The sequence below is a fragment of the Streptomyces antimicrobicus genome, from assembly GCF_020532625.1.
Lineage (GTDB): Bacteria > Actinomycetota > Actinomycetes > Streptomycetales > Streptomycetaceae > Streptomyces > Streptomyces antimicrobicus.
Window position 1 is genome coordinate 1 of the sequence record NZ_JAJAUY010000012.1, and the last position, 56,755, is coordinate 56,755.

Annotated in this window: 48 protein-coding genes (1 of these 48 cut by a window edge); 22 read left to right on the forward strand and 26 right to left on the reverse strand. The window is 75.5% G+C overall.

All coding sequences use genetic code 11. From position 1 onward, the window contains the following. The coding region (locus tag LG632_RS05115) for a glycosyltransferase family 9 protein (RefSeq protein ID WP_226725563.1) at positions 1-700 on the forward strand (700 nt) is incomplete at its 5' end. Between the two features lie 101 nt (positions 701-801). On the opposite strand, the gene LG632_RS05120 is transcribed toward LG632_RS05115, so the two are convergent. Next, positions 802-2,268 (reverse strand): MFS transporter, encoded by a 1,467-nt coding sequence (locus LG632_RS05120; RefSeq protein WP_226725564.1) that lies wholly within the window; start codon positions 2,266-2,268, stop codon positions 802-804. A 563-nt stretch (positions 2,269-2,831) separates the two neighbouring features. Here LG632_RS05120 and LG632_RS05125 point away from each other — a divergent pair. Beyond that, entirely contained in the window at positions 2,832-3,578 is a 747-nt protein-coding gene (locus tag LG632_RS05125; protein WP_226725566.1) for an SDR family oxidoreductase, read from the forward strand. Positions 3,579-3,667: 89 nt separating this feature from the next. Here the strand turns inward: LG632_RS05125 and LG632_RS05130 are convergent, their stop codons facing one another. The 3 genes from LG632_RS05130 to LG632_RS05140 form a co-directional block, all read right to left on the reverse strand. Continuing rightward, positions 3,668-4,456 carry a GAF and ANTAR domain-containing protein gene (locus LG632_RS05130; protein WP_226725568.1) on the reverse strand — a complete coding sequence of 263 codons (789 nt, stop codon included), beginning with the start codon at positions 4,454-4,456 and terminating at the stop codon, positions 3,668-3,670. Beyond that, positions 4,453-5,211, reverse strand: a complete 759-nt coding sequence (locus LG632_RS05135; RefSeq protein WP_226725570.1) for a GAF and ANTAR domain-containing protein — start codon at positions 5,209-5,211, stop codon at positions 4,453-4,455. The genes LG632_RS05130 and LG632_RS05135 overlap by 4 nt, the downstream gene beginning before the upstream one ends. 182 nt (positions 5,212-5,393) lie before the next feature. Further along, positions 5,394-5,822: a helix-turn-helix transcriptional regulator gene (locus LG632_RS05140; RefSeq protein WP_226725572.1), complete on the reverse strand. Its 429-nt coding sequence runs from the start codon at positions 5,820-5,822 to the stop codon at positions 5,394-5,396. Between the two features lie 191 nt (positions 5,823-6,013). Between LG632_RS05140 and LG632_RS30145 the strand changes: the two genes are divergently transcribed. Together LG632_RS30145 and LG632_RS05150 are read left to right on the forward strand one after the other, a co-directional pair. Continuing rightward, entirely contained in the window at positions 6,014-6,982 is a 969-nt protein-coding gene (locus LG632_RS30145; protein WP_264201432.1) for an STAS domain-containing protein, read from the forward strand. Between the two features lie 230 nt (positions 6,983-7,212). After that, the gene (locus LG632_RS05150; RefSeq protein ID WP_226725573.1) at positions 7,213-8,247 is read left to right on the forward strand and encodes a helix-turn-helix domain-containing protein; all 1,035 of its coding nucleotides are present in this window, start codon (positions 7,213-7,215) and stop codon (positions 8,245-8,247) included. Positions 8,248-8,298: 51 nt separating this feature from the next. On the opposite strand, the gene LG632_RS05155 is transcribed toward LG632_RS05150, so the two are convergent. Beyond that, positions 8,299-8,793 (reverse strand): flavin reductase family protein, encoded by a 495-nt coding sequence (locus LG632_RS05155; protein ID WP_226725574.1) that lies wholly within the window; start codon positions 8,791-8,793, stop codon positions 8,299-8,301. Positions 8,794-8,911: 118 nt separating this feature from the next. Between LG632_RS05155 and LG632_RS05160 the strand changes: the two genes are divergently transcribed. Both LG632_RS05160 and LG632_RS05165 read left to right on the forward strand, forming a co-directional pair. Continuing rightward, entirely contained in the window at positions 8,912-9,943 is a 1,032-nt protein-coding gene (locus LG632_RS05160) for a Rieske (2Fe-2S) protein (protein WP_226725576.1), read from the forward strand. Positions 9,944-10,158: 215 nt separating this feature from the next. Further along, entirely contained in the window at positions 10,159-11,097 is a 939-nt protein-coding gene (locus LG632_RS05165; protein WP_226725579.1) for an amidohydrolase family protein, read from the forward strand. 72 nt (positions 11,098-11,169) lie between these two features. On the opposite strand, the gene LG632_RS05170 is transcribed toward LG632_RS05165, so the two are convergent. Further along, a complete protein-coding gene (locus LG632_RS05170) occupies positions 11,170-12,471 on the reverse strand; it encodes a M48 family metallopeptidase (RefSeq protein WP_226725580.1) in 1,302 nt (433 codons plus the stop codon). A 160-nt stretch (positions 12,472-12,631) separates the two neighbouring features. On the opposite strand from LG632_RS05170, the gene LG632_RS05175 reads away from it, so the two are divergent. Together LG632_RS05175 and LG632_RS05180 are read left to right on the forward strand one after the other, a co-directional pair. After that, positions 12,632-14,059 carry an MFS transporter gene (locus tag LG632_RS05175; protein ID WP_226725582.1) on the forward strand — a complete coding sequence of 476 codons (1,428 nt, stop codon included), beginning with the start codon at positions 12,632-12,634 and terminating at the stop codon, positions 14,057-14,059. 170 nt (positions 14,060-14,229) lie between these two features. Beyond that, complete coding sequence (locus tag LG632_RS05180; protein WP_226725584.1) at positions 14,230-15,003, forward strand: DUF8817 family protein; 774 nt, start codon at positions 14,230-14,232, stop codon at positions 15,001-15,003. A 22-nt stretch (positions 15,004-15,025) separates the two neighbouring features. On the opposite strand, the gene LG632_RS05185 is transcribed toward LG632_RS05180, so the two are convergent. The 5 genes from LG632_RS05185 to LG632_RS05205 all read right to left on the reverse strand — a co-directional run bounded on the left by LG632_RS05185 (position 15,026) and on the right by LG632_RS05205 (position 19,501). Continuing rightward, a complete protein-coding gene (locus LG632_RS05185) occupies positions 15,026-15,403 on the reverse strand; it encodes a peptidase inhibitor family I36 protein (RefSeq protein ID WP_226725585.1) in 378 nt (125 codons plus the stop codon). Then, positions 15,400-16,020, reverse strand: a complete 621-nt coding sequence (locus tag LG632_RS05190) for a hypothetical protein (protein ID WP_226725587.1) — start codon at positions 16,018-16,020, stop codon at positions 15,400-15,402. The genes LG632_RS05185 and LG632_RS05190 overlap by 4 nt, the downstream gene beginning before the upstream one ends. A 72-nt stretch (positions 16,021-16,092) precedes the next feature. Beyond that, entirely contained in the window at positions 16,093-17,526 is a 1,434-nt protein-coding gene (locus LG632_RS05195; protein ID WP_226725589.1) for an amidase, read from the reverse strand. Between the two features lie 13 nt (positions 17,527-17,539). Then, positions 17,540-18,310, reverse strand: a complete 771-nt coding sequence (locus LG632_RS05200; protein WP_226725591.1) for an NPP1 family protein — start codon at positions 18,308-18,310, stop codon at positions 17,540-17,542. A gap of 285 nt (positions 18,311-18,595) precedes the next feature. Next, positions 18,596-19,501 (reverse strand): LysR family transcriptional regulator, encoded by a 906-nt coding sequence (locus LG632_RS05205; RefSeq protein ID WP_226725592.1) that lies wholly within the window; start codon positions 19,499-19,501, stop codon positions 18,596-18,598. A 284-nt stretch (positions 19,502-19,785) separates the two neighbouring features. Between LG632_RS05205 and LG632_RS05210 the strand changes: the two genes are divergently transcribed. Together LG632_RS05210 and LG632_RS05215 are read left to right on the forward strand one after the other, a co-directional pair. Then, positions 19,786-20,370, forward strand: a complete 585-nt coding sequence (locus LG632_RS05210; protein WP_226725594.1) for a DUF6817 domain-containing protein — start codon at positions 19,786-19,788, stop codon at positions 20,368-20,370. Between the two features lie 44 nt (positions 20,371-20,414). Beyond that, entirely contained in the window at positions 20,415-20,891 is a 477-nt protein-coding gene (locus LG632_RS05215; RefSeq protein ID WP_226725596.1) for a macro domain-containing protein, read from the forward strand. Positions 20,892-20,923: 32 nt separating this feature from the next. Here LG632_RS05215 and LG632_RS05220 read toward each other — a convergent pair whose 3' ends face one another. From LG632_RS05220 to LG632_RS05230, 3 genes are all read right to left on the reverse strand, one after another. Next, positions 20,924-22,174 carry a cytochrome P450 family protein gene (locus LG632_RS05220; RefSeq protein ID WP_226725597.1) on the reverse strand — a complete coding sequence of 417 codons (1,251 nt, stop codon included), beginning with the start codon at positions 22,172-22,174 and terminating at the stop codon, positions 20,924-20,926. A gap of 100 nt (positions 22,175-22,274) precedes the next feature. Further along, on the reverse strand, positions 22,275-24,473 hold the full coding sequence (locus tag LG632_RS05225) for a PE-PGRS family protein (protein ID WP_226725599.1): 2,199 nt from the start codon (positions 24,471-24,473) through the stop codon (positions 22,275-22,277). Positions 24,474-24,556: 83 nt separating this feature from the next. Next, the gene (locus LG632_RS05230; RefSeq protein ID WP_226725600.1) at positions 24,557-25,150 is read right to left on the reverse strand and encodes a TetR/AcrR family transcriptional regulator; all 594 of its coding nucleotides are present in this window, start codon (positions 25,148-25,150) and stop codon (positions 24,557-24,559) included. Positions 25,151-25,267: 117 nt separating this feature from the next. On the opposite strand from LG632_RS05230, the gene LG632_RS05235 reads away from it, so the two are divergent. After that, the gene (locus tag LG632_RS05235; protein WP_226725603.1) at positions 25,268-26,059 is read left to right on the forward strand and encodes an SDR family NAD(P)-dependent oxidoreductase; all 792 of its coding nucleotides are present in this window, start codon (positions 25,268-25,270) and stop codon (positions 26,057-26,059) included. 371 nt (positions 26,060-26,430) lie between these two features. On the opposite strand, the gene LG632_RS05240 is transcribed toward LG632_RS05235, so the two are convergent. The 5 genes from LG632_RS05240 to LG632_RS05260 all read right to left on the reverse strand — a co-directional run bounded on the left by LG632_RS05240 (position 26,431) and on the right by LG632_RS05260 (position 30,965). Further along, positions 26,431-27,081 carry a DUF4232 domain-containing protein gene (locus LG632_RS05240; protein WP_226725604.1) on the reverse strand — a complete coding sequence of 217 codons (651 nt, stop codon included), beginning with the start codon at positions 27,079-27,081 and terminating at the stop codon, positions 26,431-26,433. 266 nt (positions 27,082-27,347) lie between these two features. After that, positions 27,348-28,547 carry an ABC transporter permease gene (locus LG632_RS05245; RefSeq protein WP_226725605.1) on the reverse strand — a complete coding sequence of 400 codons (1,200 nt, stop codon included), beginning with the start codon at positions 28,545-28,547 and terminating at the stop codon, positions 27,348-27,350. Further along, positions 28,544-29,239, reverse strand: a complete 696-nt coding sequence (locus LG632_RS05250; protein ID WP_226725608.1) for an ABC transporter ATP-binding protein — start codon at positions 29,237-29,239, stop codon at positions 28,544-28,546. Before LG632_RS05250 ends, LG632_RS05245 begins: the two co-directional genes overlap by 4 nt. Positions 29,240-29,343: 104 nt before the next feature. Next, positions 29,344-30,462, reverse strand: a complete 1,119-nt coding sequence (locus tag LG632_RS05255; protein WP_226725609.1) for a peptidoglycan-binding protein — start codon at positions 30,460-30,462, stop codon at positions 29,344-29,346. Further along, positions 30,459-30,965, reverse strand: a complete 507-nt coding sequence (locus tag LG632_RS05260; RefSeq protein ID WP_226725611.1) for a hypothetical protein — start codon at positions 30,963-30,965, stop codon at positions 30,459-30,461. The genes LG632_RS05255 and LG632_RS05260 overlap by 4 nt, the downstream gene beginning before the upstream one ends. Positions 30,966-31,177: 212 nt before the next feature. Between LG632_RS05260 and LG632_RS05265 the strand changes: the two genes are divergently transcribed. The 3 genes from LG632_RS05265 (at position 31,178) to LG632_RS05275 (ending at position 34,506) form a co-directional block, all read left to right on the forward strand. Continuing rightward, entirely contained in the window at positions 31,178-31,843 is a 666-nt protein-coding gene (locus tag LG632_RS05265) for a response regulator transcription factor (RefSeq protein WP_226725612.1), read from the forward strand. Between the two features lie 44 nt (positions 31,844-31,887). Then, complete coding sequence (locus LG632_RS05270) at positions 31,888-33,234, forward strand: sensor histidine kinase (RefSeq protein ID WP_226725614.1); 1,347 nt, start codon at positions 31,888-31,890, stop codon at positions 33,232-33,234. A gap of 369 nt (positions 33,235-33,603) precedes the next feature. Further along, positions 33,604-34,506 (forward strand): polysaccharide deacetylase family protein, encoded by a 903-nt coding sequence (locus LG632_RS05275; RefSeq protein WP_226725655.1) that lies wholly within the window; start codon positions 33,604-33,606, stop codon positions 34,504-34,506. Between the two features lie 42 nt (positions 34,507-34,548). Here LG632_RS05275 and LG632_RS05280 read toward each other — a convergent pair whose 3' ends face one another. The 7 genes from LG632_RS05280 to LG632_RS05310 form a co-directional block, all read right to left on the reverse strand. Next, positions 34,549-35,784, reverse strand: coding sequence for an FAD-dependent oxidoreductase (locus LG632_RS05280; RefSeq protein ID WP_226725616.1), 1,236 nt, complete (start codon positions 35,782-35,784; stop codon positions 34,549-34,551). A 117-nt stretch (positions 35,785-35,901) separates the two neighbouring features. After that, entirely contained in the window at positions 35,902-37,794 is a 1,893-nt protein-coding gene (locus tag LG632_RS05285; protein ID WP_226725618.1) for an ABC transporter ATP-binding protein, read from the reverse strand. Further along, complete coding sequence (locus LG632_RS05290) at positions 37,791-39,629, reverse strand: ABC transporter transmembrane domain-containing protein (protein ID WP_226725620.1); 1,839 nt, start codon at positions 39,627-39,629, stop codon at positions 37,791-37,793. The genes LG632_RS05285 and LG632_RS05290 overlap by 4 nt, the downstream gene beginning before the upstream one ends. After that, complete coding sequence (locus LG632_RS05295; RefSeq protein ID WP_226725622.1) at positions 39,626-41,272, reverse strand: AMP-binding protein; 1,647 nt, start codon at positions 41,270-41,272, stop codon at positions 39,626-39,628. The genes LG632_RS05290 and LG632_RS05295 overlap by 4 nt, the downstream gene beginning before the upstream one ends. Before the next feature lie 30 nt (positions 41,273-41,302). Beyond that, entirely contained in the window at positions 41,303-43,105 is a 1,803-nt protein-coding gene (locus tag LG632_RS05300) for a condensation domain-containing protein (RefSeq protein WP_226725623.1), read from the reverse strand. Beyond that, positions 43,102-44,835 (reverse strand): carbamoyltransferase family protein, encoded by a 1,734-nt coding sequence (locus LG632_RS05305; RefSeq protein ID WP_226725625.1) that lies wholly within the window; start codon positions 44,833-44,835, stop codon positions 43,102-43,104. The genes LG632_RS05300 and LG632_RS05305 overlap by 4 nt, the downstream gene beginning before the upstream one ends. 70 nt (positions 44,836-44,905) lie before the next feature. After that, complete coding sequence (locus LG632_RS05310) at positions 44,906-45,775, reverse strand: hypothetical protein (protein ID WP_226725627.1); 870 nt, start codon at positions 45,773-45,775, stop codon at positions 44,906-44,908. Between the two features lie 510 nt (positions 45,776-46,285). Between LG632_RS05310 and LG632_RS05315 the strand changes: the two genes are divergently transcribed. The 8 genes from LG632_RS05315 to LG632_RS05350 form a co-directional block, all read left to right on the forward strand. Next, positions 46,286-47,677 (forward strand): KamA family radical SAM protein, encoded by a 1,392-nt coding sequence (locus tag LG632_RS05315; protein WP_374203401.1) that lies wholly within the window; start codon positions 46,286-46,288, stop codon positions 47,675-47,677. Positions 47,678-47,698: 21 nt separating this feature from the next. Beyond that, positions 47,699-48,859 carry a capreomycidine synthase gene (gene vioD, locus LG632_RS05320; protein ID WP_226725630.1) on the forward strand — a complete coding sequence of 387 codons (1,161 nt, stop codon included), beginning with the start codon at positions 47,699-47,701 and terminating at the stop codon, positions 48,857-48,859. Further along, entirely contained in the window at positions 48,856-50,835 is a 1,980-nt protein-coding gene (locus LG632_RS05325) for an amino acid adenylation domain-containing protein (RefSeq protein WP_226725631.1), read from the forward strand. Before vioD ends, LG632_RS05325 begins: the two co-directional genes overlap by 4 nt. Before the next feature lie 91 nt (positions 50,836-50,926). Next, complete coding sequence (vioC, locus tag LG632_RS05330) at positions 50,927-51,961, forward strand: arginine beta-hydroxylase, Fe(II)/alpha-ketoglutarate-dependent (RefSeq protein WP_226725632.1); 1,035 nt, start codon at positions 50,927-50,929, stop codon at positions 51,959-51,961. Between the two features lie 7 nt (positions 51,962-51,968). Next, on the forward strand, positions 51,969-52,706 hold the full coding sequence (locus LG632_RS05335; protein WP_226725633.1) for a hypothetical protein: 738 nt from the start codon (positions 51,969-51,971) through the stop codon (positions 52,704-52,706). A 38-nt stretch (positions 52,707-52,744) separates the two neighbouring features. After that, entirely contained in the window at positions 52,745-54,778 is a 2,034-nt protein-coding gene (locus LG632_RS05340; RefSeq protein ID WP_226725634.1) for an NAD-dependent epimerase/dehydratase family protein, read from the forward strand. Continuing rightward, on the forward strand, positions 54,775-55,503 hold the full coding sequence (locus tag LG632_RS05345) for a PIG-L deacetylase family protein (RefSeq protein ID WP_226725635.1): 729 nt from the start codon (positions 54,775-54,777) through the stop codon (positions 55,501-55,503). The genes LG632_RS05340 and LG632_RS05345 overlap by 4 nt, the downstream gene beginning before the upstream one ends. Continuing rightward, positions 55,496-56,755 carry the 5' portion of an ATP-grasp domain-containing protein gene (locus LG632_RS05350; protein ID WP_226725636.1) on the forward strand. Its footprint extends 21 nt past the window's final position, so 1,260 of the gene's 1,281 nt are visible here — the first part of the coding sequence; the start codon lies at positions 55,496-55,498; its stop codon lies beyond the right edge, outside the window. The genes LG632_RS05345 and LG632_RS05350 overlap by 8 nt, the downstream gene beginning before the upstream one ends.

Below are 56,755 nucleotides of genomic sequence, written 5' to 3' on the forward strand. Positions count from 1 at the left end.
GGCGGGGCTGCGCCCGCGCCGGCTGTTCGTGTTCGCCCCGCCCGGCCGGCCCGGGTGGCAGGGCCCGCGCTGGCGGGCCGACGAGCACGAACGGGAGCGGTGGTGCCGGCTGCTGCGCTGGTACGGGCTCCACGCGGACCCCGGGGACCTGCGCCTGCCGCCGCCGGCGGTGCCGTCCCCGCTGCCGGGGGCGGTCGTGCTCCACCCGGGAGCGGACGCGGCGGCCCGCCGCTGGCCCGCCGAACGCTTCGCGGCGGTGGCGCGGGCGCTGGCGCGCGAGGGCCACCGGGTGGCGGTGGTCGCCGGGAAGGGCGAGGCGGCGGTGGCGGGACGGGTGGCCGAGATCGCCGGGCTGGGCCCGGGGGCGGTGCTGGGCGGCTCGCACGACCTGCCCTTCGGCCGGCTGGCGGCGGTCGTGGCGCACGCCCGGTGCGTGGTGGCCGGCGACAGCGGCGTGGCCCATCTCGCCTCGGCCCTGGGGACGCCGTCCGTCCTGCTGTTCGGGCCGGTGGCGCCGCGGCTGTGGGGGCCGCCGCCGGACGGCCCGCACCGCGTGCTGTGGCACCCGGCCCCGTCCGACGATCCCTTGCGCCCCGGAGACGCCCACGGCCGCCTCCCCGACCCCCGACTCCTGCGCATCACGGTGCCGGAAGTACTGACGGCCCTCCACACCCTGCCGCCACCGGACCCGCGGCCCTGACGCGTCCCGGTCGGGCCCGGCCGCCGGCGCCACGGCCCTGGCACTCGGCCCGGGCCCGGACGGGACCAGGACGGGCCCTGCTCACCGGCGCGGCCCTGGGGTCAGGCCAGGGCCGGGACCGCCACGGGGTCGGACGGTGCGGTGGGGGCCGGAGCGACCGGCGCCGGGACGACGGTGCGCGCGAGGACCGGTCCGACCGGCGCCTGCGCGGCGGGCTGCCGGGGTGCGGGGACGGCGGGCCGGGCGCCGAAGTGGCGGCCGAGGGCCGGCCGGCCCGCGGAGTGGCGGCGGTGGGCGAGGCGGCCCGCGCCGATCGCCGCGGCGATCACGAGGCCGCCCAGGACCAGGGCCGCGCGGACGCCCAGGAACTCCATCAGCAGCCCCAGCGTCGGCGGGGCGGCCAGCCCCCAGCCGGTCCGCACGGTGGACCAGGCGCCCAGCACCCGGCCCCGCATCCGGGCCGGCGGATCGGTCTGCAGCAGTGTGGACTGGGCGGTGTCGCCCACGGATTCGGCGACCGCCATCGGCAGGACGAGGACCAGCAGCAGCGCCAGCGACGGGACCAGACCGGCGAGCACCTGGAGCAGCGCGCCCGCGACGGTGAGCAGGGCGACGAGCCGCACGCCGGGACTGCGCAGCCGGGCACCCAGGACGGCGCCCACGATCCCGCCCGCCGCGAGCGTGGTGGAGACCCACGAGAACGAGGCGGCGTCCCCGGCCAGGGGCCCGGTGACCAGCACCACCAGGGTCAGCGAGTAGTTCCGGCCGAAGAGGGCGCTGACGGCGTTCATCGCGGCGAGCGCCACCAGCCGCGGCCGGCCGAGGAAGTACCGCAGGCCCGCCCGTACGCCCGGGGCGTCCTCCTGGAGCGCCCCCGAGGGCGCCGGGACCGGCGCCTCCGCGGCGGCCGGGAGGGCACCCGGGGCGGGCCTGAGGAAGGGGATCACACCGGCCACGAACAGGAACGACAGCCCGTTGACGGCATAGGCGGCCGCCGTGCCGAACGCCGCCACGGTCACACCGGCCAGCGCGGCGCCGACGAGCCGTCCGGCGCTGTGCACGAGCGAGCCGACCCCGATGGCCGAGGGCACGTCCTGGGCGGGCACGAGACCGTTGCCGAGCAGCGAGCAGGCCGGTCCGTCCACGGTGGCGACGACACCGGTGACGACGGCCAGGGCCATGAGCGCGGGCAGGTTCAGCAGGTCCAGGGCGACGAGCAGGCAGGTCGTGAACGCGACGGCCGCCAGCAGGGCCTGGCAGACGGTGGCGGTGATCTTGTGGGACCAGCGGTCGACGACCGCTCCCCCGGCCAGTCCGAGCAGCAGGCCCGGGGCCGCCTGGAGGGACACCGACAGTCCGGTGACCGCTGCCGACCCGGTGATCTGGAGGACCAGCAGGTTCTGCACCGTCAGCTGGGTCCAGGTGCCGATGTTGGAGACGAAGTTGGCGGCGGCCCACCACCGCATGCCGCGGTGGCGCAGGGCCCGCCACGGCGAGCGGTCGGAGGACGGGGCAGCGGCGGGAGCCGGGGCGGGGGTGGTGCTGGAGGCGGAGGCAGGCGCAGGCATGGTGGAGGGCACGGCGGTACCGGGGAAGGGGGCGTGGGGCGGGGAGGGGAGGATGCGGTGCGGCACGGCCGGCACCCGCCGCGGTCGGCAGGGGGCTCACGGACGCGATCGTCCCGTCCGGTCCATGCTGGCAGAACCGCACCGGCCCGTGGCCGTGACCGCGCTCACCCCGGCCTCCGGTCGTACCGAACGTGGGTGGTCCCAGGGGCGGTTGGACTTCTCGTGGGCTTGCTCACACCCGGCCCCCACCGGCGAACGGCGCCCCCGCCCGAGCCCGACCCTCGCCCGGCCCGAGCCCTGTCCCCGCTTCCGCCCGGTCCCCGCCACGCCCCGGCCGCGGACCACCGCGCACGGACCGGCCCCGGCCCGGGCACGCTCGGCCGAGGCCCGCGCCCGGTGCGGCCGAAGCCCGCGCCCGGTCCGCCGGGCGCGCGCGTGTGGCCTACCCCCGCGTGCCCGCCGCGCGCCCGCGCGCCAGAGTGGGAGGGCGGAGACGGCCGACGCGCGCCCGCGCCCGTTCGGCGCCCCTTTCCGTGTACGGCGACGAAAGGCTCGTGATCCTCATGGACGGTTCCACGCGGCTCGACCTGCGCGGCAAGCAGGCCCTGGTGACCGGCGGCGCGCGCGGCCTGGGCGCCTCGATCTGCCGGCGCCTCGCCGGCGCAGGGGCGGAGGTCCTGGTGGCCGACGTACGGCGGGACCTCGCGGAGGAGCTGTGCGAGGCGCTGACGGCCCGGGGCGAGCGGGCCCGCTACGTGAGCGTCGACGTCCAGGAGCCGACGCAGGTGGCGGAGGTGTTCCGCGGCCTGGACGCGTCGGACCAGGGCCTGGACATCCTCGTGAACTGCGCCGCGGTCGACGTGTCGAAGTCGGCCGAGCACCTGACGGCGGACGAGGTGACCCGGGTGGTCTCCACCAACCTGCTGGGCCCGATGTACCTGTGCCTGGAGGCGTACCGCCGCATGGTGTCCCGGGGCAGCGGCCACATCGTCAACATCCTGTCCACCGCGGCCAACCGCACCTGGACGGAGGCCGGCCCCTACTCGGCGAGCAAGTCGGGCCTGCGCGCGTTCACGCACACGCTGTTCAAGGAGGCGCAGCGGGACTGCCTGGGCATCGGGATCACGGGGGTGATCGCCGGCGGCATGGAGACCGCGTTCATCATGGAGCGCTTCCCGGACACCGACGTCTCCCTGCTGCAACGGCCCGACATCGTGGCCGACACGGTGATGTACGCCCTGTCCGTGCCGGGCGGCAGCGCGGTGCCGGAAGTGGTGATCGTCCCGCGCCGGGAGACCTCCTGGCCCTGATCGCGGCTTCGTGACCCGGGCGGTGCCGCCCGGCGGTCCACCCGGCCCCGGCACCGGCCACCGGCCCGGGGCCCGCTACCGGCTACCGGCTACGTCTCGGGTGTCTCCGCCCGGGCCACGACGTCGGAGGGCGCCAGGGTGCGGTCCACCAGCGCCCGGACGATCGCGACCAGGGACGCGCCGCGCGCGGCCGCGTAGCGGCGCAGGAGGTCGGTGGCCGCGGCGACGGGCACGTGGGCGTGGTGGGCGATCATGCCCTTGGCGATCTCCAGGGCGTTCCTGTAGGCGATGGCCGCCTGGGTCTTGATCAGGACCTCTCCGTCACCCGCCGGGTCCGCGCTCCAGTGCAGCAGGGAGAGCGCGGCGGAGTCGGCGAGGGCCTGGGCGAGTCCGGCGTCGGCCGGGGGGATCGGCCCGGCCTCGCGGCGGAAGAGGTTGAGCGCGCCGATGGTCGACGAGTGCAGGCGCAGCGGGACGGTGCAGGTGGACCGGTAGCCGAGGGCCGGCGCCGCCCCGGCGAGGTCGGGCCAGCGGTCCCGCTCGGCGTCGAGATCCGCCACCGTGAGCGGGGCACCTACGCGGTAGCAGTCGACGCAGGGTCCCTCCCCGGTCAGCAACTGCAGCAGTTCCAGTCCGGCGGCGTCCTCCGGCGAGGCGGCCATGATCCGCATCCCGCCCCGCGCGTCGGCCACCAGCACGCCCCCCGCGTCCGCGTCGAGCAGGGCGATGCACTGGGAGACGAGCTCGTCGAAGAGGCGCAAGGGGTCGAACCCGGGCGCCAGGGTGTCAGCCAGACGGACGAACGCCCTGGCCAGTCTTTGCTCGCGGGTCATCTCGATCGCCTGCTTCCCGTCGCGTGCGCGCGCGTGCCCGGTCATTTCTCCAGGAAATCCGTGGTGCGATGGATCACTTCACGGGCGACCTCGGTCGCCGTGCGGCCTTCCCGGAAGGCCCGCGCCCGCAGCAGGGCCTGCGCCTCGTCGGCGCCCAGGCCCAGTTGGGACATGATCATTCCGGTCGCTTGGTACACCTCGGTGTGGTAGTTCTCCGCGTCGTGGAGCCAGGCCGCGACGCCCTCCCCGGCCGTGGGGCTGTGGTCGAAGGAGGCGAGCAGCACGGTCACGGCGTCGGCGGCGCGCAGGGCCGTCCGCAAGTCGGACGCGCCGAGCGTGCCGGGGGTCTCCCGGTAGAGGTCCATCGTGCCGAGGACCACCGTGGAACGGCCCAGCGGCAGCGAGTACACCGCCCGTGCGCCCGCTTCGACGGCCTGCGGGGCGAACAGCGGCCAGCGGCGGGCGTCCGAGCCCTGGGCCAGGTCCGGGGCCAGTACGGGGGCGAAGACCTCCGCCGCCCGGACCCCGGGGCCCTCGCCCAAGGTGAACTGGATCTCGGCGAGTCGGCTCGCGGTCTGGTCACTCGCGCAGAGCACCGTCGCGTAGTTTCCGTCGCCCGTCAGACTGATCGCCAGCCCTTTCACGGGCAGGATGCCGAGCACGGCGCTGCACAGCCGGGACGGCAGCAGCGGGGAGGGGACGCCGTCCAGGGCCCTGATCAGCCTCCGCACGATGTCACCCGGCGCCCCGTGGACCGCGCCGCCTTCCGGGTCTCCCGGAACCGGCGCATTCTGCGGCATCGAGGGTCACCTCCCACCGCCGACGCCCGGCCTCGTCCTTGATCTCCACCGTACCTGCAACGCCGTCAGCTCCCGTGTCGGCCGGGGGAGGCCGCGGAGGCCGCGGCGTTCGCCTTCCTGTACGGCCCCTGCCTCGTCCCACCGCCCCTGCCCCCGCAGCCGGGCCGCATGCCGGCGTACGGTCACGCGTCGGGGTCGAACGCGGCCTCGGTCCCGGTCCCGGGCTCGGGCTCGGGCTCGGGCTCGGGCTCGGGGCGAGGGTCCGCGTCGGTGCCCGCCTCCGGGGCGTGGCCCGCGGGGGCCGCCGGTGGGCGGCCGGAGAGGAGGTCGAGGAGTCCGGCGACCTCGTGGCCGGCTTCGGCCGGGTGGCGGAAGTGGGCTCCCGGGACGATGGCGTAGCGGTTGCGGCGGCCGTCGGCGGCCCGGTCGCGCAGCAGGTATCCGTCCTTCTCCAGGTCGGCGACGATCGCCAGCACGGTCCGCTCGGTCAGCCCGCAGGCCGCCGCCACGTCCCGGACCCGGACTCCCGGGTCCCGGGAGATGGCCACCAGCACGCGGGCATGACTGGTGAGGAACGTCCAGCGGGGCCGACCCTCGTCCCTCGGAGGCATGTCAACCACTATGTCCCGTTTCTACGCAAAAAGATCACCTGTTCTGATTTTCACGTAAATCTTGACGTATAGTCCACTCCTGCTGAAAATCAACCTCGGAGCCCAGTGTTCAGGTTTGCCTTGGAGACGCCATGGCTACCTCCGGAGAAGCCCGAGTCCCCCGTGAGCCGGAGCGCTTTCCCGACGGGCCGATGGACATCAGCGTCCGCCGCGAGGGGCCCGATCGGGCCGCCGTGCAGGTGTCGGGCGAGGTCGACGTCAGCCGTGCCCCCGAGCTGCGCCGGACCCTCCTGGCCGCCGTCGACGCCTGCCCCGGCGGCATCAGCCTGGACGTCATGATGGCCACCTTCCGGGACTGCTCCGGCCTGAACGCGCTGCTCGACGTGGACCGCGCGGCCGCGGAACGGCACCGGCCGCTGAAGATCACCGCCGCACCGGCGGTCCAGCGCCTGCTGACGGTGGCCGGAGCGGGAGCCGGCCCCGAGGCGCCAGCGGGCACGGGCACGGCGTCGGGCTCGGGCCCGGGGACACCAGCGGGCACGGGCACGGGCATGGGCACGGGCACGGGCACGGGAACGGCAGCGGGCTCGGGGCCGAGCGCGGGAGGAGACGCGGGCGCGTTCGCCGGAGCCGGTTCGACAGACCGCCGCCCGGCGGACCGCCACCCCGCAGGCCGCGACCCCGTCGAGCGGGCCGAGCGGGGGCCGGCAGCCGCCGCCGGTCCGGCCCTGCCCGAGCACCGCGCCGGGCGGCATTTCGCCGTGCGCAAGGTCCGTCTGGAGCTTCCGGGCGCCGAGGACGGCCGGTGCGTGGTGTTCCTGGAGGGCCTGGTGGAACCGTCAGACGCGTCCGCCTTCAGGAACGCCCTGGCCGGCGCCGACCCGGGCGAACCGGCCTACGTCGTGGAACTCAGCGGGCTGGACCTGATGACGCCGACCGCGCTCACCGTGCTGACGGACCTGGGCCGCACCCTGGCCGGCCGGGGCCGACGGCTGGTGCTGACCGGCCACCGCCGGCTCACCGACCCCGTCGTCCAGCACAGCCGTTCGGCGGGCGTGGTGGAGGTCCACGCGACCCTGGACCGGGCCCTGGTCTCGGCCGCCCCGCGGCCGCCCGGCCCCCGCCCCAGGGGCGAACCGGCCGGCGAGGCCGGGCAGTGAGGGCCGGCGGCCGCTGCGGCGGAGTCCCGGCGGAGTCCCCGAGGGCTGAACCCCGCCGGGCCGGGTAGGCGCCGACCAGACGCGAGGAATCGCGCAGCGAGTGCGGCGGCAGCCGCGCGTCCTGCGCCGCCGGGCGGGGTCGTCTCTCACCACCGACGGGGCGGCCGTGCGCGCACCCCCGCCGGCCCCTCCCATCAGCCGCCCTCGACGGTCACAGGAACAGGGGACCGATGACGACCGCCCGTACCTCGCCCGCCCACCCGTCCTCTCCCCTCCAGGTCACCCGGCAGAGCTTCGCCACCCGCGACACCGCGACGGCCTGCGCCTTCCTCAGCGTCGCCTACGCCTGCCGGGTCGCGCCCCTCCCCGAGGCCGCGGCGGGGGCCGGCGCCCTCGCCGGGGCCGTGGCCCTGCGCCACGGCCGGCTCGACGGCGGCGCGTACCAGCTGGACGAGGTCGCGCTCGACGGCGCGCTCGCCGTCGAACCCGACCTGGACCACCAGGTGCTGATCGTCCAGGCCCGCCGGGGCGAGGCCGCCACGACCCCCGGCTGCCCGCTCGACTCCGGCCGTCCCTTCGTCACCGCGCCGGCCACCGCGCCCCACCGGCTGGCGGCCCGTTCGGCGGTGCTGGAGGTGACGGCGCTGACCGTGCCGCTGCTGCGGCGGACCGCGCCGTACCCCCTCGATCGGCAGCCGGTGCACGTCCGCTTCACCTCCGCCGAGGCGGGCGACGCGGAGGGCGAGCGGTTGTGGCGCAGCACGTGCGCCTACGCCCGCAGCGTCCTGCTGACCACCACGACCGCCGTCCCGCCGCTACTGGTGGCCGAGACTGGTCGGATGCTGGCCGCGGTAGCCCTCGCCGTCTTCCCCAACAACCTCACCGGCCTGCCGTACCCCGCCGACGGGCTCGACGCCGACGGGCTCGACGCCGACGCCACGCCGGACGCGCTGCGCCGCGCGATGGTCTTCATCGAGGAGAACGCGCACGCCGACATCGGCCTGGGCCACGTAGCGGCGGCCGCGCACGTCACACCGCGCGCCCTCCAGTACGCCTTCCGGCGCCATGCCGGCACCACTCCCCTGGCCCACCTGCGCGCGGTCCGCCTGGAGCGCGCCCACCAGGAGCTGCTCGCCGCCGAACCCTCCCTCGGGGCGACCGTGACGGCCGTCGCCGCGCGGTGGGGCTTCGCGCACATGGGCCGGTTCGCCGCCGCGTACCGCGGGGCGTACGGCGTCCACCCGAGCGTCACCCTGCACGCGTAACGTGACGCCGGACGACCGGCCGACCGGAGGTCCCGCGGGCGGGCGGCGCCCTCACGCCGGGTGACCGGCCCGCAGGTCCCGTACGTCGCCGTACCGCAGCGGCGGCACCGCCGGCTCGGCGGCGGCCGGGGACTGCTCGACCGGCACGAGCAGGAAGCCCTCGTGGTCGCCGCCCACGACGACCGCCTCGATCCGGCCGGTGAACCAGTGCGCCACCGCCGCCAGCACCGGGCTGCCGTCCCGGCCCGGCCGCCAGCCGATCCCCGCGAACTTGTCCTCGTCGTCCCCCGTACGGCCGCCGAAGAGCCGCGCCAGGGCCTCCTGGTCCCGGCGCAGCAGGTGCACGGTGAGGTACCGGGCCCGGCGTGCCACCTCGTAGGTGTGGTTCGCGACCGACAGCCACACGACGAACCGCGGCGGTTCGATCGAGCACTGCGAGGCGAATCCGACCAGGCATCCGGCCCGGCGGCCGGCCGAGGCGGCGGTGACGACGTACAGCGGTCCGTCCTGGGCGACGGCGAAGGTGCCGAGGTCTGGTTCCGGCATCGTCCCTCCTGGTGTTCCGTACGGCCGGCCCCTGCCCGGGTGCGGGGCCGCCATGCGCGGTCGGCCGTACGCCGTCGCGCCGCACATACGGCCGACGGCCCGGGGTAGACGCGCGCCCATGGACATCCACCGCGAGACGACGCACCGTACGACGTCACACCGCATGGCCAAGGCCCTCGGGACCCTGCACCACCGCACGAGCCCGGACGGCGCGACCTCCCCCGGCCCGGGGCCGGTCCTCACTGCGGTGGAACGGCTCGAACAGGCCTCGCAGGCCGACCCCTTGATCGAGCTGCTCCGCCGCGCCGTGCGGGCCGTACCGCTGGGACCGGCGCGGGACCTGCTCCACGGCCGTCCGCTCGGGCATCCGGCGCATCCCCTGCTCGTCCAGGTGCCCATCGGGACCTGGCTCTCGGCGGCCGTGCTGGACCTGCTCCCCGGGCAGCGCGCCGCCGCGCACGTCCTGATCGGGACGGGGCTGGCCGCGGCGGCGCCCGCGGCCGCGGCGGGCTGGGCCGACTGGGCGGAGCTGCCGCCCGAGCAGGCCCGTACCGGCCTGGTCCACGCCCTCGGCAACACCACGGCGATCGCGCTCTACACGGCCTCCTTCGTCGCCCGGGCGCGGGGCCGGACCCTGCGCGGCAAGGCGCTGGCGCTGGCCGGGCTCGCCACGGTGGGCGCGGCGGGCGCGCTCGGCGGCCATCTGGCCTACCGCCAGGCGGCCGGGGCCAATCACGCCGAACAGGTCGAGCACCTGGTCCGGGACGGCTGGCACCACCTCGGCTCGCTGGCCGGTTTCCCCCTGGGCCGGGCGACCCGGGCCCGCGTCGACGGGGTGGACGTCCTGGTGGTCCGCGAGGACGACGGCACGGTCCGCGCGCTGGCCGACCGCTGCGCCCACATGGGCGGTCCGCTGTCCGAGGGCGAGATCGCGGACGGCTGCGTCCGCTGCCCCTGGCACGGCAGCGTGTTCCGGCTGTCGGACGGCTGGAACGTCCGGGGCCCGGCGACGGCCCCGCAGCCGGCGTTCGAGACGCGCGTCGTCGACGGCCGGGTCGAGGCACGGCTGCGCCACGACCACGACCCGCGCCGGCGCCGCCGTACGACCGGACCGGTGACGGCACGGGCCGCGGGGGCCGGCGAGACCTGACCTCCGCGGGCCGCCGCGACCCGCCGGGTACGGGGGCCGGTCCATCGCGGCATGCCCGTACGCAGGGACGCACGTCCGCCACGCCGACCCGGTCGGCGCAACCGACGCGGGCGACGGAGAGCCGAGCGCCCCGGGGCGGCCCCGACCGCATACCGTCGGCCGTCACGGGCCGAGGGCCGCAGGCCGACCCCATCAGGCGGGAGACGCGCACGACCATGAGCGGATGCGTACGGATCGACGTCCACCAGCACGTCGTCCCGCCCGGGCGCGCCCGGGCGATCGCCGATCGCGCGGCCGCCCTCGGCTGGCCCGTGCCCGCCTGGGACCGGCGCAGCGCCCTGGCGATGATGGACCGCCGCTCGATCGCCACGGGGATCCTCTCGTACGCGGCCCCGCTCGCCGCGCCCGGCGACGTCGCGGGCGCGCGTGCGGCGGCCCGGGAGGTGAACGACTTCACCGCGGAGGAGGTCAAGGACCGGCCCGACCGCTTCGGGCACTTCGCCGTCCTGCCGCTGCCGGACGTCGAGGGGGCCCTCGCGGAGGCCGTCCGCGCCCTGGACGAACTGGCCGCCGACGGGGTGATGGTGCTGTCCAACGCCGAGGGCCGCTATCTCGGTGACCGGGAGTTCGAGCCGCTGTGGGCCGAGCTGGAGGGGCGTGGGGCGGTGGTCCTCGTCCACCCGACCGCGCCGCCGGGCCCGATGGTCCCGGGCCTGCCCAGTCCCCTGGTGGACTTCCCGTCCGACACGGCCCGTACGGCGTTGCACCTGGCGCTGGCGGGAGTCCCGGGCCGCTTTCCCCGGCTGAAGATCATCCTGCCGCACGCCGGCGGCTTCCTGCCGTACGCCGCCCACCGCTTCGCGGCCGCGGCCCGGCTCCGCCCGGACGCGGAGCCCGGCGACCTCCTCGCCGACCTGCGCCGCTTCTACTTCGACACGGCCTTCTGCGCCGGCCCGGCCTCCCTGCCCTCGCTGCTCGCCTTCGCCGCACCCGGCCACGTCCTGTACGGCAGCGACTTCCCGATGGTCCCCGAGGACTGGTGCAGCGGCTTCGACGACGACCTGGACGCTTATCCGCACTGGCAGGACGGCCAACTCCACGCCGTCCACCGCGCCAACGCCGAACGCCTGCTCCCCCGCCTCGCCACGCCCTGACGACCACGCACCCGGCACCAGCGACGGCCCTCTCGCCGAGCCGGGCCACGCAGCGGCCGCCGGTCTCCCGGCTCAGCCCGCCCGCTCCCGGATGATCCGGCGGGCCACGGCCGCCCGGGCGGCCGCCAGTTCCGCCGTGACCGCTGCCGCGCGGTGCTCGTCGTAGGTGACCTGGGCCGGCAGGGGGTCGCCCAGGGACAGGCACTGCCGCCGCAGGTGCGTCGGCGGGTGGGTGTCGTCCACGCTGTGGCCGCGGCGCGCGGCGACCCGGGACAACCGCTCGCGCTCGTGGCCCGGTACGGACGCGGCGTGCGCGGCGATCCGCTCCCACAGGCCCTGCTCCGCGGCCTCCCGGGCGGCACGTCCGCCCTTGCCGCCGGTCATCTGCGCCGCCACCGATTCGCGGCGCAGCTCCGCCTCGATCGATTCCGCGACGAGGAGGCGGTCCATGAGCGCCACGGCACCCTCGGTGGAGCCGGCGCGCGCCGCGCTCCGGTCGGCCTGGTACTCGGCGCGCTGGGCGGCGCGCAGCGTCAGCCGGTCGAGCAGGACCAGCAGGGCGTACGTCGCACAGCGGGGCAGGAACGCCACGGCGTTGAACAACGAGTCCCACACGGTGTGTCCGGGGCTGGGGGCCAAGGTGCGCAGCCACAGGAGCAGCGAGCGCAGCGCCCCGTGCACGACCAGCCCGTGCCGGACGTCCCCATGGGCGAAGTGGCCGAGCTCGTGGCCGAGCAGGGCGACCCGTTCGCGGGGGCCGAGGACCTCCCACAGGCCGAGGCCGAGCGTCAGCACCCGGCGCCGGCGCGGACCGTACGCCGTCACGGCGGCGTTGACCGTGCCGTCCACGACCACCGCGTGCACCCCGGCGGTGCCGGTGACGGCGGCGACCTCGTCGATCAGCTCGAACAGCCGCGGCGCGTCGGCCCGGTGGAGCACCGGGCCGTGCTGCGGCAGCCGGCCCAGCCGGGGCCGTAGGACGACGGCCACGACGAGCAGCACGAGGCCCTCGACCGGCTGGACCGCGGTGCCCCACCCGAGCACGATCAGGAGGAGCCCGGCCACCGCCAGCGCCAGGGTGACGCCGTGCACCGCCAGGGCGAGCGCGAGGGCCAGGAGCGCCGACGCGTCCCGGCGCGGCCGTCCCGGGTCCCCGCCGGCCGTCTCGGCGGCAAGTTGCTCACCGTGTCGCCGGGCCAGCCGGCGGCGGAACGCGGCGAGCCGGCCCGGCTCGGGTTCGGCGGCGCCCGGGTCGACGTTCCAGTCGCAGGCCGCGCACCAGACGACGAACCGCTCGTCGGTGGCGGTGAGCGCCTCCCCGCACTCGGGACACAGCTGCCCCTGAACGGGTCCGGCTGCCAGGTCGTGCTCCATGATCCCCTCCCTCGCGGCCCTCCCCAGGCCGCGGCCGGAGCAGCGTAGCGGACCGGTACGACACAGCTAAGTATCTTGACGTCGAGATTGATGTCCGGCAGGCTTCCGCAGGTATCTCGATGTCGAGATACCTCGTACGGGGAGACGGAGGCGGCCCGAGATGGGGCAGGACGTGGGACGGCGGGGCGGTACCGGACGCACGGACGACGGCGGGGGCGAGAGCGGCGGGCGGGGCCGGGCCGGCGACCCCTCCCCCGGGGACGGCGCCGGCGGCGGCGCGCCGCGCGGGCTGATCGCGCAGCTGCGCAGGCCACCCGGCGGTCGCGACGCGCGCATCATGCTGCTCGGGCAGTTGCTCGACCGCACCGGCACCGGGGTCTGGGCCGCCGCCTCGGTCCTGTACTTCACGTTCGTCGTCGGCCTCGACGCGGGCCGCCTGGGCCTGATGCTGGGTGTCGCGGCGGTGGCGGGCATCGTGGGCTCGCCCGTCGCCGGGCATCTGGCCGACCGGTTCGCCGTACGGCACCTGCTGATGGCCTGTCACGCGCTGCGCATGGTCGCGCTCTGCGCGATGCTCGCGGTGACGCGCTTCGAGCTGCTCCTGCTCCTCGTCGCGGTCACGCACCTCGGCGACCGGGCCGCCAAGACCCTGGAGATGCTCTTCGCGACCCGGGTGGCGGGCGAGCGGCGGGCGACGTACCAGGCCCTGTCCCGCAGCGTCGCCAACGGCGGCTACGCCGTCGGCGCCGGCCTCGCCGCCGTGGGCCTGGCGGTGGGGACCCCGACCGCGTACCGGGTGCTGATCCTCGCGAACGCCCTGTCCTTCCTCGCCGCGGCCGCGCTGGTGTGGCGCACCCGGGAGCCGCGCGGCCGCGGCCGGCTGGTCGCGCCGCCGGCCCCGCCGGGCGGAGCCCCGCCCGGACCGGGGGCGGAGCAGGGCGGCGGGAGGAGCCCGTGGCGGGACCGCGGCTACCTGCGGTTCGTCCTGCTGGACATCCCCTTGAACCTGGACGACGCGATCCTGAACGTCGGGCTGCCGCTGTGGCTCGTCCACCACACCACGGCGCCCCACGCCGTCGTGCCCGCCTTCCTCGCGCTCAACACGGTGCTGGTCGTGGTGCTCCAGCTCCACGTGTCCGCGCGCGTCACGCGGCCGCGGCAGGCCGCCACGGCCGTCGGCTGGTACGGCGCCTTCCTGCTCGGCTCCTGCGCACTGCTCGCCCTGGCCCCCGGCCAGGGTCCGTGGGCGGCGTCGCTGACCCTGCTGGCCGCCGCGGCACTGGTCACGGCGGCGGAGTTGGTCCGGTCGGTGTGCTCCTGGGAACTGGCCGTCTCCCTGGCACCGCCGGCGGCCAGGGCCTCGTACCTGGGCGTGGCCGGCATCTCCCCCTCCGTGCAGAAGGCCGCGGGGCCGCTGCTGCTGACCGGCGCGGTGATGGCGGCCGGTCCGGCGGGCTGGCTGGCCCTCGGCGCGGGCGTGGCCGGTCTGGCCCTGGTCCAACGCCGGGCCGCCCTCGTCCGCCTGGACCAGGTCCGCCCTGACGCGCCCGCCCGGCCGGCCCCCACCGCCGGAGGCGGCCGCTCCTGAGGGGACCCGCTCCTGAGGCCGGCGCCCGGCCCGAATTAAAGGGCGGATAAAAGTCTCATGTGCGCGCCTCGCCGCGAGTCGTCAGAGTGGGCGGCGCGCGTCCGCCGGTTCTTCCGGGACCGGCCGACGCGGCCTGCCGGACGCGCGATGCGAGAGGCGAGAGGTTCGAGATGACGAACACGACCGAAGAGCTGACACCCGACGAGACCACGGTGCCCTTGCTGCCCTGCGTCTCGGTGGAGGAGACCCTGGCCTTCTACCGGGCGCTCGGTTTCACGACGACCTACGAACAGACCCGGCCCTACGTCTATCTGGCCCTGTCCTACAGCGGTTTCCAGCTCCACTTCACCAAGGCGCCCGCCCATGTGGACCCCGACCGGGAGGACGGCGGCGGCTGCCTGGTGATGGTCGACGAAGTCGCCCCGTACCACGCCGCGTTCACCCGGGCCATGCGCGGCGCCCACGGCAAGGTGCTCACCACGGGGCGGCCTCGGATCACCCGGTTCCGGCCGGGTGCCAGCCGCTTCACGCTCGTCGACCCGTCCGGCAACTCGATCATGTTCATCCGGCGCGACGAGCCGGCCGAGTTGGAGTACGGCGGCTCCAAGGAGCTGAAGGGCCTCGCCAGGGCCCTGGACAACGCCCGCATCCTCGTCGAGTTCAAGAACGACGACCACCTCGCGCTGAAGGTGCTCACCGTCGCCCTGCGCCGGCACGGCGAGCGGGCCACGCCGCTCGACCTGGGCCGCGCGCTGGCGTGGCTGATCGAGCTGGGCACGGTCCTCGGCGAGCGGGACGCGGTGGACGCCTGGCGGGCCCGGCTGGCCGCCGTACCGCTGGACGCCGGCCAACGGCGCTCGATCGAGGACGAGTTGCGCGACCCGGACGACCTCGGGCTGTGGCCGTCGCCCCCGGAGCGGGGTGACGCCCCGGGGGTCTCGTAGGCGGAGTGCCGTCAGCGGCTGGTCAGCAGCTCATCGCCCAGGTGTGGGAGTCGCCGTCGTCGTTGGCCGCGGCGTTGTGGTTGACCTCCTGGCCGGGGGCGAGGCAGAGGGTCATGTGCCCGCCCAGGCCCGACGCCGAGTAGACCTTCACGTGGTCCTTGATGCCCGGGCCGGAGATGCCGTGGTTGGCCCAGGAGGAGTCCTCGTCGGCGATCCAGCTCTCCCACCAGCCGTCGTCGCCGGACCAGTTGGCGCGCTGGCCCGTGTAGTCCGCGTGCTCCCAGGCGCAGAACTCGCCGCTGGGGCAGTCGGCGGCGCCGGCCGGTCCGGCCGCGGCGAGCCCCGCGGCCAGCGTGAGGAACACCGCGGCGGTGGAGGTGAGCAGCCTGCTCTTCTTCATGAGGGGAGGTGACCTTTCCTGTGGGGGGTGGGGCGGCCGGCCAGCAGGCCGGCCGCTCGGTGCAGTGCGCGGTCGCGCAACTGGCCGTAGGTGGTGATCTCGTCGCGGTGGGCCGCGCGCACCTCGGCGAGCCGTTCCGGCTCCAGCCGGGTCCGCAGTTCTTCGAGGCCGCTCGCCCGCACGCAGGGCGTGTCGCCGTCGGCGCAGGCGGCGCGGCGGGCGAGCGCCGCGCGGTAGGCGGGATCCCGTCCGAGGCGGGCCTGGGCCTCGGGGAGCAGGTTGTTCACGGTGACCTCGGCCCGGAACCAGCGGGCCTGGTCGCCGTAGAGGAAGCGGTGCGCCCGGGCGAGGCAGCCGTCGGTGTGCGCCCGTACGGTGTATCCGGTGGCGAGGGTCACCGACAGCTCGGTGGGGCCGGTGCCGAAGAGCACCTCCTGGCGCGGAGGCGGCCCCGCCGCACCCTGCTCGGTCAGGCACCGGTCCACCAGCACCTGCTGAGCCGCCTTGATCAGTTCGCTACGGCCCTGCTCGGTCGGGGGAAGCGCCGGCTGGGTCCGCGCCCCCGCACAGCCCCACAGGCACCACAGGCAGCAACCGGCCGCGAGCGCACGGACCATCCTCCAGCCGGTCGCCCGCGACCGGGCAGCACTGAACCCCACACCGAGTGGAACGATCAAGGACCCGCGAGGTCACGGCCGCCGGTGGGCCCAGGGGCGGACGGTCTCCAGCTGCGCGGCGACGCGGAGCAGGGTCGGTTCGTCGTCGCGGCGGCCCACCAGCTGGACGGCGAGCGGAAGGCCGTCGGCGGCGTGGCCCGCCGGGACGGAGGCGGCCGGGTGACCGGTGACGTTCCACAAGGCGGTCCAGGCGACCATCGGGCGCGAGCGGGCCACCGCCGTCAGCAACCCCGCGCCGTCCAGCGCGCCGACCGGGCGCGGGCGGGCGGCCAGGACCGGGGTGAGCAGGAGGTCCATGGTGGCGAACATCCGGTCCGCGCGCTCCGCCAGCCGCTCCCCCGCGCGGACCCCGCGCTCGACGGCGGATTCGGGCAGCAGCCGGGCGAGCGCCAGCGTGCGGCGCGTGCGCCGCTCCAGCAGGTCGGGGCGCTCGACGGTGTCGGCCTCCGCCCGTACGCCCCCGCAGAACTGCGCCACGAACGCGGCCGTCGCGTCGGGAAGGCGGGGCCGGACCTCGCGGACCTCGTGCCCGAGCTCGCGCAGTGCCCGTACGGTCTCCAGCAGGGCGCGGACGTGTTCCGGGTGCGGGCGCACGCCGGGCACGGCGGGCTCGGCGCAGTAGCCGATGCGCAGCCGGCCCGGCGGGGTCTCCAGGGCCCGGAGCCAACTGGTCGCGGTGGGGCGGGCGGGGAACCGGTCCGTGGGCGCGGACCCGGCGAGGACGTCGTAGAGGAGGGCGCAATCGCGGACCGTGCGGGTCAGCGGGCCGACGGTCCCCAGGGCGTACCACAGGTGCGGGTGCGGGGCGGTCGAGACCCTGCCGCGCTGCGGTTTGAGGCCGAACAGCCCGCAGCAGGCCGCCGGGATGCGCAGGGAGCCGCCGCCGTCACCGCCGAGCGCCGCGCCGACGAGTCCGGCGGCGACGGCCGCGGCGCTGCCGCCGCTGGAGCCGCCGGGGGTGCGGGTGGTGTCCCAGGGGTTGCGGGTGTGGCCGTACGCGGCGGACTCGGTGAACGGCCACTGGCCGAACTCGGGCATCGCCGTCTTGCCGACGATGACGGCTCCGGCGGCGCGCAGGCGGCGTACGGCCTCGGAGTCGGCAGCGGCGGGGGTGCGCTGGGCGGCGCTGCCGAAGGTGGTGGTCTGGCCGGCGACGTCGAGCTCGTCCTTCACGGCGACGGGCACGCCGTGCAGGGGGCCCTCGGCGCGTTCCGCGTCCCGGGCGTCGGCCTCGGCGCGGGCCTGCTCGGCCATGACGACGCGGAACGCGCCGAGGGCCGGGTCGAGCCGCGCGATGCGGCGCAGCGCGGCGTCGACGAGGGCCCGCGAGGTGAGCTTGCCGGTCCGCACGAACTCGGCCTGGCGCTCGACGCCGAGGAACATCAGGTCCGCGTCGTCGTCGGCCTGGTGGTCGGGGCTCGGGCGGTCCGGGTTCAGGGCGTCCATGGGGGTGCGGGGCCTACTGGTACGGGTCGAAGGGGATGCCCGCCGGCTTGGCCTCGGCCAGGTGGGACTGGAAGGAACCGTCCTTGAGCCCGAAGTGCGCGCTGCCGAAGTCGGCTTGGCTGAGCTTGTCGCGCAGGGCCGTGGAGGGGTAGCCGTTCCAGCCGACCAGGGCGGGGAACTGCCAGGTGTGCTTGTGGTTCTCCGGCGGCTCGTCGTTGTTGTTGGCGGGGCGGAAGCAGTGCGTGCTGACGCCGTCCTTGTGGTAGACGATCTTCGGGTGGGTGCCGTCCCAGCGGATCTGGTCGCGGGAGTAGACGTTGAAGTCGCCGTGGGCGGACGTCGCCACGTACTTCGCCTCGTTGTTCTGGATCCACACCACGACGTGCTCCCAGTCGTGCCGGTGGCCGCCGAGGCTGATGCCGGGGATGGCCTGGTCCTTCTCGAAGTACAGCCCGTAGATCACGGCGCACCAGCCGTTGTTGCAGGTCGCCCGGGAGTAGCCGTTGGTGTTGTCGAGGTCCCAGGAGTCCCGGCAACTGCCGTTGAGCGCTCCGGTGGGGCTGAGGCCGCCGTTCAGCACGCCGTTGGAGCCTATGGCGGGAGTCGGGTAGCAGCCGTCGGTGTCGTAGTCGTACGCCGGCTGGAAGGTCCGCTCCATCGGATCGGCGTTGGCCGGCAGCGCGGGCGGCGGAGCCGCGAACGCGACCTGGGGGACCCCGACGACGAGGGCGACGGCGGCGCCGCCGACCACGAGCGATCTCCGGATGTGACGCTTCGTCCGCACGGCGGGCCTCCCGGGCCGTTGGGGGTAGGGGCAGGTGGGGCGGGCAGGGCGGTTGGAGCGGTGGAGCGGCAGGAGCGGTGGCACGGTACGAGCGGTGGGGCGGTAGGACGGCAGGGGTGGGCGCGGCGCGCGGCACCGCGGCTACCGCCGGGTAGCGAGCCCCGAGCATCATTGGCCAACCGGCTCGGCGGGGCAAGGGTCCGGGAGGCAAACATCTTTTGACGTACGCCCGTCGAGCCCGTCGGCGACGGTCCCGGCGACTCAGGTCCCGGCAACGGTGTCGGCTCAGCTCCCGGTAGCGGTGTCGGCGGCGCAGCCCTCGGCGACGGTGTCGGCGAAGGCCCGGGCGAGCGGGGTCAGGGCGTCCCAGCGGCGCGCCGCCCAGCCGACGGGCAGCGGCGGCAGCGCCGGCACCGGCACGAGCCTCAAGGACCCGTCGGCCTGGGCCCGTAGCCCGGGAACGGCCGGTACGACGGTGTGCCCGAGGCCGAGTTCGGCGAGCAGCAGCGCGGTGTCCCAGTCCGCCACGCTGGTGTCCGAGCCGACCCGGATGCCCAGTTCGGTGAAGGCGGCGTCCAACCGTGCGCCGGAGAGCGAGTTCCGCGGGAGCCTGATCAGCCGGACGTCCGTCAGATCGGTGGCGTCGAGGGACGGCCGGTCCGCCAGCGGGTCGTCCGCGCGGACGGCGAGAACCCAGGGCAGGTCGACCACCGGCCGCTGTTCGATGCCCGGCACGGGCGTGCCGATGGTGACCCAGGCCAGGTCCAGCGTGCTCGCCAGGAGCGCGTCGAAGCAGCGCCGGGTGGAGGTCTCGGTCCGGAACTCCAGGCTCGCTCCGGGGTGGGCTCGCCGGAAGCCGACGATCGCCTCGGCCATGAAGTGCCGGACGGTCGCCCCGCCGGTACCGACCCGCACGGACCCGCCCTCGCCGACCGCCAGGTCGGCGAGCCGGCGCAGGGCCCGGTCCAGCCCGCCGATCCCCTCGGCGGCGGCCTCGTGGAGGATCCGCCCGGCCTCGGTCGGCACGACTCCGCGGGGTCGGCGCTCCAGCAGGCTGACCCCCGTCTCCCGCTCCAGCCGCTTCACGTGCTGGCTCACCGCCGACTGCGTGCAGCCCAACTCGCGTGCCACGCCGCTGAGACTTCCGGTCGCGCACACGGCGACGAACACCCGTAGATCGTCCAAGGTCACAACGCCCAAGCTAGAGCTTGGGTTTGGGCAAGTAAACCCCAGGATTGACTGGGTTCGGGCCGGCGCGGGAGCATGTCGCGTGGGCCCAGGCGGCAACCTGTCCGGCGGGCCGCACCCGGTTCCGGAGCCGGGCGCGCGCACGCCGGACGGGTGCCGACCCCATACCGCGACGGGTACCGACCCCGTACCGCGCAGTCCGTGCAGCTCGTGCGGTTCCGCGCAGTCCGCAGGGACCGGAAAAGAACCGGACAGGACCGGAAAGGACCGGAAAGGACCGGAGCACCGTGATCGACTCGTCCTCCGCGGCCGAGCGCGCCCTCAGCCTGTTGCGCCGGGCCGGCGCGCAGGACGTGGCCCACCCCGGCGGCACCCTCCTGACCCACCTCCGTCGCGTACAGGCGCGCCTCGCCTCGTGGCAGGCCCGGCCGGTCCTGCAACTCGCGGGCCTGTGCCATGCGTCCTACGGCACCGACGGCTTCCCCACCGCGCTGCTGCCGCTGGACCGCAGGGCGGAGCTCGTGGCGGCGATCGGCGCCGAGGCCGAGGCCGTCGTGTACCTGTACGCGGCCTGCGACCGCAAGGCGACGTACCCGGGCCTCGGCGAGCCCGACGCCGTGTTCCACGACCGCTTCACCGGGCGGACCCTCGTTCCGCAGGCGCAGTCGCGCCGCGACTTCGTCGAGCTCTCGGCCGCCAACGAACTGGACCTGGCCCACGAGGACCTGGCCTTCCGGGCCGCGCACGGCCCGGACCTCCTCGCCTTCTTCACCCGCGTGCGGCACCTGCTGGGCCCGGCCGCCTGGCACGACTGCCGCACCTTGCTCGCCGCCCCACCGGCGCCGGCGCGGCGGCCCGGCAGCATCCCCTGACGAGGAGCGGAGGGGCTGTCAGTGGCCGCGCGTAAGGTCGTGGCATGGAACCGATCACGATCCTCGCGGGAGACGCCACGAGCCCGCAGGCCAAGGGCGCGAAGATCATCGCGCACGTCTGCAACGACCTCGGCGGCTGGGGCAAGGGCTTCGTCCTTGCCCTCTCGAAGCGCTGGCCGGAGCCGGAGGCGGACTACCGCGCCTGGCACCGCGGTCGCGCCCGCAACGACTTCGGGCTCGGCGCGGTCCGCCTGGTCCAGGTCCGCCCCGACACCTGGGTCGCGAACATGGTGGGCCAGCGCGGCATACGCACGGGCAGCTCGGGCGTGCCGATCCGCTACGAGGCGTTGGAGCGCTGCCTGACGGCCCTCGCGGACCACGCCCTCGATCAGGGCGCTTCCGTGCACATGCCGCGCATAGGGTGCGGTCTGGCCGGCGGGAAGTGGTCACGCGTGGAGCCGCTCGTCGAACGGGCGTTGTGCGCGAAGGGCATAGCCGTGACGGTCTACGACCACGCCTGAGGCGGCCCGAAGCGCCCGCCCGGACCGAGGCCTTATGGGCGGGGTCCGGCTGGTGCCGCGACCCCTTCGGGGGTGAACGTCACCGGGAGGGCCTCGGGACCGCGCAGGCCCGCGGGGCGCCAGCGCAGGGCGTGCGGCGGGACCGCCAGGGCGAGGTCGGGCAGCCGGCGCAGGGCGGTGCCGATGGCGATCTGCCCTTCGAGGCGCGCCAGGGGTGCGCCCAGGCAGTAGTGGATGCCGTGGCCGAAGGCGAGGTGGGCGTTGTCCTGGCGGGTGATGTCGAGGCGGTCGGGGTCCGGGAAGCGGGACGGGTCACGGTCGGCGATGGCGGAGGCGATCAGTACGGTGGCGCCCCGCGGGACGGTGACGCCCCCGATCTCCGCGTCCTCGCGGGCGAACCGGGCGATGCCGGGGTTGACCGGGCCGTCGTAGCGGAGGAACTCCTCGATCGCGCCCGGCAGGAGGTCCGGGTCGGAACGCAGCAGCGCGAGTTGGTCGGGGTGGGTGAGGAGGGCGGCGATGCCGCTGCCGATCAGGTTGACGGTGGTGATGTAGCCGGCGACCAGCAGCAGGAACACCATCGCGATCAGCTCGTCCTCGGTCAGCCGCTGGTCCGCGTCCCGGGCGGTGGTCAGCGCGCTGAGCAGGTCGTCGCCGGGGTGGGCGCGCTTGTCCTGGACGAGTCCGGTGATGTAGCCGCGCATGTGCTGCCACGCCTCGTTCAGCACGGCCGGGTCGGGCGGCTCCGCGCCCCGCACGATCATGCGGTCGGTCCAGTGCTGGAAGTCGTGGCGGTCGTCGACGGGCACGCCGAGCAGTTCACTGATGACCGTGACGGGCAGGGGGAGGGCGAAGTCCGCGATGAGGTCGGCGTGGCCGGCAGGGACGACGGCGTCCAGCAGGCGGTCGGTGAGGGCCTGGATCCGAGGCCTCATTCCGGCCACGCGGCGCGCGGTGAACGCCTTGGAGACCAGCCGCCGCAGGCGGGTGTGGTCGGGCGGGTCGCTGCGGAGCATGGTGCTGAGCATCGACTCCCGCTCGGTCTCGGGCAGCTGCCGCAGCAGCCGGGTGTCGGAGGCGTCGCGTACGTCGCTGCTCAGGCGCGGGTCGGACAGGGCCGCGAGCCCGTCGTCGTAGCGGGTGACCAGCCAGGCCTCCAGCCCACCGGCGATGACGGCACGGCGCACCGGGCCCTCCTCGCGCAGTCGCCGGTACAGCGGGAACGGGTCGGCGACGAAGGCCGGGTCGGCGTACGGCAGGGGGACCGGCGGCTGATCCGTCATGGCGTCGCCTCCCGGGGCTCGGTCATGGGCTCGGTCATGGTGTCGCCTCCGAAGGTCCGGCGTGCCCGTCGAGGCCAGGGACGAGGATATATGCCGTTTGTTAACGACTGTCCGGTTCCGGTCGCGTCTCGCGGGTCGCGCAGGCGGCCATGGCGCGGATGACCGGCACCGGAATGCCCGGGTTGCGGGCGGCGGTGGCCGCCGTGCGGGGGTCGCGGAGCCGGGCCGCCAGGGCGGCGGCCGGCAGGGCGCGCTCACCGAGCGCGGCCGCGCGAACGGCAGAGTCGGGGTCCTCGGTGAGCCGGACGGCGTCGGCGAGGGCGAGCCGCGGGTCCTCGGCGGCCCGGAAGCGCACCTCCGGGTCCCGGTCACGGGCGAACCGGGCGACGAGCTCCGGGGTCGAGCGCGGGTCGTCCAGCGCGAGCCGCCGCATCCGCCCGTGCGGGTCGTCCGCGAACCGCAGGAGGCCTTCGCGGGGGAAGTTGGGGTGCGTGCGGGGCCGGCCGGGGAACGAGAGACTGCCGGTCCACCACGTCCAGATCCGCAGCAGCATCTCGGCGGGTGCGTCGTCGCAGGACTCGGCGAGGAAGAGTTGCACCACATGGTCGGTGTCCCAGGCCAGGCGCTGGACCACGTCGGGCGGGAGCCGCCGGGCCCGGGCGACGCTGCGGCGGACGAGGACGTGGGAGGAGGCGGCGAGGCGGCGCATCGCCACGGGGTCGTCGTGCTGTTCCACGACCCACGGGAGGGCATGGGTGCGGGTGCCCGGGTCGATGTCCACGGGGACCGCGGCCCGCTGGTCCTCGGTGAGATCGGGGCGGAGCGCGACCACGTGCCGGACGCAGCCGTCGGCGTCCGCCGCGAGCCGGGCCACCGCCTCCCGGGAGAGCCGGGTGTTGCCGGCGAGCGCCTCACGCAGGCGGCCGTCGGCGGTGTCGAGGAGGTGCGCGACGAGGTCCGGGGCCAGCAGGCACCGCCGCACGGCCTGCTCCCCCAACCCCTCGGCCTCGAACACGGCGCGGGACAGCGGGACCTGCTCGTGGTGGCGGAGCCGGGCGGCCGCCCGTACGGCGGCCGCCTCGTCGGTGAGGAGCGCCTGGCGGCGTTCCGGACTCAGGGCGGTCCATGCCGCCGTGCGGCAGGCGTCCGCCCGGACCCGCGCGTCGGGGTCCTTGGTGAGGCCGGTGGCGAGGCGGGCGGGCAGGCAGGTCAGGCGCGCCGCCTCGGCCCGCACGCGCGGGGAGGGGTCGGCGACCAGGAGCGCGCAGATGTGCTCCGCCAGGGCGGCACCGTGGTCGGCGGCGATCGAGGTGAGGATCCACCGCTCGCGCTCGGTGGCAGCCGCGTGCAGCAGGCGGGTCCAGTGGGCCGGGGTGAGGTCCCGCCCGAAGTCGGCGACCGCCAGCCTGACCTTCGGGTCGTCCTGCGTCACGGCCAGCTCGACGCGTTCGTCCGGCGGGAGCAGGTGGATCAGCGCGGTGCGGTGGCGGATCAGGGTGCGGCGCACGTCGTGGGGGGTGTTCCGGTTCCTGAGGAGCCCCTCGACCCAGCCGTCGACCACCGCGGGGGCGGGGCCCTGGCCGGGGGCGGGGCCGGGGGCGGGGCCCGGGCCGGGCAGGAAGGCGGCCCAGACAGCTGCGCCCTGTTCGGGGGTCTCGCGGGCGGCGGCCTCGGCCGCCGCCGCGATCCGGCCGCTCACTCCGGTCACCACCAGGGCCCGTCGCCTCGGGGGCGTGGAGGTCGCCGGTGGCGTCGCGGGCAGGGCCGCTGCCGCGAAGGTCTCGCCGTCCGTGGTCGCCAGGAGCAGGCCGCGCGGATCGGGTTCGGTGCCCGTGAGCAGGCCGGCGACGGCCGGGACGGGGTCGGCGGCGAGGACCCGGACCCGCCGCCAGGCGCCGACCCCGCGGCGACCGGCCGGGGCGTACGGCCCCTCGAAGGCGAGCAGGAACTCCTGCCTTCCCCGCAGCACGAGCCGAGCCGCCTCCACCGCGGTGACCCCGACGGCACCAGCCGCCTCGGCGAGCGCGCATCCACCCGGCCCGGCCTGGCCGAGGGCACCTTCCCCAGCCGCCTCGGCACGGGCCCGGGCGAGCGCGTCTTCCCCAGCCGCCTCGGCACTGGCCCGGGCAAGGGCGTCTTCGCCCGAAGCGGACTCGGCCGCGCTGGTGGTCAGGAGGCGGCGGGCCGTCTGCGGTGGGCGTACCCCTGGGACGTGCCACGTCCCCAGGGGCTCCAGGCGCATGCGGGAGAGCAGCGCCTCATAGGAGTCCTCGCCGCGCTGTCCGTGCTCGTCGCCCATGACCGCGACACACCTCCCCCTCAGGTCGGGCCGTCATCCTCCCCCAGGCCCGCGCCGCCCGGTCCGGCGGGGGGCAAGGTCGGCTACGGGGTCGGGCGCAGGCCGGTCAGGAGGACGTTCAGGGCGAGGTCGGTGGCCTCGCTCACGGGGGTGTCGTCGAGGAGGCCGCCGACGGCGAGGGTGGCCAGGCCGTGCACCGTCGAGAAGGCGACCTGGGCCAGGCGGATCGGGTCGCCGGGGCGGACCGTGCCGTCCTGCTGGGCCTCGGCGATCAGTCCGGCGGCGATCTCCAGGGCGCGGTGGCCGAGTTCGCGCAGCTCGTGCCCGGGCTGCGCCTCGTGCTTCGCGGTGAACATCAGCTGCAGCAGCGCGGCCCGTTCGACCGCGAAGCCGACGTACGCCCGCCCGAGCGCGGTCAGGCGTTGCCCCACCGGCCCGGGGCCGTCGGCGGCGGCCTGCAGCCGCCCGTTGAGGGCGGTGAAGCCGCCGACCACGAGCGCGTCCAGGACGGCCTGACGGTCGCGGAAGTGCCGGGTCGGAGCGGCGTGGCTGACGCCGAGGTCGCGGGCGAGACCGCGCAGGGAGAGTCCGGCGGTGCCGGACTCGGCCAGGACCGCTTCGGCCCGTTCCAGCAGGGCGGACCTGAGGTTGCCGTGGTGGTAGGCGCCTTCGGGCACTGAGCTCTCCTCCGGGGACGGTCACGACGAGGCGAATGTTGGCGGTTGACTACAATGTTTGCGGATGCCTACATTGATTATGTCGCACCGTGGGGCGGCAGAACGGGAGCAACCGACGTGACCAGCATCTCCTACCGGGGGACCACAGCCCTGATCACCGGTGCCAGCGCCGGCCTCGGCGAGGAGTTCGCCCGCCAGTGGGCCGAGCGCGGAGCCGACCTCGTGCTCGTCGCCCGCCGGCTGGACCGGCTCGAAACCCTCGCCGCCGAACTGGAGAAGGCGTACGGCGTCACCGCCACGCCCCTCGCCGCGGACCTCACGCTGCCGGGCGCCGGCGCGGCGCTCCGCACCGAGCTCCGGGAGCGCGGCATCCGCGTGCAGACGCTCGTCAACAACGCGGGGTTCGGCAGTCACGGGGCCTTCCTCGACCAGGAGCCCGGCGAGATCGCCCGCATGATCCAGCTCAACATCGGCGCGGTCGCCGAACTGTCCCGGGCCTTCCTCCCCGACCTGGTGGCCGACGGCCGGGGCGCCCTGGTGAACGTGGCGAGCACGGCCGCCTACCAGCCCACGCCCGCCATGGCGGTCTACGGCGCGACCAAGGCGTTCGTGCTCAACCTCACCGAGGCGCTGGCCTACGAGACGCGCCGGTCGGCGCTGCGCGTGCTCGCGGTCTCGCCCGGCCCGGTCAGCACCGAGTTCTTCGACGTGGTCGGCACCCAGGACGCGGCGGTCGGCCGGATGGCCACGCCCGCCGAGGTGGTGACGGCGGCCCGCCGCGCGCTGGAGCGCCGTAGCACCCCGCCGAGCGTCGTCGCCGGACTCGGCACCCACCTGTCGGCGCTGGCGTCCCGCTTCGTCCCGCGCCGCGTGGCCCTGACGGTCGCGGGTCGCGCCCTCAAGGCCTGACGTTCGGGGTCGCGCCCGCGGGGTCTGACGGCGCGACGGCCCTCATCAGCGGTACGGGCCCGCCCCGTGCTCGTACGCCGGAGCGGAGCGGCCCTGCGTACGGGGCGGAGGAGGGCGAGCGGCGTCAACCGCCCTCCGGCAGCCGCCGTTCGAGGTCGCGCAGGTCCTTGCCCAGCGAGGAGCGGACCTTGCGCCCCAGGTGCGGCCTCACGGACGCCCTGGGTCCGCTCGGTGTCGTGCCGCCGGTCCATGGCGTACGCCGCCACCCGGTCCGGTGGGAGCGGGATCACCCGTTCGGCCGTCACATCGATCGGCATCGGCTGCTCCTGGCCGGGGGACCGTCCCGGACGTCCGTGCGAGGCCGCGGCGGTTCACACCGGGCGGACGAACGCGGCGAGCTCGACGTCGTCCGGGTCGCAGACGTTGAAGACCGCCGGGGAGCCGTCGGCCTTGGTCACCTTGACCGTGCGGTCGACGTCCTTGGGCAGGGCGAACTGCACCGACGACGCCTGGACGGCGCACACCTCGCGGCCGGAGGCCGAGCCCTCGTCGTTGACGTCCTCGTAGTGGACGTACGCCGACGCCGACTGACCCGGCTTGAGGTCGACCGCGTCGGTGCTGCTCCCGGCGTTGTCCACCATGACCGGGCCGGCCTTGCCCTGGTCGTCCTTGGCGGTCAGCGTCGACGGGCCGACGATGGTGCACGGCGCGCTCGACGCGTTCGTCACCGTGAGCACCGCGGCTGCCGGTTGCTGCGGGCTGGAGTGGTGGGGCGAGACGGCGAAGCGCACGGTGGTGTTCTTCGTCGTGCAGGCGGCCATCACCCCGTCGTCTCCCCCGGCCGCCTTGCCGGGAGTCGCCGAGGCCGACGCCGGGGCGCCGGAAGTGGCGCCGGCGGGACTCGCCGGCGCGCTGGCCGACGTACTGGCCGAGGCCTTGGTCCCGTCGCCCGACCCGCAGGCGGTCATTCCGAGCCCCGCCACCAGGATTCCGGCGACGGCAGCGGCACATCGCATACGCATGCTGCATTCCCTCTCGACGCTCGTACCTCGGTGGACACCTGCGTTTCCAGCCGTAACGACTCCCGCAGGCGCCACCGGCCCGGTTCGGCCCGGCCGCGCCACCCTCCCACGGCACGCCGCCGTTCCACCCCGGCCGCCCGACCTCGGCGCGTCGCCGCGCACCGCACGGCGCCGCACCGGGCGGCCGGGCTCCGGTTCGGAAAGCGGAGGCGGGGGCGGAGGAGTCCGTGCCGCCCGCCCCTTCCCCCGCCCCTGTGTTCCCGGTGTCACGTCGCCTGGAGGGCCAGGGTCGGGGACAGGCGGGAGGCGCGGACGGCTGGGTAGAGCCCGGCCAGGGTTCCGATCGCCAGGGTGGAGGCGAAGCCTCCGGTGACCGCCCACCAGGGGACCACCCAGGGGAGGTCCCCGATGCGGGCGTAGACCCCGGTGGCGGCGGCGCCGAGGGCGATGCCCGCGAGGCCGCCGAGCCCGGACAGCAGCAGGGACTCGGTGACGAACTGGATGCGGATCTGGCCCCGGGTCGCGCCGAGCGAGCGGCGCAGGCCGATCTCGTGGCGGCGCTCCAGCACCGAGATGATCATCGTGTTGGCCACGCCGACCCCGCCCACCAGCAGGGCGATGCCGCCCAGCCCGAGCAGGAGCGTGCTGAACGCGCCCTCCGTGGCGGCCTTGGCCTGCAGGGCCGCGGACGGGTCCGTGACCGACACCGTGGTCGGGCTCTGCGGGTTGGCCGTCCGCGCGATCAGGGCGCGTACCTGTGCCACCCGGTCGTCCGCCGAGCGTTCGTAGACGGCGGTGGGGTGGCCGTCGAAGGCGAAGAGCTGTTCGGCGGCCTGCCAGCCGATCAGCGCGGAGCGTTCGATCTCGGGGGCGAGCGGCACCGGGTCCAGGATCCCGATGACCGTGAAGTACCGCCCCCCGATGAACACTTGCGCCCCCACGCCGGTGATGCCGAGCCGCTCGGCCGTGACGTGGCCCAGGACCACGGACGGGTAGCGGGAGGTGGCGTCGTTCAGCCAGGTGCCCGTACGCATCCGGGCGCGCAGCACGCCCAGCAGGTCGTCCTTGGCCGCCTTCAGGGCGATGCCGCCGGTCTCCTCCTTGGGGATCCGTTCGGAGCGGCGCACCGCTTCCGGGACGTCGCCCGTGGTGCCCACCGACCGGACCCCTTCGATGCGGGAGATCATCCCGGGGGCCTCCTTGGGCAGTTTGGTGTCCTGACCCGCGAACATCGACTGGCCGGGCGTCACGACCAGCATGTTCGTGCCCAGCTTGTCGAGCTCCTGGAGGAGCTTGGCCTGGCTGGAGGAGGACACGCCGACGACCGCGATCATCGTCGCGATGCCGATGGCGATGCCGAGCGCGGACAGGAACACCCGCATCGGGCGGGAGCGGAGCCCGGCCGAGCCGACGTGCAGGACGTCGCGGGGGCCGAGCCGGGGCGGCCGGAGCCGGGTCGTGCTCATGGCGCCTCCCGCGGGCGCCCCGGCTGCGCGTGCCACTCGTCGGAGACGATCCGCCCGTCCCGGATGCGTACGGAGCGGGGCAGGCTCGCCGCGATCTCCTGGTCGTGGGTGATCACGGCGATGGTGGCGCCGTCGTCGTTCAGTTCGTGGAGCAGTTCCATCACCGAACGCCCGGACGCCGTGTCGAGCGCGCCGGTCGGTTCGTCGGCGAGCAGCAGGTCCGGCTCGCCGGCCACCGCCCGGGCGATCGCCACGCGCTGCTTCTGCCCGCCGGACAGCTCGTGCGGCCGGTGTTCCATCCGGTCGCCGAGGCCTACGCGTTCCAGCGCGGCCGCGGCGCGGCGGCCGCGCTCGGCCCGGGAGAGGCCGCAGTAGAGCAGCCCCTCGGCGACGTTGGCCTGGGCGCTGATGCCCGGGACCAGATGGAACGACTGGAAGACGAAGCCGACATGGCGCGAGCGCAGCGCCGACAACGCCCGGTCGGACAGCGCGGCCACGTCGTGGCCGGCGATGGCGACGCGTCCGGCGGTCGGCCGGTCCAGGGTTCCGACGATGTGCAGCAGGGTGGACTTGCCCGAGCCGGACGGGCCGACGATGGCGAGGAGTTCGCCGTCGAGGACCGTCAGGTCGACTCCGCGCAGGGCCTGGACCCCGCCGGCGTACTCCTTGGTGACCGCGGTCAGTTCGACCACCGGGCGGGCGTACCGGTCGGGTGGGGTGCGCCGGTCACGTGGAGCGCACGGGTCGGGTGGGGTGGGTGGGGTGGGCGGGGTGGGTGAGGGGCGGGGGTGGGTGGTCATGCCGCCGGCACCCCCACCTGCATGCCTTCCTTCAGGGCGTCGCCCTTGACCTCGACCCGGCCCTGACCGAACATGCCGAGTTCCACCGGGACTTCCCGCACGCTGCCGTGCTCGACGACCTGGACGCCGAAGCCGCCGCCGGCGAGCGCGAGCAGGGCGTTGACCGGTACGGAGAGCACGCCCTTGCGGGTCTCGCCGGTCAGCCGGACCGAGACCGGGGACTGGTCGGGGCCCTTGAGCTGTGCGGCGTCGTCCAGCGTCACCGTGACGGGGATCTTGGGCCTGCCGCCTCCCCCGCCGCCCGCTCCCCCGCCGCCGGAGCCGCCGGAGCCGCCGCCCTCGCCGTCCGGGTCGGCCGTGCTGCCGACCGAGTCGATCTTTCCGGTGGCCGTCGCGCCGCCGGGCAGCGTCACGGTCACCGGGTCGCCGGTCCGCGCCGCGCCGGCCTTGGCCGCGTCGAGCTGGAAGCGGACCATCCGCGCGGTGCCGGTCAGCGTGAGGACCGGCTTGCCGGGTCCCGGCTCGTCGCCGACCGGGGTGTCGTTGCGCTGCACCCGCTGCGGGCCGTCGGCGAAGGCGATGTCCTCCTTGCCGACCTCGCCGGTCTCGGGGGTCCTGTGGGCCTTCTGCCAGCGCTTGACGGCGGTCGCCGTGCCCGCCGTGAACGTGCCGTCCTCCGGGTCGAGGCCGGTGCCGTACCCGAGGGCGACGAGGTTCCGTTTGAGCTGCTTGACGTCCTCGCCCTTGTCCCCGGTCTTCAGCTGCCGGTACATCGGCGTCGTCCCGTACATCAGGCGGACGGCCCGGCCGCCCACCTCGTAGAGCTTGCCGTCCCGCTCGACGGCCGTGCCCGGGTTCGCCGCCCACGTCACGATGCCCGGGCCGCCGGCGTTCAGCTTGCGCTCCTGGGCGTAGCCGAGGGTGCCCTCGACGGTGAGGCCCGAGCTGAGATCGCCGCGGCGGACCGGCTCGGTCCGGCGGGGCAGGCCGTCGGTGGCGCGGTCCTGCTCGGCCGCCGTGTCCGCGCGGGGCTGGGCGGTCACGGCGTAGCCGCCGCCGGCGGCGGCGACGACGACGGCGAGCGAGCCGAGCAGCCACTTGCCGCGGCGGTTCACGCGGCCTGGCACTTCTTCTGGGCCTCCTCGAAGGCCTGCTCCTGCCCCTCGGGGATCTTGGTGGCGCCCATGGCGTTCCCCTTGAAGTCGGGGTCGGGAATGTTCACGCCGTGGTCGCGCATGCACTTGGCCCACTTCAGGGCCTTGTCCTTCTGCTCCTGCGGCATGTCGCCGGTGCCCGGGGCCTGCATGCCGCACGCCTCGAAGGCCTTCTTCAGGGCCTCCGGGTCCTCACTGCCGGTGCCGAGGGTCATGCCGCGCGGGTCCTGGCCGGGCTGGGGGTCGGGGGCATCTATGCCGTGCTCGCGCAGGCACTTGCGGACCTGGAGGGCCTTGTCCGCGTCCTGGCCGGTGGTGCCGTTCGAGCCGCCGCCCGTGCCGGAGGCGCCGGCGTTCGCCTGGGACGAGTCGTTCTTGCTGCCGCCGCCGGAGGAGCCCGCGCCGCCGCCGGTGCAGGCGGTGACGAGGAGGGCCAGGCCGGTGACGACCGCGGCCGCGGTCATGGTCAGGGTCCTGGTCCTGGTCGGGATCGACGTCGAGACCGACGCGGTCGAGGGCGCGGTCGCGGTCGAAGGCGAGGAAGCGGGAGGAGTGGAGGTCGCGGGAGAGGTCGTGGATCGATTCATGGGGCGGAGCATGCCGGGGAGGGCGGTTTCGCTTCCTTCACCGATCATGTTTACGACGAGGAAATACGATGGTCGAGTAGAGAGGACCCATGCGAGTTCTGGTGGTGGAGGACGAGGAGTTCCTCCGGGAGATGATCGCCGAGGGGCTGCGCCGTGACGCGCTGGCCGTCGACGAGGCGGGCGACGGCCTGGAGGCCCTCAACCGCCTGCGGCTGGGCGAGTACGACGTGCTCGTCCTGGACCGCGATCTGCCAGGACTGCACGGGGACGAGGTCTGCCGCCAGATCGTGCGCGAGCGGCTGCTGACGCGGGTGCTGATGCTGACCGCCTCGGGGACCGTACGCGACCGGGTCGAGGGCCTGGGCCTGGGCGCCGACGACTATCTGACCAAGCCGTTCTCGTACGACGAGCTGCTGGCGCGGGTGCTGGCGCTGGGGCGGCGGGCGCATCCGGCGCTGCCACCGGTGCTGGAGCGGTGCGGGGTCGCCGTGGACACGGCGCGGCGGACGGCGACGCGGGACGGGCGGCGGCTCGCGCTGTCGCGGAAGGAGTTCGCGGTGCTGGAGGCGCTGCTGCGGGCGGAGGGGGCCGTGCTGGGCAACGACGACCTGATCGAGCAGGTGTGGGAGCAGGACACGTCGTACCGCACGAACGCCGTCCGGGTGACGCTCAGCAAGCTGCGCGCGAAGCTGGGTGAGCCGCAGCTGATCGAGACGGTGCCGGGGGCGGGCTACCGGATCGCCGATCCGCGATGAGAGCAGTGTTCCGATTCCGGTCCGGTGGTCGCGCCGGGAGAGCGGTGTTCCGTTCCGAGCGCGCCCGTCTCACCGCGCTGTACGGTTCCCTCCTCGTCCTCGCGGGCGGCGGTCTGATCACCCTGGTCAACGTCCTGCTGCGGGGCGGGCTGTACGCCCGTATCAGCGGCGCCGTCACCACGGCGGTGCCCCGCAGCGAGTACGAGAAGGCCCTGGTCCGGGGCGACACGTCGCCCGTGCCGCCGGTGCCGGCGCAGTCGGGGCCGGCCGAGGCGGTGCCGGCGCAGTCGCTGCCCCCCGGCCGGACGCCCGGCCCGGAGCAGCTCCAGCAGTACGCGGTGACCCGCAACCTCTCCACCGCCGTCGAGCAGGCCACCCTGCACGAGCTCCTGCTCGTCTCCCTCGTCGCCCTCGCCGTCTTCGCCGTGCTCTCGATCTGGCTCGCGTGGTGGATGGCGGGCCGCGTGCTGCGCCCCGTCGGCGTCATCACCGAGACGGCACGCCGCCTGTCCGGCGCGAACCTCCACGAGCGGATCGGGCTCCAGGCCCCGCCGGGCGAGCTCAAGCGGCTGGCCGACACCTTCGACGGGATGCTCGACCGGATGGAGAGCCTGGTCGGCGCGCAGCGGCGGTTCGCGGCCAACGCCGCCCATGAGCTGCGCACGCCGCTGGCCGTCCAGCGGGCGGCGGCCGAGATCGGGCTGTCCGGGGATCCGTCGCCCGCGAAGGTGGCCAGGATCCGCGAGCGGCTGATCGGCATCGCGGACTCCAGCGAGCACCTCATCGAGTCCCTGCTCCTGCTCGCGGTGTCGGAGGAGGGCCTGGAATCCACCGAGCGGGTCGACCTCGCGGCCCTGACGGAGGCGGCCCTGACGGCCCTCACCCAGGAGGGCGAGGGCACCGGCTCGGGCGCGGGCACCGGCCCGGGCGCGGGCGCCGGCCCGGGCGCGGGCGCCGGCTCGGGCGCGGGCACCGGCTCGGGCGTGGTGGCCGGGGCGGGGCTCGGCGGGTTGGTGGTGGAGGCGGAGTTCGCGCCGCTCGTCGTGGAGGGGGACCGGGCGTTGCTGGGGCATCTCGTGCGCAATCTGCTGGGCAATGCCGTGCGTCACAACCGCCCGGGCGGGCGCATCGAGGTGTCCACGGCGGGCACCGGTTCGGGCGGGGTGCTGACCGTGTCCAACACCGGCCCGGTGATCGATCCTGAGGACGTGCCCCGGCTGCTGGAGCCGTTCCGGCGGCGGGCCGAGCGCCGCCACACGGCGGGCGAGGGCGCCGGGCTCGGGCTCTCCCTCGTCGCCTCGATCGCCCGTGCCCACGGGGCCCGCCTCGACGCGGAGGCGAACCCGGCGCCGGGCGGGGGCCTGACGATGCGGGTGCATTTCGCGCGGTGAGCGGGGCCGCGGAGTGAGCGGGCCGTCAGGGGACGGGCGGGCTGTGAGGAGTCCCACCCTCCCTTGACCCGGCGAGGAAGGCCTCCCTAGCGTCGTCGGAGGGGTCGGGACCTCTCGGTACGGCCCGGACGGTCGGGCCGATCCCGCCGGTCGCACCGTCCCGTCCGTCGGGCTGTCCCGTCGGTCGGCCCATCCGTCTGTCGAGCCGATCCCGTCGTCCGGGCCCGTCCCATCCGGCGGGCCGGTCGGGACCGGGTGGCGTATCGGCCGTTCGGGGGAAAAGGGGGGCCGACCGCCGGTCCCCGGCCTGGACCGGTACCGCAGGCGCGGTCGGGGGGCCGAACGCGAAGGAAGAACGAGAACGTGTCCATGGGCATGACCAGCCATTCCGTACGCCGTCGACGGGCGGCCACCGCCACGGCCACCGCCGTCGCGGCCCTCCTCTCGGTGGCCGCGGCGCCGGCGCTCGCCGCGCCTCCCCTCGCCGGACCGGCCTCGCCGGCGCCCACCGCGCCGGCACCGACCGCCGCAGGACCGGCCTCCCCCGCCCCCGCTCGCTCCGCCCCGGCCGCCTCCGGTCGCGACGCCTCCGGCGGCGACACCTCCGCCGCCGGCTCCGGCCTCGCCGCGTCCTCCGGTGCGGCGCCCGGCGCCCCGCTCGTTCCCCCGGGCATCTCGCGGCTGGCCCAGGGCTCCGGCCGAGGCGTCGCGATCACGATCGACGACGGCCCGGACCCGGTCTGGACCCCGCAGGTCCTGCAGGTGCTGCGGGAGAACCACGTCAAGGCGACGTTCTGCTTGGTCGGCACCCGTGCGCAGGCGTACCCGGAGCTGGTGCGCCGGATCGCCGCCGACGGGCACCAGCTGTGCGACCACTCCGTCGACCACGACGTGACCATGGACCACAAGCCGGTCGCCTACCAGAGCCAGCAGATCCTCGACGGCAAAGCCATGATCGAGAAGGCCGTGCCGGGCGTCGCCGTCACCTACTACCGTGCGCCGGGCGGCGCCTTCACCCCCGCCAGCCGCGCGATCGCCGCGGCGCACGGCATGCGGCCGCTGGGCTGGAGCGTGGACCCCAAGGACTGGAGCCGCCCGGGCCTGGACGCCATCCTCTCCGCCGTCGAGACCGAGCTGCCCGAACGCCCGACGGTCCTCTTCCACGACGGCGGCGGCGACCGCAGCCAGACCGTCGCCGCGCTGAAGCGGTACCTCCCGTGGCTCACCGCCCAGGGCTACGCGTTCACGTTCCCGGCGCGCACCACGCCCTGACGGCCCGCGCCGGCCGCGCGACCGCCGCCGCCTGCTCCTCGTTCAGCGCAGCGATTCCTTCGGCGGGCGCTCGCGCAAGGCGCCGTACGCGATGAAGTACGCGGGGACCCGGTTCAGCCAGCGCGAGTCGGTGACCAGTTCGGTCATCCGCTTCGCCCGCCGGGGGTGGCCGAACGCCGGGCGGCCGGCCAGCAGCGGCTCGATGACCTGGGCGTGCGCGAGGCGCTGCAGCCCCTGGGTGGCCACGGTCGTGGGCCAGCGGCGGTACTGCACGCGGCGTACGTCCTGCAGACCCACCGAGCCCTCGCGCAGCGGCCGTACGAGGTGCCGGGCGGCGGCCACGGCGTCCTGCACGGCGAGGTTGATGCCGATGCCGAAGACCGGTGACATGGCGTGGGCGGCGTCGCCGATGCACAGCAGTCCGGGGCGGTGCCAGCGGCGCAGCCGGTCCAGACGTACGTCGAGCAGCTTCACGTCGTCCCAGGTGGTGAGGGCGTCGACGCGGTCGGACAGCCACGGGGCGGCCTCGGTGAACTGCGCCATGAAACGGTCGAGGCCCTGGGCGCGGCGCTCGGCGTCGGTGCCCTTCGGGATGAGCGCCGCGCACTGCCAGTAGTCGCCGCGGTCGATCAGGGCGGTGAAGAACCGCTCTCCCAGGCCGCCCACGAGCCCGCTGGGGTCGTCCTCCTCGCGCGGCAGCCGGAACCACCAGGCGTCCATGGGGCACGGGAAGCCTTCCAGCCCGAGCTCGGGCAGGTCCCTGGCGAGCGAGCCGCGGCCGTCGCAGGCCACGGTCAAGGTGGCCCGCAGCTCGCCGGTGACGCCGTCCGCGGTGCGGTAGCGCACGCCCGTGACGCGGCCGTTCTCCTTCAGGAAGGAGGTCGCCTCGGTGTCCATGCGCAGGTGGAACGACGGTTCGCGGGCGGCTTCGTCCGCGAGGAGGTCGAGCAGGTCCCACTGGGGCACCATCGCGATGTAGTTGTACTTCCCGCGCAGCGCCCCGATGTTGCCGATCGTGACGAGGGAACGGTCCTCGCCGAGCGGCAGTTGGACCGCGGTCACGTGCCGCTGCGGCAGCCGGGCGAAGCGTTCGGCCAGTCCGATGTCGTCCAGCAGCGACAGGGTCGAGGGGTGCACGGTGTCACCGCGGAAGTCGCGCAGGAAGTCGCCGTGCTTCTCCAGGACGGTCACCTCCACGCCGGCCCGGGCCAGCAACAGGGCCAGGACCATCCCGGCGGGCCCGCCCCCGACGACGCAGCAGGTCGTACGTTGTTCCACGCCAACCACTCCCTTCCACTCCCTTCCACCGCTTCCGCGGGCACCGGGTGAGCCCACAGGGTGTATATCGCAGCCATGGCCCGGCGGGGTGGCAACGGCGGCGACGCGCCCCGGTCGTCATACGTTCGACGACGCCCGCCCCTGCGGCCCGCCGCAGCCTTCGCTCGTGCGGGCCGCGTCCCAGGAGTGCCACAGGGCCGCGTAGGCACCGTCGGCCGCGAGGAGTTCGTCGTGGCTGCCCAGTTCGACGATCCGGCCGGCGTCCATGACGGCGATCCGGTCGGCGTCGCGTACGGAGTCCAGGCGGTGCACGATCGAGACGACCGTGCGGCCCTCGATCAGGGCCGCCAGCGAGCGTTCGACGCGGCGCGAGGCGGTGGAGTCCAGCAGGGCCGTGGCCTCGTCCAGGACCAGCGCGTGCGGGTCGGACAACAGCAGCCGGGCCAAGGCCAGTTGCTGGGCGTGGGAGGGGGACACGGGGGCCGCGCCCGGGCCGATCTCGGTGTCCAGGCCGTCGGGCAGGGACCGCGCCCAGTCGGCGAGGAGCACGGTCTCCAGCGCCTGCCACAGGCGGGCGTCGGCCGTGGTGCCTTCGGCGGCGTCGGCGTGGTGGCCCTCGGTGGCCAGGGTCAGGTTGTCCCGTACGGTGCCGGCGAACACGTGCTGTTCCTGCGTGACGAGGACGATCTCGCGCCGCAGCTGCCCGACCGGCAGCGTGGTGACGTCGGCGCCGCCGATCCGGACGGTCCCGCGGGTGGCGTGGTGCACGCCGGCGAGCAGCTTGCCGAGGGTGGACTTGCCCGCGCCGGAGGCGCCGACGACCACCAGGCGTTCGCCCGGGGCGATGTCGAGGTCGATGCCGCTGAGCACCTCGCGGTCGGGTCCGTAGCCGAAGCCGACCCCTTCCAGGCGGAGGGCGTGGCCGTCGAGCGGCGCGGGGGGCCGCGGCTCCTCACGCGGCAGCCGTTCGACACCGAGGATCCGGCGCAGGGCGGCGTTGCCGATCTGGAGTTCGTCGGTCCAGGTCAGCAGGTCGTTGAGGGGCTCGCCCAGGGCCTGGACGTAGAGGACCACGGCGGTCAGCTCGGCCAGCCCCACCTGGCCCCGCTGGTAGGCGAGTCCGCCGATGAGCAGGGTGAGCGCCATCGGGACCATGGTCGCGAGGTCCAGGCTGGGGAACCAGATGGTCTGCAGCCAGGTGGTGCGCTGCCGGGTCCGGACGACCTGGTCGACGGCGGCTCCGTGCCGCCGGACCTGGCGGGGGCCTAGGCCGAGGGCCTCGACGGTGGCGGCGCCGCGGGTGGTCTCGTGGGTGACGGCCAGGACATCGGCCTCCTGCGCGAGCAGGCGCTCGTACGCCCGGGTGGCGCGCGGCCGGTACCACCACGTGGACAGGACGGCGAACGGTACGCCGGCCAGCAGGCCGAGGGCGAGCAGCGGCGAGGCGAGCAGGATCGCGGCGAAGGTGAACACCAGGGTTACGGCGGCCAGCGCGATCCGGGGGACGGCCTGCCGGATGCTCTCGTTGAGCCGGTCGGCGTCGGTGGTGGCGCGGCTGAGCAGGTCGCCGGTACCGACGGCCTCCACCTCGGACAGGGGCAGGCCGAGGACCCGGCGGACGAAGTCCTCGCGGGTGCGGGCGAGGACGCGCTCGCCGAGCAGGGTGGCCTGGGTGCGGGCGGCACGGGCGAACAGGGCGTGGGCGACCAGGACGGCCACGAAGGTCAGGGCGAGCAGGTCGACCCGTCCGGTGGTGGTCCCGTTCTTGATCGATTCGACCAGGTGGCCGAGCAGCCGGGGGCCGACCAGTCCCGCCACCAGGGCGGCGGCGAACAGGCCGAAGGTGAGCGTCAGCCGACCGGCCTCGGCCCGGACGAAGGCGCCGGTCCAGGCGCGGACCTCCGCGCGGTCGGCCAGGGGCAGGCGACCGGCGGCGGGCGGGCCGGCGGGAGCGGAGGCCGGGGCGGTGTCCGCGCCCGCCACCGGAGCCTGGGTGGGGGTGGTGGTCATGAGGACACTCCTGCGGAACGGTCGGGGCGGCCGGTGCGGTCCGCGCGGTCCGTGCGGTCCGCGCGGTCGGTGCGGGACGTGCCGTCCGTCGGTTCCGCCTGGTCCCTGCGGTCCGCGCCGGCCATGCGGTCCACGCCGGCCGTTGGTTGCGTCCGGTCCGCGCCGCCGGGGAGGGCGGCCGCGTCGAGGTGGAGCGTGCGGTCGGCGGCGCCGCGCCACAGCGGGCTGTCGGTGAGGACCACGGTGGTCCGGCCCGCGCGCAGCGCGGCGACCCGGTCGACGATGCGGGCCTCGGTGTGGGCGTCGACGGAGGCGGTGGGGTCCTCCAGGACCAGCACGTCGGGCGCCGCGAGCAGGGCGCGGGCGAGGACCAGCCGCTGCCGCTGGCCGCCGGACAGCGCCCGGCCGCCCTCGTCCAGCCAGGCGTCCGCGCCACCGGGCAGCGACGCCACGACGTCGGTGGCGTCGGCCGCGAACAGGGCCCGGGCCAGGGCCTCCCGGGACCGGGCGGACCCGGCGGTCAGTTCCTCGCGGACGGTGCCGCTGAAAAGGGTGTCGGCGGGTCCGGAACGCAGCACCCGGGCCGACAGCTCCTCGGGGGCCGCCCGGTCGAGGGGTACGCCGCCCAGCCGGACGGCGGAGGGTCCGGTGCCGGCTCCGGCGTCGGCACCAGGGCGGGTGAGCCGGTCGGCGAGGTCGCCGATCCGGTCGGCGGGTGCGGTGACCACGGTGAGGCGGCCGGCCTCGGCGGTGATGCCGGTCTCGGCGTCGGTCAGGGCGAGGGCGCCGGCCGGGAGGGGTTCGGGGTGGGCGGGGCGCACGGTGTCGGGGGCCAGCCGCAGCAGGGTGCAGACCCGGCCGGCGGCGACCTTGGCGAGGCTGAGGGTCTCGGCGGCCTCGGTGGCGGTGCTCACAGGCAGGGTGAGGAAGGCGGAGGCGCCGTAGAACGCGACGAGTTCACCGGCGGTGATGGTGCCGTTCAGCGCGAGGCGGGCGCCGAGCCAGACGATGCCGACGGTGACGAGGCCCGGCAGGAAGACCCCGGCCGCCTGGAGCCAGGCCTCCATCCGCCCGGCCGACTCGCCGGCCCGGCGGACCTGCTGGCTGGTGCGTCGGAATCGTTCGGCGAAGGCGGCCTCGCCGCCGATGCCGCGCAGGATGCGCAGCCCGGCCACGATGTCACCGGCCTGGGAGGTGGCGACGCCCATCAACTCGCGCTGGGCCTCGTCGCGTTCCTGGAGGGGCCGCAGCAGCGGGCCGATGCTGAGGACGGCGGCCGGGACGCCGACGAGCACGGCGAGTCCGAGGACGGGTGAGGTGACGGTGAGGGCGACGGCCACCAGTACGGCGGCGACGACCGCCCCGACGGTACGGCCGATCACCTCGAAGGCGTTGCCGATGCTCTCCACGTCGGCCGCGGCGGAGGCGGCCACGTCACCGGACCGGGCCTTGCCGCGCAGCGCGGCACCGAGCCGCACCACCTGGCGCATCAGCACCCGGTGCGTGGTGGACAGGGCATGGGCCTCGGCGCCGACGGCGGCCTGGATCAGGCCGGCGCCGGCGAGGGCCTGGAGGGCGCCGAGCCCGAGGGCGAGCAGCGACCACAGGTAGAGGCCGCCCTGCCCGCCGCCCTGCCCGGCCGCGTCGACGGCCCGGCCGATGACCAGGGGGATCAGCGCGAGCGGGATCATCCAGAGCACGCCGAGGGCGGCGGCCAGCACCAGGGGCCAGGGGCGGATCCGCGCCAGCCACCACAGGTAGGCCCAGGGCCCGCGGGCGTCCGCCTCGGGGACGGCGGCGGGGGCGACGGAGGGGTCGAAGAGCCGGTTGGTCACAGGTACCGGTCCAGGGTGGCGGCGCGGTCCACCTTGCCGGTGCGGGTGTGCACCAGCTCGGGTACGGCGACGATCCGGTCGGGGACGAGGGGGCCGGGGACGGTCGCGCGCAGCCGCTCGCGCAGCGCCGCGGCGGCCTCGTGCGCCCCGGCCGCTCCGTGCGCCCCGGCCGCTCCGTGCGCCGCGGTGACCGGGGGCGCCCCGGCCGCTTCCTGCGCCGCGGCGACCACCGGCGTCCCGGTCGCCTCGTGCGCGCCGGCCGCTTCCGGCCCGTCCGGTGCGAGGACCACGAAGGCGACCAGGGCAGTGTGTTCGCCCTTCGTGTGCCCGGCCGCTGCGACGGCCGTCACCCCGGGGAGCTGGCCGAGGGCCCCCTCGACGTCGAGGAGGTCCACGCGGTGGCCGCGGATCTTGACCTGGTGGTCGATCCGGCCGTGGAAGTACAGCGTCCCGTCGGCGGCCTCGGTGACGAGGTCTCCGGTGCTGTACCACCGGTCGGCGCCGCCGTCCGGACCGGCGCCGAACCGGGCGGCGGTCAGCTCCGGCGCGTCGACGTACCCGAGGGCCAACTGCGGCCCTGAGACGAGCAGTTCACCGGGACCGGGCGGGGCGTCCAGGCCTTCCGGGCCGTCCGGCTGCCTGGCCCCGGCCGCCACGCGCTGCCGTACGGAGGGCAGCGGGCGGCCGATCGGCACCCCGTCCGGGAAGGCCTCGGGCGCGCCCGGCCCGGCGAGGACCGCGCTGTGGGTGACGAGCGCGGTCTCGGTGGACCCGTAGGTGTTGAGCAGGACCACGTCGTCGGCGCCGAGCCGGCGCCAGCGCTCCAGCATGTCCGGGCGGACCGCCTCGCCGCCGACGACGACGGTCCCGACGGAGCGCGGCAGGGACCGGCCGGTGTCCAGCAGGTGTCCGGTCCACAGGTGCCAGTAGTCGACGGGGAGGTTGACGAGGGTGACCTCGTGGTCGGTCAGGACCCGGTCGAGTTCGGCCTCGCTGTCCTCGTCGATGACGACGAGGCCGCCGGCGAGCAGGACCGGCAGGATCTCCTCCAGGCTGGTGTCGCCGTCGATCCGGTGGAAGTTGAGGGCGACGGTGCCCGGTCCGACTCCGTACTCCCGCCGCAGGTGCGGCAGGACGGCGTGCAGCGCGCCGTGCGGGACCGCGGCCGCCTTGGGTGCTCCGGTGGAGCCGGAGGTGAACAGCACGTAGGCCGGGTCCGCGGCGCGCACGGGTTCGCCGGACTCCCGCAACGGGCCTTGGGCGAGGCGCCAGTTGGGCCGTAGCACGCGGTCGACGGCGGGCAGGTCGCCGGTCCCGGCGGTGGCGACCAGTTCGCGGCAGCCGAGCCGGCGCAGGGCCGCGGCGGCGTGCCCGGTCGGCCCGTCGGTGACGGGGACGAAGCTGCGGCCGGCGGCGAGGATGCCGAGGACGGCCGCGATGTCGCGGACGCCGTGGTGGGCGTGGACGGCCACCGGCGGCTGCCGGTCGGCGGGCGCGCGGGTGGCGACCAGGTCGGCCACCGCCCCTGCCCAGCCGGCGAGTTGGCCGTAGCCGACGGTCACTCCGTTGTCGACGACCGCGGGCCGGTCCGGGTCCGTGCGGGCGAGGGCGAAGAAGGGGTCGAGCAGGCTGGGCAGGGTCATGGCAGGAGTTCCGGTCCGTCCGTGGGGCGTTCAGCGGGTGGGTGCCTCGAGGGCGGGGGCGGGCGTGGACGTGGGCGTGGGCGCGGCTGCGGGGAGCGCGGTGACGAGGGCGGTCAGGGCGGCGCGGTGGCGGGCGGCGAGTGCGCGGACCGTCTCCGGCTCGTACAGGGCGGTGGAGTACCACCACTCGACGCGCAGCGTGCTGTCGTCGGTGGTGGCGATCACCTCGACCGCGTGCGGGCGGGTCCAGTGCGGCGCGGTGATGTCGCCGACCGGCTCGGGGGCGATGTCCGTCAGGACGCTGCCCAGCGGGAGGGAGTCGGCGTCGTCGCCCTCGTAGTCGAAGGAGACGTCGCTGGGCGGCGCGGCCCGCAGCGCGGCGGCGATCCTGGGCCGGCCGTGCCGGGCGAGCGCGCCGTGGCCCACGCCGCCGCCGGGGAGGGCGGCGAGGTGGCCCACGGTCCGGGCGAGGCGTTCGGCGGGGGTGCCGGGGGCGAGGTCCAGGCGGACCGGCACGGTGGTGGTGAACCACCCCGTGGTGCGGGCCAGGTGCACGTCGCCGACGCTCTCCTCGCGGCCGTGGCGCAGGACGTCCACGCGGACGGCGGGTGCGCCCAGCCGCTCGCCCAGCGCCTCGCCGAGGGCGTGCAGGACGAGGTCGCCGGGGTGGGCCCGGTGGGCGCGGGCGGCGGTGTGCAGGCGGGCGGTGAACTGGGCGGGGAACTCCACGAGGTGGGTGGCGGCGGTCGCGGCGGTGTTCACGGCGCGCGGATCGGCCACGGGGTGGTCCGGCGGCAGGGTGGCGGGGGTGCGGGCCACCTCGGTCCACCACGCGGCCTCGGCCTCCGCCTCGGGGGTCCGGGCGTGGGCGGCGAGGGCCTCGGCCCACTCGGGGTAGGTGGTGCCCTCGGTCGGCCGGACGTCGTCCCGGCCCGCCTCCAGCGCGGTGTAGACCTCCTCCAGGTCGGCCAGGAGCACCGACCAGGAGAGCATGTCGATCGCGAGCTGGTGGACGACGACGAGCAGCCGGCCCGGCCGGGCGGGGCCCGCGTCGAAGCGGACGAAGCGGGCGACCCGCCCGGCCTGCGGGTCCAGGGAGCGCTGTTCGAGCTCGCAGCGCAGGGCGACGGCGGCCGACAGGTCGGCGTCGGAGAGTTCGGAGATCTCGACGGTGTCGAGCACCGCGCCGAGGGCCTCGGCGGGCGGGCCGTCGGCGGCCAGGGCCGCCGTCCGCTGCCGGGGCCGCCGGGCGGGGCGTTCCTCCACGGCCAGCCGGAGCGAGGCGTGAGCGGCGACCAGCCGGCGGACGGTCTCGGCGAACAGTTCGCCGTCGAGGCCCGGCCGGGTGACGAACAGCAGCGCCTGGTTCCACCGGCCGCGTTCGCCCGTCTGCTCCTCCCAGGCCTGTTCCTGGGAGGGCGTGAGCACGACCGGGCCGTGGGCGGTGCCGGGCGGGGCGGCCTCGGCACCGCCCCGGCGGGCGGCCCGCTCGGCGACGAGCGCGGCGAGCCGGGCCGTGGTCAGCTCGGGCGTGAACAGCTCGCGCAGCTGGACGCGTACGCCGTAGGCGGTCTCGACGCGGCGGGCGGTGCGGATCAGGTCGATGGAGTCCACGCCCAGGTCGCGCAGGGGACCGGTGAGGTCCGCGTCGGGGACGAGCACCGCCTCGGCGAGCCAGTCCGTCAGGCGGGCGTGGATCTCGTCGGCAGTGGGAGCGGCGGCGGGAGCGGGGGCGGCGGGGGCCGCTGCGGTGGGGGCGGGAGTGGCCGGGTCGGGAGCGGCGGGGGCGGCCGGATCGGCCGCGGCGGCCGCCGCGCGTGCGGGGGCGGTCACGCGTCGTCCTCCCCCAGGGCTCCGGCGGGGCGGCGTACGAGGAAGGGGCCGAGGGCGAGGGCGTCCAGGGGCAGCCGGTGGAACGTCGCGAGGGCGTCGCGGGGGCTGCACACGACCGGCTCGTCCCGCCCGTTGAAGGAGGTGTTCATGATGACGGCGGTGCCGGTGTGACGGCCGACCTCGCCGATGAGTCGGTGGTAGAGCGGGTCCACGGCGGCGGAGACGGTCTGCGGGCGCGTGGTGCGGTCGCTGTGGACGACCGCCGGCATGGCCGCCGCCCCGGCCTCGGTCACCGGCGTGGTGACGATCATGTACGGCAGCGGGGTGGCGGTCCCGACGAGGGACTCGGCGACCTCCTCCTGCATGCTGGGCGCGAACGGGCGCCAGGCCTCGCGGTCCTTGATGCGGATGTTGACCCGGTCACGGGTGGACTCGGGGTCCGGTACGGCGACCAGGCTGCGGTGGCCCAGCGCCCGGGGGCCGCCCTCGGCCCGGCCCTGGAACCATCCCGCCACCCCGCCTGCGGCGAGCACCTCGGCGGTGGCGGCGGCGATGTCGGCGGGCTCGGTCCAGGCGGTCCCGGTGGCCCGCAGCACCTGGCGGATCTCGTCGGCGGACCACTGCGGTCCCCAGGCCACCGAGCCGGTCATGGGCCGGATCCGGTCGCCCTCCTGGGCGGCGACCCAGACCGCGGCGCCGAGCGAGACGCCCTGGTCGCCGGCGAGAGGCTGGACGAAGAGGTCCTGGACCTCGGGCATGCGCAGGATCTTGCCGTTGAGGGTGGCGTTGAAGCCGACCCCGCCGGCGATCATGAGGGTGGTCTCGCCGGTCTCCCGGAGCAGCCCGCGGACCAGGCCCATGACCGCCTGTTCCAGGGCGGCCTGTGCGGTGGCGGCGACGTCGCGGTAGGCGAACGGGTCCCGGTCGGTGACCTTGGTGTAGCGGCCGGTCGCCGGGTCGAAGCGGCGTACCGTGCGGTTGGGGGCGTCGGGGAGGGTCTTCTCCAGGTGCTCCAGCCAGTACCGGATGGTGGCCGTCTCCTCGTCCGTGCTGCCGGTCGAGCGCAGGGCGGGCGGGACGACGCCGATGGTGAAGTCCTCGGCGGCGAAGTCGAAGGCGCCGCCGAAGGTGAGGTCGCCCGGCGTGCCGTAGGAGGCCAGGCCCATCATCTTGCCGGCGTTGTCTGCGCCGAGGCCGGCGTAGGCGCACACGGCGGCGTAGAAGTAGCCGAGGGACCAGCCGGGGGTGTGGGAGCGCAGGGTCTTGATCCGGCCGTCGATGCCGACGGCGAGGGTGGTGCTCTCGTTCTCGCCCTGGCCGTCCAGGACCAGGATGGCGCCGCGGTCGCGTCCGGAGAGGAGGTAGGCGCTGGCGGCGTGGGCGGTGTGGTGGCCCACGAACGTCAGCCGGGGGTCCCGGTGGCGCGGGAAGAGGGCCTTGGGCAGGAGGTGTTCGAGGGCGTCGGCGTCGCTGGCGAACCAGTCCAGGCCGCGGTCCGCGAAGAGGGTGGGCAGGTCCCACCCGTGGGCGACCACGTCGATGTCGTCCAGGGTGAGACCGCCCTCCGCGAGGCAGTAGGCGGCGGCGTTCAGGGGCGCCTCCCCGTAGGCGTGCTTGTGGCGGGTGAAGCGTTCCTCCTCGGCGAGGGCGATGACTTCGCCGTCCACGACGAGGCAGGCAGCACCGTCGTGGCTGGCGCCGGGCCAGCCGTTGACTCCGAGCACACGCATGGTCAGTCCCCAAGGGTCGGTCGTCGGTATCTGCCGGTTCCGCCTCGGGCCCAGGCCGCTCGGCGTCCGGTCACGCCAACGGATCTTGTCGGTCCGCGGGGTTGTACACGACCTGGGAGTTTGTGCGGAGATCCGCGGCGAAGATCGCGGAGGCCGCCTTCAGCACCGCGTTGGCGTGGCGCAGCTCCTCGACCTCGCTGCGCAGGCGGCGCAGCTCGGCCCGCTCGTCGGCGCTCAGCGCGTCGGCGGTCGACCCGTCGGCGGCGAAGCGGGGGCCGGCCGGTCCGACGAGGCCGGCGGGTCCGCCGGGGGCGCCGGGGGCGCCCGGGCGGGAGGCGGCGGGGGTCGTACGGGGCCCCGTGGTCTTCGCCGTTCCCGAGGTCTTCGCCGTCCCCGGGGTCCGCGGAGTCCCCGCCGACCCCGCCGTCCGCGCCGTTCCCGGGGACGCGGGGTGCGCCGAGGGTGCGGAGGGCGCCGCAGGCGCGGCAGGCGCAGCCGACACGGGAGGTGCGGAAGGTGCGGAATACGCAGCGGCGGTACGGGTCACCGCCCCCGACCCGGTGACCAGGCCGAAACCGTCCCGCCCGGCGCGGGCACCCCTGGCCGTCGCGTCCCGCCCGGCCCGGGCACCCGAAGCGCCCCGGGCACCCGAAGCGCCCGGGTCACCGCCCGAGCGGCCGCTGCGGAGCGCCGCCCCGCCCGTGGGGCGGTGGTCGGCGGTCGGCTGGGGCGGGACCAGGCCGGGGACGCGCGGCTGGCCCCGGGCGGGGGACTCGCGTCCCTCCAGTTCGCTGCCGAGGCGGTACCAGCGGCGGGTCCACGCCTCCGGGTCGCCGCCGCAGGCCGCGACGTAGGCGAGCGTCACCTTCAACGAGGGCTTGTGCAGGCCGCGCGCCGCCTCGGCGAGCGTGGCGACGGAGTAGTGGGCACGTTCGGCCATGGCCCGGTACGAGGGATTCCCGGCCTGTTTGCGTAGTCCGCGCAGTTCGTGGGCGAATAACTCCAGCGGTCCGGCTGTGGGGTCCAAGAACCGCTCTGGCCTGGGCATGCTTCTCCCCTGGTGATCGATTTCGTGTCGAGCGAGCGCATGTTCCGTCGTGCCGTACAACCTGGTCAGGGCGCACAGTCGGGTGAATGCGTCCGACCGGAGCCCCCGAAGGCGACCGGAAGCGCGCGCACCGGATCTCTCGGACATTGGTACATGCCGCTGACATATCGATCAATCGTCAGCTGACGGATCCGGCCACTTCCCTCGCGGGTCGTCCGATTACGCCTCCCCGTCCCGGACCTGCCGGACCGCGTACAACTCTCCGCCTTCGGCGGCGGGTTGTACAGGGGCGACCGCCGGTAGCGCCCCGTACAACCTGCCCTCGTGTACAACGCCGGGCCTCTGCAAGATCGGTTGCTGTCAGGCGATACGGCCGAAACCGACGGATTGGGTGGCGGGTTGGTGGACACAGCACGCAGCCAGACGGACTCAGCAGCTCTCGAAGCCGTGTACACGTACCGGAGCCGTCCGCTCGTGGAACCCGACTTCAGGCGCTTCCCCGGGTGGCGCGAGGTCACCGAGGCCGAGTGGGCCGATCCGCAGTGGCAGCGCGCCCACTGCGTCAAGGACGCGAGGGGACTGCGCGCGGTCGTCGGCGACCTGCTCGACGAGGAGTTCTACGAGGACTGGGAACAGGACCGGTTGCACCGCGCCACCATGTCGGTGCTGCTGCCGCCCCAGATGATCAACACCATGGCGCCGGAGGCCTCGGCGGCCCGCCCCGGCGAGCTCACCAAGGCCTTCTACGACGACCCGGTGCGGCGGTACATGCTGCCGGTGTTCTCCGACCGGCACCCGCACTGGCCCTCGCACCCGATGGCCAGCCGCGACTCGCTGCACGAGCAGGAGATGTGGGTGGTGGAGGGGCTCACCCACCGCTACCCGACGAAGGTGCTGGCGGAGCTGCTCTCCACCTGCCCCCAGTACTGCGGGCACTGCACCCGGATGGACCTCGTGGGCACCTCCACCCCGCAGGTCGCCAAGAACAAGCTCCGGCTCAAGCCGGCCGACCGGGCGGAGCAGATCCTCGCCCACCTGCGCGCCTCCCCCGGCATCCGGGACGTGGTGGTCTCCGGCGGCGACCTGGCGAACATGCCCTGGCCGCGGCTGGAACGCTTCGTGGACGCGCTCCTCGGCATCGACTCGGTCCGTGACATCCGGCTGGCCAGCAAGGGCCTGATCGGCCTGCCCCAGCACTGGAACTCCGACGCGGTGCTGCGCGGCGTCGAGCGGATCGCCCGCAAGGCCCGCTCCCGCGGGGTGCGGGTCGCCCTGCACACCCACGCCAACGCCGCCCAGCAGGTCACACCCGGGGTGGCGCGGGCGGCGTGGGCCCTGCTGAACGCCGGTCTGCACGACGTGCGCAACCAGGGCGTGCTGATGCGCGGGGTGAACGACAGCGCGCACGACCTGCTCGACCTGTGCTTCGCCCTGTCCGACCACGCCGGGATCACTCCGTACTACTTCTACATGTGCGACATGATCCCGAACGCCGAGCACTGGCGGGTGCCGCTGCACAGCGCTCAGTTGATCCAGCGTCAGATCATGGGCTATCTCCCGGGGTTCGCCACCCCGCGCATCGTGTGCGACGTCCCCATGGCCGGCAAGCGGTGGGTGGACCAGGCCGACGCCTACGACCGCGAGCTCGGGGTGTCGCACTGGAGCAAGAGCTATCTCACCCCGCTGGAGGCGGCGGACCCGGACGCCCACAGCGGCTCGTACCACTACTACGACCCGATCGACACGCTCCCGCTCTCCGGGCAGCGCTGGTGGCGGGAAACCCGTCAGGGGTAGAGAAGGGACAGTTGCACAGCCATGAGCAGTCTCCGTCCACGGCGTGAAGACCCTCCGGTGCTGGAGGAGTGGTACCGCCGGCACCTGGGCCCGGACATCCACGACATCAGCTCCAGCGGCGTCCACCCGTACACCTTCGCCGAGATACGCGACCTGTGCCGGATACCGGCCTCGGACCTCGACGCGGTCGTCATGGACGACAGCGTCTCGCAGGGCGGCGCCGGCATCCGGCAGGCCGTGGCCGACCGGTACGCCGGCGGCGACGCCGACCGGGTGCTGGTCACCCACGGCTCCAGCGAGGCCATCGCGCTGACGCTGAGCACCCTGCTGCACCCGGGCGACCGGGTGGTGGTCCAGGAGGGCATCTACCATTCGCTGGGCCACTACCCGAGGGCTGCGGGCTGCGACGTCGTCACCCTCCCGCTGGCGGCGGTGCGCGACGGCGAGATCGACCCGGAGGTGCTGACCGCCCTGGTCACCCCCGGCACCGCGGCCGTCGTCGTCAACTTCCCGCACAACCCCACCGGGGTCACCCTGTCGCCCCAGGGCCTGAAGGCGCTGACCGAGCGGGCCGCGGTCACCGGTGCCGCGCTCGTGTGGGACGCGGCCACCGCCGAGATCGCCCACCGCTGGGAGGTGCTGCCCGATCCCGGGGCGGACGGCGGGGACACCGTGTCGTACGGAACGTTCTCGAAGACGTTCGGGCTGCCCGGGCTGCGGGTGGGCTGGGCCGTCGCCCCGAAGGACCTGCTCACGGCCACCTTCCCGCTGCGCGACCGGACCACGCTGTTCCTGTCGCCGCTGGTCGAGCTGGTCGCGGAGCGGGCCATGCGCCACGCCGACGCGCTGATCGCCCCGCGGGCGGCCGAGGCCCGCCGCAACCTCGCGTACCTGACGCAGTGGATGGCCGAGCACGAGGACTTGGTCCGCTGGACCCCGCCGGAGGGCGGGGTGTGCGCGCTGCCGGTCTTCCGCGAGCTGGAGCGGGCGGGGAGCGGACCGGAGGCGGTGGAGCGGTTCTGCCTGGAACTGCTGGCCCGGCACCGCACCTTGCTGGTCCCGGGGACGGCGTTCGGCGCGCCGCACGGGGCGCGGCTCGGCTTCGGCGGCCCGGAGGACAGCTTCCGGGCGGGGCTGGCGGGGCTGTCGCAGTTCCTGCGGGCGCGGGGGGCGGGGCGGTGACCGCCCCGACGGCAGCCGCCACGGCGTCCGCCCCGGACCGCGGGGCCGTCGCCCCGGGGACCGGGCCGGGGACGCGCCCGGATGCCGGGTCCGCGCCCGGGCCGGACGTGCTCGACCTGTGGGACCGGTCGGTCCGGGCCCACGGCGACCGGCCCGCGCTGGTGACCCCGCACCGGGTGCTGGCGTACCGGGAGGCGGACCGGCTCACCGACGCGTGGGCCGCCGCCCTGGCCGAACGGGGCGCCGGGCCGGGCCGGTTGGTGGGCCTGGCATTCGGCGACCCGGCCCGCACCGTGCTCGGGATGCTCGCGGCGCTGAAGGCCGGGGCGGGCTTCACCGTCCTGGACGACCGCCTTCCGCCCGCCGCCCGGGCGGCGCTCGTACGGCGTACGGCTGCGGCGGTGTGGCTGGGAGACGGCGGGCACGCGCCCGCCGGGGCGTTCGTGCCCCCGGCGGACCCCGACGGCGACCCGGGCGGGGCGACGGCCGCCCGGCCCGCACCGCAGGCCCGCGGCTGCGACGTGGCGTACGTGCTGTTCACCTCCGGCTCGACCGGGCAGCCCAAGGGCACCGTCGTGGAACGCGACGCGCTGGGCCGGTTCGCGGTCGCCGTGGCCGAGCGGCTGGAGCTGACGGCGGACGACCGCTGGCTCCAGGTGGCGTCGCTGGGCTTCGACGTGCTGATCGAGGAGGTCTTCCCGGCGTTCGCCGCCGGCGCGGCCGTCGTGTGCCGGCGCGACACCCTGGCCCTGGACGCCGAGGAGCTCCACATCACCCTGGCCCGGACCCGGACCACGGTGGTGGAACTGTCCACGCAGTACTGGCTGGAGTACGCCCGCTGGCTGGCCGCGGCCGACGCGACCACCCCGGCCGGGCTGCGCACGGTGGTCGTGGGCGGCGAGCGGATGGATCCGCGGCCCTACCGGCAGTGGCAGGCGCGGCAGCCCGCCGCCCTCGCCCATGTCTACGGGCTCACCGAGTGCACCGTCAGCTCCACCTTCTACACCGGACTGCTGCCCGCGGACGCCGCGGAGGTGCCGCTCGGCACTCCCCTGCGGGACGTGGAGATCAGCATCCGGCGGGACGGCCGGCCGGTGCCCGACGGCGAGACCGGGGAGATCCACATCGGTGGTCCGCTGCTCGCCCGGGGCTTCCTGGACGACGACGCCGCGACCGCCCGGCGCTTCGTACCCGATCCGTACGCCGCCGGGCCCGGCGCCCGGGTGTACGTGACGGGCGACCTCGGCCGGATCGACGCCGAGGGCCGGCTCGTCTTCCTCGGGCGGGTCGACGACCAGGTGAAGATCCGCGGCCACCGGCTGGAGCCGGCCCGGGTGGAGCGCGCCCTGTGCGAGACGCCCGGCGTCGGGCAGGCCGTGGTGTTCCCCGATCCCGCCACCGGCACCGCGCTGTGGGCGTTCACCGTGCCGGCCGATCCGGCGCTGGCGCCGCTGCCCGGCGAGGCCGTACGGCTGACGGGTGGCGACCGGGACGCGCTGGTGGCGGCGCTGGCGGCGCAGTTGCCGGACTGGGCGGTGCCGCGGGTGCTGTACCGGGTGGCCGTGCTGCCGAAGAACCCGCACGGCAAGATCGACAAGCGGCTGCTGGCCGCGTGGGCGGCCGCCCCGGAGGGACCCGGGGGCGACGCCCCCGGGGCGGGCCGCGGGACGGGCCCCGCTGACGGCCCCGGGACGGGCCCCGCCGCCGCTCCCGGAGCGGACCCCGCCGACGCTCCCGGGGAGCCGCTCGCCACCGTGCTGGGCCTCTTCCGCGAGGTCCTCGGCGCACCGGGGCTCGGCCCCGACGACAACTTCTTCGACCACGGCGGACAGTCCCTGCTCGCCATGCGCCTGCTCGCGCGGCTGCGCGAGTCCCGTCCGGCCGCGGCCGGGCTGCGCGCGAGCGCCCTGTTCGCCGCGCCCACCCCCCGGCTGCTCGCCGAAGCGCTCGCCGATCGCGGGACGACCGGTCCCTGACCACGGCGGCGTGCACCACCCGAGGGCCCGTGGCAGCGGCTGCGGCCGGCCGCGGGCAGCAACCATCCCCGACCACTCAGCGAGAGTTGGCATGTCGAACCTCACCGACCAGTCCACGCACAGCTACACCATGACGCCCGACGAGGCCCGCTCCGTCGCGGAGCTCAGCCTCGAACTGGCCGCCCGTTACCCGTCCTTCGGCGACCCCGTCCTGCTGCGCGACCTGCCGCAGCTGGCGGCGCGGCTGCCCGAGGGCGTGCGGCACTTCCTGCGCGAGTTCAAGCTGGCCGACCGCCACGGCCACGCCCTGATCCGCGGGCACGACTTCGACCAGGAGCGCATCGGCCCCACCCCCGACCACTGGCGCGGCCGCGGCCGGCCCGGGCCCGAGTTCCCCGAGGAGCTGCTGCTGATGCTCTACGCGGCGCTGCTGGGCGAGCCGTTCGGGTGGGCCACCCAGCAGGACGGCCACCTGGTGCACGACATCTTCCCGATCCGGGCGCACGAGAACGACCAGCTGGGGATGGGCAGCAAGGAGCTGCTGACCTGGCACACCGAGGACGCCTTCCACCCGTACCGCAGCGATTACCTGATCCTCGGGGCGCTGCGCAACCCCGACCACGTCCCGACGACGATCGGCGAGCTGGACCTGTCCTCGCTGTCCGCCGAGGACATCGACATCCTCTTCGAACCGCGCTTCCACATCGCCCCCGACGAGTCGCACCTGCCGAAGAACAACACCATCGCCTCCGAGGAGGAGGCGGCCCGCTTCGCCACCATCCAGCGCATGATCGACGAACGGCCGCTCGGCCCGCTCCTCTACGGCTCGCGCGTGGACCCGTACATGCGCCTCGACCCGTACTTCACCTCCGTGCCGGAGGACGACCCCGAGGCCCGGCGCGCCTACGACGCGCTGTTCAAGGTGGTGGACGCGGCCATGCGGGAGGTCGTGGCGGACCAGGGCGACGTGCTGTTCATCGACAACCACCGCGCGGTGCACGGCCGGCTGCCGTTCCGGGCGCGTTACGACGGCACCGACCGCTGGCTGAAGCGGGTGTGCGTGACGTCGGACCTGCGGCGCTCACGGGAGATGCGGGCCACGGCGCAGACCCGGCTGCTGGGCTGACGCGCCGGTGTCCCTCACCCTGACCGATCTCGCCCGGGACCCGGGTCTGCGGCCCGCGGTGGACGCCCTGATCGGCGCCAACATGCCCGCGTTCATGAGCTGGGAGTCGCCGGGGAACTGGCGCTGGCACGGCATGTACGACCGCCACCCCGGACATCAGCTGTGCCTGGTGGACGGGGACGGGCGGCTGGTCGCGGCGGCCAACGGGCTGCCGGTCCGCTGGGACGGCTCCCCCGCCTCGCTGCCCGCCGGCAGCGACGAGGTGCTGGTGGAGGCCGTCGACCACGGCCCGCCGGACCGGCCGGACGCGGTGTGCATGCTGTCGGTGTCCGTGGACCGGGCGCACCGGGCGGCCGGGCACGCCGAGCGGCTGCTCACCGAGGTCCGGCGGCGGGCCGCCCGGCACGCCCCCCGGGGTGTGATCATCCCGGTCCGCCCCACCCGCAAGCCGCGCTATCCGCTGATCCCGATCGAGGAGTACGCCGCCTGGCGGCTGCCCGACGGGCGCCCGTTCGACCCGTGGCTGCGCACCCACACCGAGCTGGGCGCGCGCCAACTGGGCATCGCCGAACGCTCTTTGGTGATCCGTCAGCCGGTGTCCCGGTGGGCCGGGTTCCTCGGCCATGCCCTGCCGGGCCCCGGCGAGCACCTCCTGCCCGGCGGCCTGGTGCCGCTGCGCGTCACCGAGGACGGCTTCGGCACGTACGCCGAGCCCAACGTGTGGGTCCACCACCGCGCCCTGTGAGTCCTTCCCCCCTTTCCCGTAGAACCCTGGAGACGACCATGACTCCCGTACGCCTCGCGATCGTCGGGTGCGGTGCCGCAGCCCGTGGCTGCCATCTGCCCGCCCTGCCCCCGCTCAAGGGGGACGTCCAGCTGACGGCGCTGATCGACCGTGACCCGCGGCAGGCGGAGGCCGCCCTCGCCCTGTACCGGGAGCTCGGTGGTACCGCTGCCGAGCAGGTGGTGCTGGCCACCGACCCGGCCCAGGCCGCCGACGCGTTCGACGCCGCCGTCGTGGTGGCCCCGCACACCCTGCACGCGCCGATCGTGCGGGCGCTGCTGGCGGCCGGCAAGCACGTCCTGCTGGAGAAGCCGATGACCACCACGGTCGAGGACGCCCGCGGCCTGGCCGCCGCTGCCGCGGCCGACGGCGCGCCGGTCCTCGCCATGGCCCATCCGCGCCGGCTCTTCCCCGCCTACGCCTGGGTCAAGCGGCTCATCGACGGCGGCGAGCTGGGCGAGGTCGTGCGGGTCGACTGGTCCGAGGGCCACCCGTACGCCCACGAGCCGGTCTCCTGGTCGATGTTCGACCGGCGGCTCGCGGGCGGCGGGGTCCTCACCGACACCGCCTCCCACGTCTTCGACACCTTGCTGTGGTGGCTCGGCCCCGACGTGGAGGTGGTCCGCTACGAGGACAACTCCCTCGGCGGGGTGGAGACCGACGCCCACGCGCACCTGCGCTTCGGCGCCACCGACGTCCGCTGCGACTTCAGCCGCCTGCGTGACCTCGGCATCAGCTGCAAGGTCACCGGCACCCGGGCCACCGTCACCATCGGCACCGACTTCCCGGCCGGCGAGTGCACCCTGGTCACCGCGGACGGGGTGGAACTGCACCGCGGTGACGTGGACGCCGTCGCCCCGGCCCAGGGCGAGTGGGAGCTGCTGTTCACCGAGCAGCTCGCCAACTTCGCGGCGGCCGTGCGCGGGACGGCCGGCGCCCACTCGACCCCGGCGGACGGGGTGCGCGTGGTGGAGCTGATCCAGGAGTGCTACGGCGGCCCGACCCGCGAGCGGACCGCGCAGCCGTGGACCACCCGGGGCCAGGACGCCCCGGCCGGTGCGGTCCCGCCGCTCGCCGGGCGGACGGTCGCGGTGACCGGCGCGAGCGGGTTCATCGGCGGCCGGCTCGTGGAGCGGCTGGTCCTCGGCACGGAGGCCCGGGTGCGGCCCGTCGTCCGGGGCTTCGGGCGCGCCGCGCGGTTGTCGGTGCTGCCGCAGGACCGGCTGGAGTTCCGCCAGGGCGACCTGCTGGACCCGGCCTCGCTCCGGGTCGCGTTCGAGGGCTGCGACACCGTGGTGCACTGCGCGTTCGGCAGCTCCGGCGACGAGACGGGCCGCTGGGCCGCCTCCGTGACGGGCACCGCGAACGTGCTCGCCGCGGCCCGCGCCGCCGGGGTGCGCAGGGTGGTGCACCTGAGCACCGTCGACGTGTACGACCCGGCCGTCGCGGGCGCCCTGACCGAGGACTCCCCCGCCCGCCCGGCCGACCCCGCCGACCGGGAGTACGAGCAGCAGAAGCTCGCCGCCGAGCGGCTGGTCGTCGAGGCCCACGGCGAGGGGCTGGAGACGGTGGTGATCCAGCCGGGCGTGGTCCACGGCCCCTGGGGCGGCCAGTGGACGACCGCCCAACTGCGGCGGCCCGAGGGCGACTTCGCGCAGCTGCCGGCGGCCGGTGAGGGCGGGGTGTGCAACGCCGTGTACGTCGACGACCTCGCCGAGGCCGTGCTCCTGGCCGTGGGCACCGCGGCCGCCGCCGGTGAGCGGTTCCTCGTGGGCCACCCCGAGGAGCTGCGCTGGGGCACCTTCTTCGACGCCGTCCGCGCGCTGCGCGGCCTCGGCGGTCCGGCGACGGTGACCGCCGGGGAGCCGGTGGCGGACTGGGAGCTGGAGCTGTACCGCTCGACCGCCCGGGCCGACTACGACAAGGCCCGCCGGGTGCTGGGCTTCACCGCCCGCACCCCGTTCGCCGAGGCGACCGCGCTCACCGCGCAGTGGGCCCGCTGGGCGGGGGAAGCGCCGGAGGCGGGCGCATGAGCGGCGGCACGCAGGCCGGGGCGGGGGTCACCGACGTCCTAGTGGTCGCTCCGCACCCCGACGACGACGTGATCGGCTGCGGCGGCTCCATCGCCAAGCACGTGCGCGACGGCGCCCGGGTGACGGTGGTGATCGTGATCGGCCGCGAGCGCAGCGCGCTCGACGACGCGGTCACGGACGAGGAGTTCGCCGCCGAGACCGAGGCCGCCGCGAAGGCCCTGGGGGTGCACCGCTGCATCCGCTTCGACGAGCCCTCGCGCGACTTCGCCCTGTCCCGGCGGGTCCACCTGGACCTCGTACGGGTGCTGCGCGAGGTGCGGCCGCAGGTGGTGTACCTGCCGCACGACAACGACGACGACGTCGAGCACCGCATGGTGCACCAACTCACCGTCGAGGCGCTGTGGATGGCCCGCTCGGAGTTCTTCCAGGAGGCCGGCGGGCCACCGCTGCCGGCGCCCCGGCTGGTGCTCGGGTACGAGGTGTGGGCGCCGATGGCCCGCTTCCAGTACGCCGAGGACATCGGCGGCCAGATCGAGACCAAGGTGGAGGCGATGCGCGCGTACGTCTCCCAGCTGCGGCACGCCGCGTGGGACGAGGGCGTCCGGGGCCTGGCCCGCTACCGCGGGGCGGTGTCCTCCGGCTCGGGCTACGCGGAGGTGTTCCAGGTGCTGAGCCTGACCGCCCCGCCGCCGCCCGCCGCGGCGGGAGGGGGCGGCCGTGACTGACCGCCTGCTGGTCTGCGGGATCGGTTCCGGGATGGACCGGTCCCTGGCCGAACTGCGTTCCGCGCGGCGGGAGCTGGTGGTGGTGACCGATCGCCCGACGGACCGGGCGCGGTCGGCCGCCGACCTCCTGCTGACCTGCGACCCGGACGACGCCGTGGCGGTGCTCGCGGAGCTCGCGGCGGCGGGTGTGGATCGGATCGACGGGGTGTTCTCCCTCGGTGCGGACAACCCGCCGGTGATCAGCACGCTCGCGCAGCGCTTCGGCTGCCCCGGGCTGCCGCTGGAGACGGCCCTGGACTGCACGCTGAAGGACCGGCGGCTGGCCGTGCTGCGCACCGCCGGCCTCGACCTGCCCCGCTTCGCGACCGCCGAGTCCGTCGGGGAGGCCGTGCGCGCGGTCGCCGACATCGGCCTGCCGGCGGTCATCAAGCCGAGCGACGGAACGGGCTCGCTGGGCGTGCTGAAGGTGGAGTCGCCCGGGCAGGTGCGCGAGCTGGCCCGGGAGGCGCTGCGGCTCAGCCCCGGCGGGCGGATCGTGGTCGAGGAGTTCCTCCAGGGCACCGAGCACACCCTGGCGGCGTTCATGGTCGACGGAGAGCTGCACCGCTTCGGCTTCGCCGACCGGGAGTACGGGCGCAAGGAGGAGTTCGCCCCGCACTTCTTCGAGGGCGGCGACACCCTGCCCAGCGTGCTGAGCGAGGAGCAGATCGAGGAGGTCACCGCCGTGGTACGGCGCGGGGCCCGGGCCCTGCGCCTGGATCCGGCGGTGATCAACACCGACATCCTGCGCACCCACGACGGCCGGGTGATCCTGCTGGAGATCACCTGCCGGCTGACCGGCGCCCGGATCGCCACCGAGGTGATGCGGTTGGCGACGGGGGTGGACCCGCTGCCCAACGTCGTCCGGCTGGCGCTCGGACAGCCCCTGGATCTCACGGAACTGACGCCCCGGCACGACCGGGCGGTGGTGCAGCGGTTCGTCCCGGCGGACGGCGGGGTGGTCGAGTGGGTCGGCGACCCGCAGGACGTCGCCCGCCGGGCCGGGGTCCACGACGTGTTCTGGGGCATGGACCTGGAGCCCGGCACCGTACTGCCGCCGTACCGCGGCGGCGCGGAGGTCCTGGCCGGGGTGATCGCCCACGCGGAGCGACTGGCGGAGGCCGAGGCCGTCGCCGAACGCACCCTGCGCGCCCTGCCCCTGCGGCTCAAGGCCCCGGCCCCCGCCCCGACCCCGGCCTCGGCCCCGGCCCCG

What these genes read in the sequence shown, in the direction of transcription:
- LG632_RS05180 (WP_226725584.1), top strand. Translation starts at nt 14,230, where the DNA reads ATGACGAACACGACCGAAGAGCTGACACCCGACGAGACCACGGTGCCC.
- LG632_RS05170 (WP_226725580.1), bottom strand. Translation starts at nt 12,471, where the DNA reads ATGGAGCACGACCTGGCAGCCGGACCCGTTCAGGGGCAGCTGTGTCCC.
- LG632_RS05245 (WP_226725605.1), bottom strand. Translation starts at nt 28,547, where the DNA reads ATGAGCACGACCCGGCTCCGGCCGCCCCGGCTCGGCCCCCGCGACGTC.
- LG632_RS05310 (WP_226725627.1), bottom strand. Translation starts at nt 45,775, where the DNA reads ATGGCCGAACGTGCCCACTACTCCGTCGCCACGCTCGCCGAGGCGGCG.
- LG632_RS05140 (WP_226725572.1), bottom strand. Translation starts at nt 5,822, where the DNA reads ATGCCTCCGAGGGACGAGGGTCGGCCCCGCTGGACGTTCCTCACCAGT.
- LG632_RS05225 (WP_226725599.1), bottom strand. Translation starts at nt 24,473, where the DNA reads ATGGGCGACGAGCACGGACAGCGCGGCGAGGACTCCTATGAGGCGCTG.
- LG632_RS05175 (WP_226725582.1), top strand. Translation starts at nt 12,632, where the DNA reads ATGGGGCAGGACGTGGGACGGCGGGGCGGTACCGGACGCACGGACGAC.
- LG632_RS05295 (WP_226725622.1), bottom strand. Translation starts at nt 41,272, where the DNA reads ATGACCCTGCCCAGCCTGCTCGACCCCTTCTTCGCCCTCGCCCGCACG.
- LG632_RS05285 (WP_226725618.1), bottom strand. Translation starts at nt 37,794, where the DNA reads ATGACCACCACCCCCACCCAGGCTCCGGTGGCGGGCGCGGACACCGCC.
- LG632_RS05265 (WP_226725612.1), top strand. Translation starts at nt 31,178, where the DNA reads ATGCGAGTTCTGGTGGTGGAGGACGAGGAGTTCCTCCGGGAGATGATC.
- LG632_RS05345 (WP_226725635.1), top strand. Translation starts at nt 54,775, where the DNA reads ATGAGCGGCGGCACGCAGGCCGGGGCGGGGGTCACCGACGTCCTAGTG.
- LG632_RS05260 (WP_226725611.1), bottom strand. Translation starts at nt 30,965, where the DNA reads ATGACCGCGGCCGCGGTCGTCACCGGCCTGGCCCTCCTCGTCACCGCC.
- LG632_RS05220 (WP_226725597.1), bottom strand. Translation starts at nt 22,174, where the DNA reads ATGACGGATCAGCCGCCGGTCCCCCTGCCGTACGCCGACCCGGCCTTC.
- LG632_RS05215 (WP_226725596.1), top strand. Translation starts at nt 20,415, where the DNA reads ATGGAACCGATCACGATCCTCGCGGGAGACGCCACGAGCCCGCAGGCC.
- LG632_RS05195 (WP_226725589.1), bottom strand. Translation starts at nt 17,526, where the DNA reads ATGGACGCCCTGAACCCGGACCGCCCGAGCCCCGACCACCAGGCCGAC.
- LG632_RS05190 (WP_226725587.1), bottom strand. Translation starts at nt 16,020, where the DNA reads ATGGTCCGTGCGCTCGCGGCCGGTTGCTGCCTGTGGTGCCTGTGGGGC.
- LG632_RS05130 (WP_226725568.1), bottom strand. Translation starts at nt 4,456, where the DNA reads ATGACCGGGCACGCGCGCGCACGCGACGGGAAGCAGGCGATCGAGATG.
- LG632_RS05135 (WP_226725570.1), bottom strand. Translation starts at nt 5,211, where the DNA reads ATGCCGCAGAATGCGCCGGTTCCGGGAGACCCGGAAGGCGGCGCGGTC.
- LG632_RS05150 (WP_226725573.1), top strand. Translation starts at nt 7,213, where the DNA reads ATGACGACCGCCCGTACCTCGCCCGCCCACCCGTCCTCTCCCCTCCAG.
- LG632_RS05240 (WP_226725604.1), bottom strand. Translation starts at nt 27,081, where the DNA reads ATGCGTATGCGATGTGCCGCTGCCGTCGCCGGAATCCTGGTGGCGGGG.
- LG632_RS05120 (WP_226725564.1), bottom strand. Translation starts at nt 2,268, where the DNA reads ATGCCTGCGCCTGCCTCCGCCTCCAGCACCACCCCCGCCCCGGCTCCC.
- LG632_RS05155 (WP_226725574.1), bottom strand. Translation starts at nt 8,793, where the DNA reads ATGCCGGAACCAGACCTCGGCACCTTCGCCGTCGCCCAGGACGGACCG.
- LG632_RS30145 (WP_264201432.1), top strand. Translation starts at nt 6,014, where the DNA reads ATGGACATCAGCGTCCGCCGCGAGGGGCCCGATCGGGCCGCCGTGCAG.
- LG632_RS05275 (WP_226725655.1), top strand. Translation starts at nt 33,604, where the DNA reads ATGGGCATGACCAGCCATTCCGTACGCCGTCGACGGGCGGCCACCGCC.
- vioC (WP_226725632.1), top strand. Translation starts at nt 50,927, where the DNA reads ATGTCGAACCTCACCGACCAGTCCACGCACAGCTACACCATGACGCCC.
- LG632_RS05165 (WP_226725579.1), top strand. Translation starts at nt 10,159, where the DNA reads ATGAGCGGATGCGTACGGATCGACGTCCACCAGCACGTCGTCCCGCCC.
- LG632_RS05125 (WP_226725566.1), top strand. Translation starts at nt 2,832, where the DNA reads ATGGACGGTTCCACGCGGCTCGACCTGCGCGGCAAGCAGGCCCTGGTG.
- LG632_RS05305 (WP_226725625.1), bottom strand. Translation starts at nt 44,835, where the DNA reads ATGCGTGTGCTCGGAGTCAACGGCTGGCCCGGCGCCAGCCACGACGGT.
- vioD (WP_226725630.1), top strand. Translation starts at nt 47,699, where the DNA reads ATGAGCAGTCTCCGTCCACGGCGTGAAGACCCTCCGGTGCTGGAGGAG.
- LG632_RS05185 (WP_226725585.1), bottom strand. Translation starts at nt 15,403, where the DNA reads ATGAAGAAGAGCAGGCTGCTCACCTCCACCGCCGCGGTGTTCCTCACG.
- LG632_RS05160 (WP_226725576.1), top strand. Translation starts at nt 8,912, where the DNA reads ATGGACATCCACCGCGAGACGACGCACCGTACGACGTCACACCGCATG.
- LG632_RS05340 (WP_226725634.1), top strand. Translation starts at nt 52,745, where the DNA reads ATGACTCCCGTACGCCTCGCGATCGTCGGGTGCGGTGCCGCAGCCCGT.